Below are 41809 nucleotides of genomic sequence, written 5' to 3' on the forward strand. Positions count from 1 at the left end.
ATAAGGAACTGCTCTGGCGACGTAGTTTCCGCACTGGTTGCCTGCGGCGCAGTAACCAGCAATAACGGGAGCAGGCGCAGCCAGTTCAGCGCCAGATTGTTGGCTTTCAATGCGTTGTCACCTTTCGCGATCGTGGTCCAATCTTGCGTATTTTGGATGAGTCCTTCCCATCTACCGCTGTGAAGACGGCTCATATCGACCTGTAATGCCTTCTGGAACTGTGCCAGCGCTTTTTTCCGATCGCCTTCGCGCAGGTAAACCAGAGCTATCGCGCCTATAAGTTCAGGGGTATTTGGCGTGGCAGCCAGCGCTTTATTCAGTTCATTGAGCGTGGCGCTATTGCCACCGCTGCTTTCACCCTGTGTCAGACTACGGAGGCGTGCCTGATAGGTTGGATCGGCTAACATTTTCTGCTGGCGATTGAGCTCTTTGCGCGCGGTTTCTGCCTGTTTTCCTTCATTAAACAGGGTCAGAAAGCGATTTAACTCGGCCACGCTCTGCGGCGTGACGGGCAGCCGCCGAATGATTGCCAGCCATAGCGACCCCGCCTGACTGCGTCCGACGGGAGCGTTAGCCAACTGTTTCAGCAGAGGATAGGTCTGTTCATTACTATCCTGACTGAAGAGTAAGTATGATAACGCCATGCGCAGCGGAACATTGTCAGGGTAAACCTGATCCAGTGCGCTCAGTTGCTTAATCGCGTTCGATGCCTGATTCGGTAAGTGAGAAACCACACGCCAATATTCCACGGCAAGATCGAGCGTGGGGGGCTCGCCGTGAAAGAGCGTGTCGTACTGCGCTTTGGCTTCTTCGTAGTGTCCGGCGGTAGATAGCGAACGAGCCTTCTGTAACTGTTGGCGCATATCTTCCTGCGTCAGTGCCAGTATCATGTTTGCATGACGATAGACGGTGGAATCGGGTGCCAACGTTTTCAGTTTCTCTAGCAACTGACGAGCCTGTGTTTGATCGCCTTGACGCATCGCCAGCCGTAATTTAGCGGCGATCACCTCGGGGTTATTGGGTGCGATAAGGTCCAATCGATAGAGCGACTGACGCACGAGTTCGTCTTTGTTGCTGGCTTCTCCCAGACGTACCTGTTGCATCAAAAATTGCTCGGGCGGCGCGGTTTCTGCGCTGTATGCCTGCGGTGCCGCAATCAGCAATAACGGGAGGATGCGCAGCCAGTTTACGGTGTGGTTGTGCATTGGCTGCTCCGAGACGGTAAAAGTTGGCCTTGCGAAGTGAAGCGATAGCGCTTCTGATCCCATCCCTGACCAAAGAGCGTCAGAGAGGCGGAGAAATACGCATCGTCACCCGGTGGATTGCCGGCGATCCGCTGTCGCTGGGCAGCCAGGGCGTCCGGTTGACGAGAGAGCATCGGCAGCAGTGAGGCGGAAAAGCCTACCGATCCCTGTCCGGTGACGGTGCCTGTCGCGGTGTCCGCTTTTTCGGGCGGTAGCCCTTGCTGGATGGTCTGCTGCATCATCGGCTGAAACTGTTTGAGTAAGTCGGTTTTCCCTCTGCTGCTGTCGGCCATCATCCCCGCCCACAGATAGACGCGGATAGCGTCATAGCTGCCGACATTGGGTTTGGTGGTATCGGGCTGCCAGCCTTTGTCTTTTTGCCAGATGACCCAGTCAGGCGAAAACCCTTTTGGCGCGGTTTCTAGCAGGAGGCGCTGCGTGGTGCGCTGCATCGCTTTCCACTTCTCATCCAGCGCAGCAAATCGGGCCAGCAGCTGCGGCGGGAGGTAGCTAGGGTTCAAGCGCCAGCTCTCTTTCTCGGCGAAACCCACTTTTCCGGGTAATAGCATCACGCCCAGCCCCGGAATCGTCACCACCTCTTCTTTGGCGATACGCGCGAGCAGCGCGGTGCCCAGCGCCTGATAGCGCGCTTCTTCCCACAGTCGACCAGCTTCAAGCAGGCTATAGGCAATCCACAGGTCGGCATCGGAAGCCGAGTTCGGATCCAACACCGTCCACTGCTTATCCTTGCTCTCTCCCCACAGCCAGGCTGGTAGGTTCGCGCGCAAATCACCCGCGGACAGGTTGTTTTCTGTCCATGTCAGCAGCCGATCAAACATCTCGCGATCGTTGGCAGCCAGCGCAAAGAACATGGCGTAACTTTGCCCTTCGGACGTGGTGATTTTATTGGGGGTGGAGGTATCAATCACCCGTCCTTCCGCGCTGATGTAATACTGCTTGTACTGCTCCCAGGCAGGCCAGTCACAGACGGCGGCGGTGGCCAGAGAAGCCCATAGCCACAGCAGCATGGGAGTCAGGTAACGCAGCACGCGTGGCATGGTGCGTTAGTCCCTTTCATCCGGCGACAGGCGACGGCGACTGAAGAGTTTCAGGCCACGCCACATCAGCCAGGCAACAATAACGACGGTAAGGGTCAATATGATCGCCAGCCAGACGGGATGCTGCGCCATGACGTGCCAGACACGTTCCCACCACGGCAGGTGGCCGACATAGTAAACATCGCCGACGCGCAGATTATTGATGCCCGACTCGCGGATGACGGAAACGGAACCGAACAGCGAGGCTCTTTTTTCGCTGTCGATCAGCGTGTTGTTGAGTAGCGTATATCCCTGCGGGCTATCGGCCAGCAGGGCAACAACGCTGCGCTGATCGTGGTACGGAGACTGGAAGCCGATAATTGCCGACATCGCGCCGTCACTACTGACGGTAGTTTTGCTGTCTGGTTTCGCGTCAGATTCAGGTGAGCCCATGTCTGGGATAGCGGCCTGACGTGTCGGTTGCTTGATCCAGCTTTGCGTTTGCTCGACCAGCAGGTTGATTTTGCTGTTGTCGTGTAGGTCCGGCGGGATAGCGCCGATCATCAAAATATCGAGGTCCTGTTTGTCTACCTGCGTCCAGTCATCGCTGAGCTGTACTGCTAACGCCGGGTAACCGGTTTGTGCACCAATATTACCGATGGCGTTCAGCATGGCGCTGACCTGAGCCGGCTGTGGCTGCTTGTTCACCAGCACCAGCGTTTGTGACAGGTCAGCCAGTCGGCTGAACGGGTAGCCTGCATTGGCAAAGGCACGCAGATCCGGCATCGCCATAAAGTGGCGATAGCCAGAGAAGTTAACCGTCGAAGAGCTATCGATAACGGCGTGATTGACGACCGGCGTATAGGTTTCGCAGCGGTCGGCGGTGCCGCTGGAAAGCAGCGTGGTGTAGTTGAAATCAAAACGCAGCTGGTTGGTGGTGCCCAGTTTCAACGCCGGAATGGACAGGCTCTTGTCAGAATCCCATAGCCCCTGCGTGAGCGGCAGGCGCATCAACAGGGAATTCTGGTCTTGCTCCGGTGCTAATGAGAAGGCCTGCACAAACTGGTTGTTCAGATTGATGGTCAGGCGCGAGCCATCCAGAATCTGCGGTGCGGTGTAACGGTATTTCAGGCGTATATCGATACCCTGACTGCGGATCAGGAACAGGTCAGGCGGCAGGTTCATGGTCAGAGAAATCGGCCGGGGTACGATACCGTCGGTTTGCAACTGTTCGTTATATTGCTGCAGTTCGGCGAAGGTCATCGGGCGGTCGGTGCGAACCCAGTTCGGCGCATCGTACGGCTGACGCGGGGCGAGCTGTTCGACCTTATCGATGGTGACGCTTTGCCCACGGAATAACGCGTTCCCCTGCGCAATGCCCTGCACGGCGGTAAGCAGTTCATTGTCATCACGTCCCTGAACCAGCAGCAGCTTCACGTGAGGATCGTTAGGATGGCTGATGATAGACACCGTTGGTCCGTTCACGGCGGGAGTATCGCGCAGGAAATCCGGCCGCTTATCGTTCGTGGCGAATACAACACCGTGACTATTCGGCAACTGGTTGAAGAGGGCAGGGAAAGACTGCCCGCGCCATTGTGCTTTGCTACCAAACCACGAGGCGAGTACCGCGGCGGCACGCTGTTGCACCAGATCCGGCTGGTCGGCAAAGACGATGGGCAGCGTCAGCGGGCGGGTATCGCGGCTGTCAAAAAACGGTGCAGGGAACGGCGACAGATCGTCCTTTAGCGTCAGCTTCTGGAATTGCAGGTTGAGCGCGCTGGCTTTGCTGACATCCAGCCACAGACTGGTGCTGGCTGGGTTTTCACAAATGTTCTGATAATGGCCGACGAACACCAACTGCATGCGGTTAAAATCCGTGATGTAGCGCGGATCGATAGGAATGCGAACGCGGTTGGATTTCCCCATCTGTTCTTTGCTAATCGTGGTGACACCCATTAGCTCATTGTTCAGGTAAACCTTGATATGCGACTCGGTGGGGATCAGCGCTGGTGACGGGGTAAACTCAAGATCGAGCGAAGCCTGTGTCACCACTTCGTCGCTGCGAACGCCAAACTCAATCTGCCCGTCGGGATTGATACCGCGTAGCGCAAAGGTGCCCGGCGCAGGCGCGATTTGCGCAAACGGCATCACCACGTTGCGCACGGCGGCGTTGGTCGCCAGTTGCGCCGGAGGAATCGCTGGCATTGTCATTGCTGGCGTTGCGGTGGCAGGCGGCTGGGTTGCATCCCCCGTTGCCGGCGTTGGTGCGTGCGGCGCGGTGACAGCCTGAGATAATGAGCTGACGCCTAAAGCCAATGCGGTGAACCAGATTATTTTTTTCGTCATCGTGTCATCATCAATGTTAAGGGCCTTTCTCGTTGTCAGGAGAAAGGCCGTTGATCACGGCCTGTGAATGGCAATCAAGCCACTGTCTTTTCTGTAAACAGGTTCTCTTGTGCAAATCGCGTTTCATGGGCAGACGGCGTCTTGCCCTGATGTACGGTTTTTTCCGGCAGCGCAGCGCCCGTCTGGTCTGTTACGCTGCGTTTTCCTACATAGCGCGGGATGAATGACACCACCCACACCACGATATTGAGGAAGGCCAGGATAATGTTGCGTATGACGGGCGGCGCGTAATCGGCCAGACGCAGATAGCCTCGAAAGCCGAGTGCCAGTACATCAACCAGACTTTCGACCGGTTTATCCTGCGGGAAACTGTCTTGCCAGAGCGCCCAGGTGTCGGCGCGGGCAAACGTACATTGAATGAAATCAATATGCTGGCGGATGGTCAGGTTGGCCATGCGCAGGCCAATCTTATTATCGAACGCGCGGGTGACGCTGAACGGGAAGGCGTACTCCTGCTGACCGCGTTTTAGCAACAGCGAGGCGTTGTCCCCGACCTGAAGAATGCCCGATTCACGCGCTTCAATGCCCACGCCGCCATCGGAATAGTCGCGCAGGACGCAGGGGAAAAGATGCCCATCGGCACGGAGGATCGCGGCGGACATCGACATTTCCACCCGGTGGGCCTGACGCACCTGTTTGGCTTCTACGGCAACCGCGACGGCTCCGCCTAAAATGGTCATGTTGTACACAACCCAGAGCAGGCTGATGAGTACCGTCGTGATCTCTTCCGGCGGCCCGTAAACCAGACGCCAGATGCCATACACCACCCCGGCGATGTTCAGCAGCACCAGCACCAGATAAGGCCGCGTAATCACCCAGTCGACATGCTGTTCTTCAACCAGCCCACCTTTGGCCGTCACGTTGAATTTCCCTTTGTGCGGGTTAAACAGCGCGACGGTAGTCGGGCGAGCGATGTACCACGCCAGCACGGTTTCATAGATCTCGCTCCAGAACGAGTGACGATAGCGGCCCTGAATGCGTGAGTTGGTCAGGCTGGCGTGCACCATGTGCGGCAGCACGTAGAGCGCGATGGCCAGCGCCGGAGCGAAAATGATATAGGCATGCAGTAGGAGGAACGCCAGCGGCGCAGTCAGGAAGATCAGCCGCGGAATGCCGGACAGAAAGTGCATCATGGCGTTGGCATAACACAGCCGTTGCCCCAGTTTCAGTCCCTTGCCGAACAGCGGGTTATCCAGCCGGAAGATTTGCACCATGCCGCGCGCCCAGCGAATACGCTGCCCGATGTGCGCCGAGAGGCTCTCTGTCGCCAGTCCGGCGGCCTGTGGAATACGGATATACGCCGAGCTGTAGCCAAGGCGATGCAGGCGCAGTGAGGTGTGGGCATCTTCCGTTACCGTTTCGACCGCAATTCCGCCAATTTCATCCAGCGGTTTGCGCCGCAGAATGGCGCAGGAGCCGCAGAAGAACGTGGCATCCCACATGTCGTTACCGTCCTGAACCAGACCGTAGAACAGCGTGCCTTCATTGGGCGTGCGGCGGAAGCGGCCCAGATTGCGTTCGAACGGATCGGGCGAGAAGAAATGGTGCGGCGTTTGCAGCATCGCCAGCTTTTTGTCTTTGAAGAACCAGCCCATGGTTAATTGCAGGAAGGAGCGGGTAGGGACGTGGTCGCAGTCGAAAATGGCGACGAACTCGCCTTCCGCCTGTTTTAGGGCGTTGTTGATGTTCCCGGCTTTGGCGTGTTCGTGCGTGACGCGGGCGATGTAATGGACGCCGACTTCTTCTGCGAAGGCTTTAAATTCGGCGCGCCCGCCGTCATCCAGAATATAAATATTCAGCTTATCTTTAGGCCAGTCGATACCTAGCGCGGCATACACCGTCGGTTTCACGACACTCAGCGGTTCATTGTAGGTTGGGATCATGAGATCGACGGTCGGCCACGTTTTGCTGTCTTCCGGCAGCGAAACCGGATAGCGGTTCAGTGGCCAGATCGTCTGGAAATAGCCCAGAACCAACACCACCCAGGCATAGGTTTCCGCTGCCAGCAGCAGCAGGCCGCAGATCAGACTCAGCGGATCGTCCCAATTTAGCGTTTCGGTGTAGCGCCACCACAGGTAACGGCAGGAAACCGTGAAAGAAAGGGCGATCATCATGAGCGTCGGCATGCGTCCCGGCATGTTGCGAACGAGCATGGCGATGCACCACAGCAGCGTCATGAAAATAAACTGCGACAGCAAATCAAACGGCTGCGTGATGCACAGCAGCGCCAGCGCCGCACACAGCAGGCTCAGCGCGACTGTCACCAGCCTCTGGAGGCGGCTCGTCTTGGCGGAGCCTGACTCATGCTCTTCGCGATCGTCAGCATTCTCGTGGCTAAAGCGGGCGAACAGCGCTTGCTGCGCGTTCATGTAGCGTTGCCGCCAGCGTGGTAACGCGGAGAAGTAATTGCGTCGCGATGTCGGCAACTGGCCGTTTTTGATGGTCAGCAGCCAAATACCCTGCGTCAGATAGCGAAGAATATCGGCCGGACGCGGGCGTTGAGGCGAAATGTGTGGGAACCAGTAGGTTCGCTGCGCGCGAATCTGTTGCCAGCCCTCAGACTCCAGCCGCAGGAAGATCCAGCCGAGTATCGCAAACAGCGTGGCGAAAAAGGCGGCAAAGGCGGAGGCACCTTGCAGACGATAGCCGCGGTAGCGTTGCTGTATCGCCTGTCTGGCGGGCGGGACGAGAAAGAGGCGCAGGATCCCGCTCATACGCCGTTTTCCTTAACGTGAATCAGGCACCAGTTTGCCAGCGTCATGATCTCTTCCGCTGCCACGCTGTCCGGGCGACATTCGCCCAGAGGCTGCTTCAGCATCAGCGATTCTGCCAGGGCTTCGTCGCGGTGTATCACCAGCGGCAGCAGGTGTGACAGCGTGTGCAGCCAGAGTTGGTGCAAATCCTGCTGGAGCGTACTGAGAGTAGAAAATTGATTCACCAGAAAATGGCACTGACGCGGCAACGCCTGCTGATGTAGGCGCGAATGGCAGTTGGCATCGGCCACCATCACCTGAAAAACGGTATTCGCGGTGGCTAACGCCTGCCGCGTGAGTGGGCTATTGTCCGCTGGTACATCAATCAGTATCCAGCGATGGCGACCCGCCGTGCTGAGCTGTGCCAGATTGTTTTGCCAGCGTGCGGGGTGCTGGTGGTAATGTTGTTGGAGCGTCGCGATCTCCTGTGTATTCAGGCGACCAAACGGCAGAAAATCCAGACCGGGGAGATACTGCATGGCACCGGTTTGCCACGGTGCGCCATCGGCTTCTGCCCGTGCCCAGCCGCGGCTTTGCTCAAACGGCATATTAAAATTAATGCGCAGCAAGTTGTCCGGCGAAAAATCAATCACCAGTGCGGATTCGCCCAGCCGTTGGAAGGCCCAGCCCAGCGCGGCGGCGATTGAGGTGGTGCCTACACCTCCACGGATTCCCTGCAAAGCAATCACGGGCATCGTCAGTCGCTCCCGGCCGGTTCTTTTAATTCATCCAGCAGCGGCCAGCGAGCCATCATTTGGCTGAGACGCGCCTGACGGGCGATATCGATATAGTTTATTTCAGGTAAAGAAAAAGCCTGACTGAGAACCCGGAGATCGTCGTCGGTTCTTGCATTTTCGGTTAAATCGGCGCGTGCGCTGGTATCTATACGAGTCGGTTCGTTATTCATCCCATGCCTCTGAAATAGGCTATCCATTATCATTGAGATCGATAAAGGGAAAACATCCAAATAACAGATATGGTGCGTCTTTTACTGCACCCATAACAGACAGTCTGGCAGATGAAGAGTTACGCCTCTGCTGTCTTTATAAGGAGTCAGGTGTGCCCGTTAACTATAGCAATGAATTCATGGTTGCAATGTGAATAGGGAAAAATAGTAATGGGTGATTTATCAAGGGATAGGAATAATTCATAGCGTACGGTTGTGATCCCACAGGGGGCTGCTAGAGTTTATTTTGACTGTATATTTAAGGTGGAATACTGCCATTAACGGAAAAGAAATCAGTCTATGAAGCAGAACTTTTCATTAGGTATTCGTGACCTTTGGGATGAGCTGGCGACGCTCCAGCAGGCGGGCTTTTATTGGGTGAATATTGACCGTCAGGTTGACGCCGCATTATTTTGCCAGCAAATCATACACGGCCAAAATAACGACGCGAGAGTGGCGTTAGTAGGCTGTGGGGAACGATCTGATTCTCTTTTGACGTCATTGTTTACGACAGAAAATAATAACACCGGAAAGAAACAATTACCCTGCTATGCACTGCCGGAAAATAAAGCTGCGTTGCTGAACTTAACCGATGATTTAATGCGCGCATTGCGCCCCAAAAATCGTCTGTTGGTGCTTTATGCCCCAGCTAGCTTGTGGCGGGACATCTCGCCAGAAAGGCTCCAGCGCTGGGTGGATGACACCGCGGCATGGCTGCATCAACGCCAGTGTACGCTGGTGGTTATCGGCCACAGCAGCGGTGTAACCCGTTTGAGGAATATGCTGATTTCCCAACATCGCGGGCTCTATGGCTTAGCCAGCCTGCAATGGCAACAGGATCGCGCCCAGTATCTGGTGTCATGGTGGGCGACGGAAAGAGGCGTGCGGGCGAATAAGGTGCAGATGCTGCAATCCGACAGCGGCGGGTGGCACATGCTGAAGGAAGAGGAACCTATCCTCACGCCGTCTCTGGATGATGACGGGCTCTTTCTGATGGAAAAGAGCGTGATGGAAGGCGCGCCCGCGCTGTCGGAACATTGGCAACTGCTGGACGACAACGCCATCTTGGTACAAACCGGCATGCTGACCAATGCGGCGACCCTCGTTTTTGCGCTTAATCAAACCAGTCAGGTGGATACGCTCGTCAAACAGGTTCATAGCCTGCGGCGGCAGCGTGGTGAATTGCTGAAGATTGTGGTGCGGGAAATGAAGCCTTGTCTGCGCGCCAGCGACGAGCGTCTGCTATTGGCATGTGGCGCGAATATTATTGTCTCTCATTCCGAACCGCTATCTCGTTTTCTGGCGCGGATTGAAAGCGTGCAGGGACAGCGTTTTACCAAACACGTTCCTGTTGATGTTGAAGTCTTGCTGACCACCATGCGGCCGCTGCAGATTAAGGGCTATCAGCCTCCTGAGGCCTTTCGGCAGTCTGTGCAGATGTTGATTGATAGCACACTCATGCCAGAAGGCAGCAAAGGCGTGCTGGTCGCATTGCGCCCTGTGCCAGGTGTACGGGCTGCGCAGGCGTTGACGCTGTGCACGCTGCGACGCTTTGGTGATGTCGTTACGATCGCACAGGGTCGCCTGTTTTTGTTCCTGTCCAATTGCCGTCTGAATGAGCTGGATATCGCGCTGAAATCCATTTTCCGCCTGCCCGTGGATGAAGCGTTCAGCAATCGGATTGTCTGGTCACAAGACTTACAGATTCTGGCAGAAGTTAAATCGCTGGTGCAGGGCGATACGCTGGAGCAAGAGCGGCAGATTAACGATTATGTCCAATTGCAGCAGACCGAATCTGCACCGAGTCGCCAGGTGACGCGGCGTGAACCTATTGCTATCGATCTATTGGCACCCGATCTATTGGGTTCCAATTTACGGGCCCGCGCACCGGGAGAGCCGTCATGAACCTGATTGATATCGTTCAACTGGTGTTATTGAGCGCGGTCGTTTTCTTTACGCTTGGCTATCTGGCACGTCGCGTGATCCCCCACTGGCTTCAGTATTGGAAAAACAGGCTGTTGTCACCGCGCTACCTGAAGCCTGCGAGTGTCTGGATGCGTAGCGCTTCTTCAACAAAGACGGTCTCAACCAAGCCGACTTCAGCAGAGACTAAAAAATAAAATGGACGAAAAAAAACCTACGCAGAAACAGGATACGCAAAAACAGCAAAATATATGGCGCTACTGGCGTGGGCTCGGTGCCTGGAATTTGTATTTTTTGCTGAAATTTGCCCTGTTATGGTTTGGCTACCTGAATTTTCATCCGCTGCTTAATCTGGTCTTTCTGGCATTTCTGCTGTTCCCAATCCCCAACGTCACGCTGCACCGTTGGCGGCATATTATTGCCATCCCGCTCGGTATCGGGCTGTTTTACCATGATACCTGGCTGCCGGGTATTAACAGTATTATCAGTCAGGGGACGCAGGTTGCGGGCTTTAGCTCAGCCTATTTATTGGAGCTGTTAAACCGCTTCATTAACTGGCAAATGGTTGGTGCAGCGGCGGTGATTACCGTCGCCTACCTGTTCTTCGCGCAGTGGATTCGTATTACGGTGTTTACCGTGGCGGCGCTGACGTGGTTAAACATCGTCAATCTGGCAGGCCCGGCTGTGTCGTTGATGCCAGCGGTATCGACGGCGTCTGCTCCTTCGGCGGCGTCCCCATCTGGTGGAGACGCTGCGCTGCCTGAGGCCACATTACCGCCAACAAACGCCAATCTAACGGCTTATCTGAACCAGTTTTACACACGAGAAAAAGCGCGAGCCACGGCGTTCCCCGCTGCGCTGCCGCAGGATGCGCAGCCTTTTGATCTCCTGATTATCAATATCTGTTCGCTGTCGTGGTCGGATCTGGAAGTGGCGCAGCTAGAGAATCATCCGCTGTGGAAGAAGTTCGATATCCTGTTCAGCCAGTTTAACTCTGCCGCCGCTTACAGTGGGCCTGCGTCAATTCGCCTGCTACGGGCAAGCTGTGGTCAACAGTCTCATATTGATTTGTATCAGCCGGTGAACCAGCAGTGTTACTTGTTCAGTAATTTGGTGAAGCTGGGTTTTGAAGAGCAACTGATGCTCGATCATTCCGGCGTCTTTGGTAATTACCTGCGTGAGGTGCGTGAAGAGGGCGATATTCAGATCCCAATGCTGTCGCAGGAGGGCATTAGTCACCAGATTACCTCGTTCGACGGCGAGCCGATTTATAACGATCTGGAATTGTTGAATCGCTGGTTGGGTGAGCGGGAAAAAGCGACGACAGCCCGTAACGCGACCTTCTTTAACCTGCTTCCGCTGCACGATGGTAATCGCTTTGTGGGAAGCAAGCAGTCGGCGGACTATGCGCCACGTGCGAAGATTCTGTTTGACCAACTGGATGCGTTTTTTGACGTGTTGCAAAAATCCGGTCGCAAAGTGATGGTGATTGTGGTGCCGGAGCACGGCGCGGCGCTGGCTGGGGATAAGATGCAAATGTCCGGGCTGCGCGATATTCCCAGCCCGAGCATCACGCATATTCCTGTCGGCGTGAAACTGTTTGGTTTACAGGCTCCGCATCAGGGTAACGCGCTGGAGATTACGTCGCCGAGTAGCTATCTGGCAATTTCTGAGCTGGTGGCGCGAATGGTCGACGGCAAAGTGTTCACCGCGCCTTCTGTTGACTGGCAAACGCTGACGAGTGCACTGCCGCAAACGGAAGCGATCTCGGAAAATGAGAACGCTATCGTGATGCAATATCAGGGAAAACCTTACATTCGTCTGAACGGCGGAGACTGGGTGCCTTACCCGCAATAATCTCACTCCAATCACTTTATCGGGCAGGCGAGCATCCTGCCCGATCCTTCAGTCTGCTCCCCGAATAGCGACACTGGCTTATGCAGGGGATATCCCCTATTCTGAGGCCGCGTTACCGCTGTTGCCAAAGGTAGCCTAGGATTAAGATGAAATCCCCCGAACATCAGCAGAAAACAGCGTTAAGGCGGCGATAAGCTGCCTTATACTATTTGCCGCGTGTAAATCGTGTTGCTGTGTGTAACGCGTGCGCATTTTTCGCGTTGTATATTGCTCACCTGTTTGTTGTTTGGTGAGCCAGGTATTCAGGTCTGCATAAAAGGTTGACGGAGAAAGCGCTTGCGGCTCAGACGTTCATTAACGATTAAACAGATGACAGCCGTGTCTGCCGTGGCACTGGTGACGATCAGCTTGTTTATCGTCATACAGCTCTTTCACTTCGTTCATCAGCGCCGTGAAGATTATGCCAAGCAGCTGGAGAGCATCGCGTATTCCGTGCGTCAACCGCTGACGGATGCGGTGTTACAAGGGGAAGTGCAGCGGGCGGGCAATATTCTGGACAGCCTATTACCCGTTGCCTTTCTTAGCCGGGCAGATGTGCTGCTGCCGGATGATTTCCAGACGCTGCACGCGAATTTCCCGAAAGAGCGTCCGGTACCAGACTGGATCGCACGGGTCTTTAAGCTGCCTATCCGCATCTCTATTCCGCTCTATTCGCCGCCACAGACGCAGTATTCGGCTCCGCTGGCGCATCTGGTGTTGCAGGCGGATTCCTACCGGATGTATCAATTTATCGTCAGCACCTTTTCCACCATGCTGGCGACGTATCTGCTGTTGGCGCTGATTATGTCGATCGCCATTACCTGGTGCATTAACCGCCTGCTGATACACCCGCTGCGGGGGATTATTGTCGAGTTACAGAATCTACCGCCGGATGACATGCTCCACCGTCAACTTACGCTACCGCCTTGGCATCAGGACGATGAGCTGGGCGCGCTGGTGCGCAGCTATAACCGCAATCAACAGCTGCTGGCGCAGTCGCTTTCTGCCGGAACGGAAGGCGCGGGGCTGCCGGACAACGCGCACTTTATGCGACGCTTTGAACAGCGCCTGGCCGATGCGACACCGTTCAGTCTGCTGGTTTTTGGGCTTGATGCGTCCGCCAGCAAGCAGGGCAAGGTAGACACGCTGGCGAAGCAGCTCAGCGCGGCGATTGAAGAACAGAACGAGGCTGGGCTCATCTATCTGGCGCATCTCGACCGTGATGAGTTCGCTATCATCGGGAAGCAGCTGCAATCCGCCGGACAGGCGCAAGATTGGGCGCAGAATGTGATGCTAGCGATTAATTCACCCTTTTTACCTGCGGGTTCCCAGCCTGCGCGGGCTGTCAGCGTCGGCATCCTCACTATTACCGATCCTCGACCCGAGGACGCAGCACTGCTTTTATCACAGGCGCGTTTTGCTATGCAGCTGGCGCGGCGTGATAAAAAATCCGGAATTCATCCTCTCACGGTGCCTTCCTGAGTATTTACAGGTAACGCAAATGTTACTTTTTATCGCGAGGTTTCTCGAACGGCACATTCCCCGTATGGCGGGGGTTTGAGAGCTTTTCAAAGCAACATTCCTGCCGAAAAAATGTGCATCTGTTACAAGTAAATTGCACTGATGTTTCTTTATAATTCCTGCTGACGTGATTCAGCTCTTGTTTTTAACCTGCCGTTCACAAACTAAACTTATAAAACATTCTCAGCTTGTTATTGCAATGTTACTTTCCGGCGCAATCACAGGCGGCATTTTCGTACCCTATTCCCCTCCTGTGTTTTCCCCACCATAGGACGTATGTATGAAAACATCAATTTTTAAAAGTCTTTATTTTCAAGTTCTTGCCGCCATTACAATAGGGATACTGTTGGGGCATTTCTACCCCCAGCTTGGCGAGCAAATGAAGCCGCTGGGCGATGGGTTTGTTAAATTAATTAAAATGATTATTGCGCCGGTTATCTTCTGTACGGTAGTCACCGGTATCGCAGGCATGGAAAGTATGAAGTCGGTCGGTCGTACTGGTGCGGTCGCTCTGCTGTATTTTGAAATCGTGAGTACGATTGCGCTGATTATCGGCCTGGTCGTGGTCAACGTGGTGCAACCTGGCGTGGGTATGAACATCGACCCAAGTACGCTGGATGCGTCTGCGGTGGCGGTTTATACCCAACAGGCTTCGCAACAGGGTCTGATTCCGTTCCTGATGGACGTGATTCCGGCGAGTGTGGTCGGTGCGTTTGCCAGCGGTAATATCTTGCAGGTTCTGCTGTTTGCTGTGATGTTTGGCTTTGCGCTGCATCGCTTAGGGCCAAAAGGCAAAGTGATTTTTGACGTGATTGACAGCTTCTCCAAGGTCATTTTCGGCGTCATTAACATGATCATGAAACTGGCTCCGCTGGGTGCGTTCGGTGCAATGGCCTTCACCATCGGTAAATATGGTGTCGGTACGCTGATACAGTTGGGACAGCTGATCGCGTGCTTCTACATCACCTGTGTTCTGTTCGTTTTCCTGGTGTTGGGCAGTATTGCCAGAGCGACGGGCTTCAGTATCTTCAAATTCATTCGCTACATTCGTGAAGAACTGCTGATCGTACTGGGCACATCCTCTTCTGAATCCGTGCTGCCACGTATGCTGGAGAAGATGGAGAAGGTCGGTTGTAAGAAATCGGTTGTTGGTCTGGTGATTCCTACCGGCTACTCGTTCAACTTGGATGGCACCTCCATCTATCTGACAATGGCTGCGGTATTTATCGCTCAGGCGACCAATAGCCACATGGATATCTGGCATCAGATTACCCTGCTGGTGGTGCTGCTGCTGTCTTCTAAAGGTGCAGCGGGCGTGACGGGAAGTGGATTCATCGTGCTGGCGGCAACGCTGTCTGCCGTGGGCCACCTGCCAGTTGCCGGTCTGGCGTTGATTCTGGGTATTGACCGCTTTATGTCAGAAGCCCGTGCGCTGACCAACCTGATTGGTAACGGTGTGGCGACCATCGTGGTAGCAAAATACTGCCGCGAGCTGGACGAGAAGAAACTGGATGCTGAGCTGTCTGGCACTAATAAAAATGACAACGCGGCCACGCCGACTGCGCAGTCGTAATTCCAACATGCAGCTATAGTTTCGGTTGCAGTTATCATGCCGGTATAGTTTTCTAAATCAGTTCCCCACGGCGCTAACGCCCCGTGGGGAATTTTTTTGTCTGCCAACACGTCGAACCAATCCGTTTCTCCCTCCTTCCTTGCCCGCCATGAAACGTAAAAATATTGTTAAATATGACTATTTTTACCTTTTTTGCAGATTATTTCGTCTTCTGGAGTGACATAGACAAAAGCGCGCGGTCAAAGGGAATGGTACACTTCGCGTCTTTAATTTTTTCCGTGATATATCCACGAGAGTGTGCGGTGGCAGACGCAAGGCCACCATAATGATCAACAATAACCACATTATTATGTTGGATAGCTATTAGTAGGGGTTCACATGCAGGGCACCAAAAAGGCGCTTTTCGTTGGTGGTTTGTTGCTGGCCGTGGTCAGCAGCGGCGTGCAGGCTGAAGCACTACAGCCCGATCCTGCCTGGCAGCAGGGTAAGCTTGATAATGGTTTTACCTGGCAGTTATTAACTACGCCACAGCGCCCCGGCGATCGGGTTGAGCTGCGTCTGGTTGTTAATGCCGGGTCGCTGCTGGAAAACGCCCAGCAGGTAGGTTTTGCCCATTTTCTTCCCCGTCTGGCCTTAGCGCCCGGCGATAAGCTGTCTGCCGCCCAGCGGCCTTCTATGTGGATGCGGGATGCTAACAGCTCACGCGTCCTGCCTCCGGTCATTGTCTCGTATGACTTCACGTCATATAACCTGAGTTTGCCGAATAATCGCCCCGAACTGCTGAAAGAAGCGCTGACGTGGCTTTCGGAAAGCGCAGGGCAGATGACGTTCGACGAAAAAAGCTTACAGGCCGCGCTGAAGGTGCCCGATCAGGTGGCAACCTTTCCGATTAATCCACAGGATCCGAGCTGGCGCTACCGTCTGAAAGGCTCGCCCCTGCTGGCACACGATCCGGCTCAGGACGTCAAACCGCCGTTGAATGGCGAACAGCTCCAGCAGTTTTATAAAACCTGGTACACGCCAGATGCGATGACGCTCTACATCGTCGGTCATGTGGATAATCGCAGCGTGATCGAGCAGATCGGGAAAGTCTTCTCCCCGCTGGAAGGGAAACGTGAAGCACCAGCGCCATTGCCGACATTGAGCCCGCTACCGCCGCAGGCGATCAGCCTGATGAATAACAACGTCCAGCAGGATACGCTGTCGCTGATGTGGGATGCCCCGTGGCACCCGATTCGTGAATCGCAGGCGCTGGTTCGCTACTGGCTGGGCGATATGACGCGGGAAGCGATGTTCTGGCACCTACAGCAGGCGCTGGAGAAGAGCCCACTGAAGAGCAACAATCTCCGCTTCGACTGCAATGTGTTTTATACCCGTTCTCAGTGCGCGATTCATATGGATGTACCGAATAGTGAGGGCGTTGAGCCGGGCGTGACGTTTATGGCGCGTGAGCTGGCGACGCTGCGTGAAAAAGGGCTGACACAGCAAGAGTTTGATGCGCTGATTGCGCGCAAGACGGACGAGCTGAGTAAGCTGTTTGCGACCTATGCGCGGACCAGCACGGACATCCTGATGGATCAGCGCTTGCGCTCCCAGCAGAATGGCGTCGTAGATATTTCTCCCGAGCAGTATCAGAAACTGCGCCAGACCTATCTGTCCGCGTTGACGCTCGATATGCTGAACCAGGAACTGCACCAGCAGCTGGTACAGGATACGACGCTGATGCTGATCCAACAGCCCGGTGAACCGGAAGCGAATATGAAAGCGTTGCAGGAAGCCTACGACCGGATTATGACGCCAGTGGCCGAGCCGGTTGCCAGCACTGCGGCGGCTGTGCCTGAAGGCGCCGTTCCTGAAGGAACGAAGCCGCAGGAAACGGCGCCCGCTGCACAGTAATTTATTAATCAGTAAGTCATTAAGTAGTAAATAGAAAAGGCCGCGATTGCGGCCTTTAACTTATTATCACGCGACATCCTGTTTACGCAGGCATGGCCTCAAGCGGGATAATCGCCCCACGGTATTGAATGACCGTGCTGGCCGTCAGGTGACCGCGCTGTGCGGCTTCCTGCGTGCTGCCGCCGTTCAGACGTACTGCCAGATAACCTGCGCTGAAAGAGTCGCCCGCGGCGGTGGTATCGACCACGCTCTCTTTTGGCAATTTGATAGCCGGGACATCAACCAGCTCTTGTCCGCGTTCAGACACGATGCAGGAATCGGCACCGCGTTTGATGACCACTTCGTTAACGCCCAAACCGTGCGTCCGATCCAGCACGGCTTCCAGCGGCTTCGTGCCCCACAGCATGTCTTCGTCATCCAGTGTCAGGAAAGCGATATCGGTACAGGACAGAATGTTGGTGTAGGCCTGCTGCGTTTCTTCTTTGCTTTGCCACAGACGTGGACGGTAGTTGTTATCAAAAATCACTTTACCGCCGTTGGCGCGGCACGCGCGCAGCAGGGCGAGAAGACGCTGACGGCTTTCGGCGTTCAGGATCGCCAGACTAATGCCGCTCAGGTAGAGGTAATCAAATTGTGCCAGCGATTGACCGATTTTTTCTGCTTCCGGGCTGTCCAGCCAGTAGCGGGCCGCGGCATCATTACGCCAATAGTAGAACGTACGCTCGCCGCTATCGTCGGTTTCAATGAAGTATAAACCGGGCAGCTTGTTGTCCAGTCGCTGAATCAGGTCGGTTTTCACCCCTTCTTTCTGCCAGGCAGACACCATCTCGGTACTGAAGCTATCGGTGCCGAGCGCGGTCACGTAATGCACGCCCAGCTTATCGGCGTTTACCTGACGGGCAATGTAAACGGCAGTGTTCAGCGTATCGCCGCCAAATCCACGGTTAAGATCCGTGCCCTTCTGCGACAGTTCGATCATGCATTCGCCGATTACGGCAATGTTAGTAGTTGTCATCACTTTTGGCCTGTTTGAAAAGGTACCCTGCACCTGATGTTATTGGGTATAAAAAATGCGGAAATTAACATCAGTCTCAACATTACGCGAGACTGAGTCAATAGCCTTGAAACGATGTTTTATTTTTTCATGACGCAGATCGGAAAACCAGTGCTTTCACGCTGCTTTTAGCGATCGGAGGGGGGGGCTTTCTCCTGCTCATTCTTATCCGTCGAGGTGTCGCCTTTGTAGTTCGCCGTTGCGATCCAGGCGGCGCAGAAGAGCGTCAGACGAGCGAAGAAATAGAAGAACGCCATCAGGCCAATGACCGAACCGAACGCAGCACCGGAAGGTGAGCTGGCCAGTTTAGGCAGCGCGACGGTCATCGCGAACTTGATCACTTCAAAGCCCACGGCGGCGATCAGCGTGCCGCGAAAGAGCGCTTTGCGTTTGGGTTTATGGCGCGGTAAAACGAAGAATATCCACAGGAATAACAGATAGTTGGCGAAGATGGAGATTGACAGGGCAATCAGCGTCAACGCGGGGCGCAGCCACTCGATGCCATCCAGCCCCAACGCGGTCACAATCATGTTCTGCGCGGTGCCAGCAACGGAGGTCAGGAAAAGCGTAATAATGAGCGCAATGACCAGGCCAGTCAGCGACAGGAAATCCCGCGTGTACTGAAAGTAAATCTTCTCCTCATCTTTCGGGTTCCGTTCCCACACGTCGCGCGACTGAGCGCGAATCGCCTCACGCAGGTTTCCCATCCAGCTGATGCCAGAATAGAGTGCGATCAGCAAACCGGTAATCCCCACGGTAGTACGCTGCTGCACGGCGGTGTTAACGGTACTTTTCAGCGTATTGGCCAGATTAGGATCGCTGATACTGTTGACGATACGGTTAATCAGCCCCGTCAGCAGATCGGGGTTAGAAGCCAGCACAAAACCCACTGCGGCAAAAGACACCATGAGAATCGGGATCAGCGACAGAAAGGAAAAATAGGTAATGGCCGCGCCAAACTGGTTGCCCATCCGATCGTTGAAGCGTTCGCCCGCGCGAATCAGGTGCGCCACGCTGGGGATCGCCTGAATACGTGCGGCCAGACGCTTGCTCTTGCCCAGAAACGAGAGAGGTTTCTGTGGTGATTTATCCCCTTCTGGGGTTGACGATGTTGACTGGCGATCCGGGTCTGCCGGTACAGGCATTGCGTTTCTCCTGTGTTCGGGATTAGTTTAGTAGCATAAGGTTGATTATAACCAACAATATACTCGTCATCCTTCAAGTTGCATGTGCGTTGGCTGCGTTCAGTCACCCGAATCACTTACTTGAGTAAGCTCATCGGGACTCCTTCTCTTGCCGCCTGCCTGAAACTCGAATTATTTAGAGTATATACAATATGATTTTTCGATGTTTTTCTGAACGTACGTCATACACGGACGTTAAGCGAGTGAATTTTCCATGCCAACACCTTCCCCATCCGAACCGTCGCTGAGCGGTCTGCGCCTTAATCTGCGCATCGTTTCGATTGTGGCGTTCAACTTCGCCAGCTATCTGAATATCGGCCTGCCGTTGGCGGTGCTGCCGGGGTACGTGCACGATCACCTTGGCTACAGTGCATTCTGGGCCGGACTGGTGATCAGCCTGCAATACTTCTCCACGCTAGTGAGCCGCCCGCATGCGGGTCGCAGCGCCGACGAAAAAGGACCGAAAAAAATCGTCGTCTGGGGGCTGGCTGGCGTCATGCTCAGTGGGGTGTTTTACCTGATGGCTGCCTTTAGCGACGCCTCGCCTGCCATCACGCTGCTGTTGTTGTGCCTCGGGCGTATCGTGCTGGGAGCCGGACAGAGCTTTGCCGGTACCGGTGCAACGCTCTGGGGCGTCGGCGTGGTCGGTTCCCGACACATTGGACGTGTGATTTCATGGAATGGCATTGCGACCTACGGCGCGATGGCGATTGGCGCACCGCTCGGCGTCTGGCTTAATCATATCGGTGGGCTAAAACTGCTCTCCGTGTGCATTATCCTGATTGCGGCGGTGGCGATTGTCCTCGCGCTGCCGCGCCCCGCGGTGCAGGTTGCGCCGGGGAAAAAGATTCCCTTCCGCGAAGTGCTGGGGAAAGTCTGGGTTTACGGCATTATTCTGGCGATCGCCTCTGCGGGTTTTGGTGTGATCGCGACCTTCATCACGCTGTTTTATGCCGACCGGAACTGGGAAGGCGCGGCGCTGACGCTAACCATTTTCAGTTGTGCCTTTGTCGGCGCACGATTGGTGTTTCCTAACAGTATTCAGCGGTTTGGCGGGCTGCGCGTGGCGATGGCATGCTTCGTGGTTGAAATCGTCGGGTTGCTGTTGGTCTGGGGGGCGACGCAGCCGCTGATGGCGGAAATCGGTGCGTTCCTCGCGGGGGCGGGTTTCTCTCTGGTGTTCCCGGCATTAGGTGTTGTCGCCGTTAAGGCGGTATCGCCGCAGAATCAGGGCAGTGCGCTGGCAACCTATACGATATTTCTCGATTTATCGCTGGGCATCGTCGGACCGGTGGCGGGCGTGCTGATGGCTTATACCGGCATCGCCTCTATTTATCTGGCGGCGGCGTTGCTGGGACTGTGCGGTCTGGCACTGACATGGCGACTGACCCAGCGGGTCGCTAGCGTAGAATGACAGTAACCACCTCGGTGGCTACTGTCCGACGATAACACCGATTATTTCAGCTTCAGGGTGTGGATGATGCCTTCTGCTTCGCTCTGTGCCTGTTGCTGATTGCTGGCTGGCAGCGTGATCTGCAAGGTCAGCAGTTGGTTTTCCACTTTGCCCAGCACGACAGAGGAATAAGCCTGCTGTCCGCTGCTGGTGATAATGCTGTCGAGCTGTTGCAGCTTCTTTCCGTCAACGTCGATGGTCTTGTTGGTGACGACCTGGAGGTTGGCGTCACGCGTGCGCTGTTGATCTTCCAGACGCTGTGCCAGCACGGTCAACTCTTCTGTGGTGTTGTCGCCCAGAATCACGATGACCGCTTTCTGTCCATTGTCATTGGCGTAAACGTGCATGTTGTTCGCCTGCGTTCCCACTTTGCCGCTTTGATCACGCATATCGGCTGGCAGGGTAAACGCCACCTTGCCATCCATTAATTCAATATTCTGACCTGCGCTGGCTTCTGCGGCAGGTTTATCTTGCGCGCCCGCTTTTGCAGCGTCATCCGTTTTGCCATCACAGGCAGCAAGCAGGCCGACAAGCAAGCCGACACCGAGGTATTTGATTACATTCGACATGGGATCCCTTTCTCTCGTTTTTGAAACAGATAATCGTTTTAAACAGGTAATAACAGTATGGCACCCTATTCAGATAGCAAAAACAAGCATTTTGTTGTTGCAAACCGTTGTTAGTCCCTGCGTTATTTTTACAAAACGATGAATGACTGGATGAGAAAAGGCGGCGCAAATGGCCGCCTGATTGGCATTAATGGTGGCTGCTGACGGAGTGATAGTCGGGGGTGCCTTTCTGTTCGCTCAGACGTTTGAGTACCATGTTCAGCATGACGCCGTACATCGGCAGGAAGAACGCCAGGCTGATCAGTAATTTGAAGGCATAATCCACCATCGCGATTTCAACCCAGTTTGCCGCCATGAAGGCATCGGTGCTGCGGTAAAACGCGATGAAGAAAAAGGCCAGCGTATCGCTGAAATTACCAAACACGGTCGACACGGCCGGAGCGACCCACCACGCGCGTTTCTGGCGCAGGCGGTTGAAGACGTGAACATCCAGAATCTGGCCGAGAACATAAGCCATGAAGCTGGCGCAGGCGATACGCGCCACGACGATATTCACCTGACTTAATGCCTCGAACGACTGCCACGATCCCTGATAGAACAGGCTCGACACCAGATAGGAAATTACCAGCGCAGGCACCATCACGGTCAGAATGATACGGCGTGCCAGCGGCGCACCGAAAACCCGTACCGTCAGGTCAGTTGCCAGAAAAATAAACGGGAAGGTAAACGCGCCCCAGGTGGTATGAAAACCGAAAATCAATACCGGGAGCTGGACCAGATAATTACTCGACGTAATGATCAGGACATGGAACAACGATAGCCAGATCAGCGCCGTAAGCCGCTGCTGGGGAGTAAAATGATACATAATGTGACCTTTTTGGTTATTGGGGTTAGGGAACCCAAGGGATAACGTGCAGATTTATGCTGCAACGCGGCGGCATAATACGCAATTGCTTCACTAATGCAATGTGTTTTGCCAGGAAAAGATGGTTGTTTTCTGCGCAAACGTTGTCGTCGCTTGCGTCGGGAAATCCTCAGCGTAAACTAAGGCGGTTTTTTGATTCCTGTACTGAGAACGTTGATGACCGATCCCTTTACCAACCCGGACAAAACCCTTGATGCACAGGGGCTGCGCTGCCCTGAGCCTGTAATGATGGTGCGTAAGACGGTACGCCAGATGGAAACCGGGCAAACGCTGCTGATTATTGCCGACGATCCGGCTACCACCCGCGATATTCCCGGTTTTTGCGTGTTCATGGAGCATGAGCTTCTGGCGCAGGAGACCGAACAGCTTCCCTATCGGTATCTGCTGCGCAAAGGTTAATACTCGTCATACTAAGCCATAGGTGCGCGGCGTTGCACCGCGCACCGTAGACCGCGATTAGTCCTGTTTTCTCAATAGCCGCAGCGCGTTGGCGGTGACCAGCGCGGTGGCGCCGGAATCCGCCAGCACGGCCAGCCACAGTCCGGTAATGCCCAGAATGCTGGTGACCAGAAAGACGGCTTTCAGCCCCAGCGCGATGGCAATGTTCTGACGAATATTATGCTGCGTCGCCCGCGACAGGCTGATCATAGCGGCCAGCCCAGTCAGGCGGCTGTGCGTTAAGGCTGCATCAGCCGTCTCCAGCGCCACATCCGTACCGCTTCCCATTGCAATTCCGATGGTTGCAACCTTCATCGCCGGGGCGTCGTTGATGCCGTCGCCGACCATCGCCACGGGATGCTGCTGACTCAATTCGCTGACCGCCGTGACTTTATCGGCGGGGAGCAGGCTGGCGCGGTAATCAATCCCTAATGTCGCCGCAATCGCCGCCGCCGCGCGGGGATTATCGCCCGTGAGCATGACGCCACGAATCCCCAACTGCTGCAAAGCATCCAGCGCTTCACGCGCATCGTGGCGTAGCGTGTCGCTCAATGCCAGCACGCCGAGCAACTTATCGTCCTCTTGCACCACCACGACGGTTTTCCCTTCGTTTTCCAGCGCATCAATCCGCTGCAACCAGTCGGCATCAAGCAGGTCGGGCGCGACGCGAGTCGGCGCACTGACCTGAATCCGCTTGCCGCCTATCGTGCCTTCCACGCCGACACCCGCCAGCGCTTTGCGATTTTCCGCCATTGGCAGGAACGTGCTGCTGGAGCGCGCATGTTGGACGATCGCTTTGGCAAGCGGATGGTGCGAACCGGACTCCACCGCGGCGGTGCGGGTTAACAGCGCTGTTGCGCTAACGCCTGCGGCGGGCAATACGTCTGTCACCTGCGGTTTGCCTTCCGTCAGCGTACCCGTTTTATCAAACGCGATAGTTTTGATGTTTCCCAACGATTCCAGCGCCGCGCCGCCTTTAATCAGCGCCCCACGGCGCGTTGCGGCGGCTAGCCCGGACGTAATCGCCGCAGGCGTTGAGATCACCAGCGCACACGGACAGCCGATTAACAGTAGCGTCAGGCCGCGATAAATCCACTCTTGCCACGGCTGCGCCAGCAGCAACGGCGGTACCAGAATCACCAGCAGCGACAGCAGCATGATGGCTGGCGTGTAGTAACGGCTGAACTTATCGAGGAAGCGTTCTATCGGCGCACGGCGCTCTTCCGCTTCTTCTATCAGTTGCAGAATGCGGTCGATAGCGCTGTTGCCCGGCTGTGACACCACGCGCAGCTGCACAACCCGATCGACGCACAGGCTGCCTGCGGCAATTTTTTCACCCGGCGTACGTTCAACGGGAACCGATTCACCGGTCAGCGCGCTTTCATCAAAGCTGGCGTCGCTGTTCAAGAGCTCCGCATCGGCAGGGAGACGCCCACCGGGGGCGACTTCAATCACGTCACCGGGAACCAAACTGGCGACGGGAACGAGGCGTCGCTGCCCGTTGCCGACGACCGTGGCATCTTCGGGAAGCAGCGCCATCAGCGCCGTTACGCCCCGTCGTGCGCGGTTTGCCGCGTAAGATTCCAGATGCTCGCCCAGCATAAACAGTAGCAGGATGACGGTGGCTTCGGTGGTGGCGCCAATCAAGAGCGCCCCGATGGAAGCCACGCTCATCAACGTTTCAATCGCGAAGGGCGTGCCCGTGCGAATGAGCTGCACCGTTTTTTTCAGTATCGGAATCAGCCCGACAATTGTGGTCGCGATAAACGCGATCTGCCCGCCACGCTCGCTTAGCAGGGAAAGTCCCCAGCTTGCAGCAGCCAGCAGAGTGAAAAGTATTAAGAAACCATATTCATGTACGAAACGACGTACGGTCGACGTGTCGGGTGGAGCGAGGGGGAGTGCGGTGTCCTGCAAGGTGAAACCCGCTTGCTGAACGGCATATTGAACCTGAGGACGAATATCGGTGTTGGCATCAACAACCAATTTTTCGGTGGCGAACAGCACTTTGGCTTGTTCAATTCCGGTGAGATTTTTTACTGCATTTTCGATTTTACGTGCGCAGCTGGGACAATCCATCCCGCTGATTTTCCAGCTGAAACGCTGGTGGGATCGGGGCCTGTCGCTGTCTCCGCCGTCGGGGTCGTCTGAATCCGCGCTACCGCCGCTGTCTGACGACGACTGATCTGTGCCACACGTGCTTTGCACTACAGCGTCAGACGTGTGTTTGGTTGAACAGCAGCTGTGGTCGGCGTGGTTTGAATGCTGCGTGTGCTCGTTGCAGCAGCTTTTGGCGCTGCGCGGCGCGTGGTGAACGCTGTTATTGCAGCAGGCTGATTTCTCAGTGCTGTGGTGGTGTTGATGAGAGTGCATATCTTCCTCCGTTGTTAGTGACTTACATTCTCATCAGGAACTTTACACCGCCGCTCAATGCTTAGCCAGATTTTCGTGAGCGGCGTCAACGTCAGAAATAGAGGGAGCGAACGATCAGGAAATGGCCGCCAAAATAGCCCGCGGCCACAATAGCCTGATGGGCGCGGAACGGAAAACGGTAATGGTGAATCAGCCAGGCTGCATGGGCGATAAACAGCAGCACTGTGCCCGTCAGCAGGGAGAAATTCGCGTTTGTCCCCAGCGCAAAATACCGCTCGCCGGCAATCCAGACCATCAATGTGGTCATGATGATGAATGCGCAGGCGGGCCAACGCTGCTCTTTCAGTCGTCCCCAGATAATCGCGATCAGGATCGCGGCCAGAATGACGAGCGTTAATGCCAGCGGCCAAAAGAACGTGAGTGAAATCTGCCCGGTAAAAAAGCTAATGGTGTACAGCAGATGGGAGAGGAAATAAGCGCCAAACGCGTAAAGCAGGCGCTGAGTCGGCAGCAACAGCAGGGTGTCTGCGACCAGCGTTGCCAACAACCCCAGTACAATCAGATAGCCCGGCACACCAAGCAGCGGCGTCTGCCAGGCCAGAGCCAGCAGCAGTAGCATCGTGACCGGTTTGAATAACCAACGTTGCCACGTTGGACCACGGTAGCTGGCGTCCACATACAACCAACCAGAAAAAAGCACAGCAATAAATGACCAAAGCATAGCGTGTCCTTTTTGTGTTTTTGTTTGTGTCAGGATAAAAATAAATCGTTCTTTATTGAGTGTAGGGGATTGTGGGGAAGTTAAACAACACGTCGTGAAACGGATGCGACTTCTGTGAGCTTCATGTTATGTTATCGCCTGTTTTTATTGTAGATGGGCGCCGTGAAGTCTCGAAGGGAGCATTGTGTTGAATGAGTAATGAATCCGCGCTTTATCGTATTCAATTTATAAATAACGGTAAGAATTACCAGCTTTACGTGCGTGAGTTGGTGCAGAGTAGCCTGTTCGGTTTTATTGAAATTGCCGACTTCGTGTTTGATAGCCAGTCTACGGTGTTGGTTGACCCGTCAACCGAGAAACTGAAAACGGAATTCTCCGGCGTTAGCCGCAGTTTCATTCCTCTACAGGCGATCATTCGCATTGATGCCGTGACGGAAAAAGGCAGTGCCCGCATTTCTGATTTAGGCGACAACGTTACCGCGTTCCCTTATCTTCCCGGCAAGAAACCCTGATGGATGACTTTCCCTGGCTGTTGGCCTTGGCCGTCGGTGCGATTTTGGTGCTGGCGGCGCGGCAATATCGACGCCAACGCCAGCGGGAAGCGCAGAATGACGCGGCTCCGCTGCGGATCGTGGCCGCTGAGGTGAAACACAAACGCGAATTTCCCCGTAGCCGTCGACGAGCGCGCGAACATCAGGTGATGGTTGTAGAGGATATGCTTTATGAGGTCACGTTCAGGCCGATTACCGGCGGCGCGACTATCACGCTGCGCCTTGAGAACGCGGATTATCACCAGCTTGATACTGGCATGCAGGGGTCGTTGCAGCTAAAGGGCACACGCTTTATCCGCTTTGTGCCCCAGCAGAAGTAGCGATTACGACTTTGGTGGCTTAGGCTGCTTTTTCTGCCACGCCAACAGCTCAAACACGCCAAAAAGGAAAATGCGTGCCTGAAGCGCGCGGCTCAGCGCGGGGCTGTCTTTCGGCTGGCTGGATTTTAACAGCAGCAGTTGAAAACCATGCATCAGGATCATAAACACCATCGCCACGGTCATGAAGATATTCAACGGCTTGGGGAACGGTTGAATCAGGTTAAGCAACAAAAATCCCCACACGCCCAGCATCAATAGCCTGCCAAGGTTAATCAAAATCATCTCTTACCCTTACGTTGCTGCGAAGATCATTGACGAATGTATAAACGGTAGGCGACCTGACCCGCAATTTTCTCACGGTGCAGTTGCCAATTTTCCGGAATAGTCAGCTGCGCATTTTCCGCCTCGGTTTCTACGTAAATCCACGCGTCGGGTGCCAGCCAACCCTGTTGTTCCAGTAGGGCAAGCGTGTTGTTCAGCAGTTCTTTGCGAAACGGTGGATCGAGAAACACGACGTCAAACGGCGTGCCCGGCTTCGCCAGCCAGCTCAGGGCATCAGTATTGACCACCTCGGCGTTTTCCGCCCGAAGCAGTGCCAGATTTTGCGTTAGCTGCTGCGCGACTGCACGCTCCATCTCCAATAATGTGGCGTGTGCGGCATAACGGGATAAGGCTTCCAGCCCGAGCGCGCCGCTGCCGGCAAAGCAGTCCAGACAGCGTGCCTGTTGAATGACGGGAGCCAGCCAGTTAAACAGCGTTTCCCGCACGCGATCGGTGGTGGGACGTAAACCGGGGCTATCAGGAACCGGAAGTTTTCTGCCGCGCCATTGACCACCGATGATTCGGATTTGTCCGGCGGCTGACGATGCGTTTTTTTTAGCCATAGCTCACAGGGTTATTGTTGTGCCGCATCATCGTGGTGTGGATACGGGCAGGAAATTTCTGGCGCTATTCTAGCGGCGGTTACGTGTAGAGGGAATGTTAAGATGGGGGTTAAAGCGCTTAACCCAAAATTTTGTGCTATCTACAGGCTTTCGATAACGCGCAGCGTTTGACACACTTCGTTACGGACATTGCCTTTCGTTACGAAGATTGTCGGCAGCGCCGAGAATTGTCCGTCATTGCCCCCGTTGGCTGCGTGTTGCTGTCGGCAGGAAAGTGTTAAACTTATTGTTTAAATATGATTTTCATTGATTGATTCGCTGCGGTGAGCAGCGTGGAGCGCGATCGCACATGTCAAAAGAAAAGAAGCGCGGTTTTTTTTCCTGGCTGGGATTAGGGAAACAGGAAGAGAAACAACAGGAACAGCCGCAAGAGCAGCCTGTTTTTCAAGAGAAGCCGTCAGCGGCGGAGTCGGATGCTGCTGCATCGGCTCACCAGACCGTTGAGCACGCCCCGGATCAGGTAGAGAAAGCGCTGCCGGAAGCGCCTGTCGTTGAAGAAGAGACCAAGGTTGAAGCGGAAGCGCTGATCCAACCTGCCGCCGAGCGTGACGTTACCGCAGCGGCTGACGAACCGACCGTCGCTGTGCCTGAACCAGCCGTATCAGCCCCTATTATTTCTGAAGCAGACGATCGTGACGCGATCGATCATGACGTTCTCGATCAGGATGTCGTCGATCCGATCGTACAGACTGAGATCGCTGAAAGCGAGACAGTGGCTAATGCTGAGCCGGATGTTGCGCAGCAGGAAGAGCAAGAATACGAAGAATCAGAACCCGCGCAGCCAGATGATGTGCCTGTCGTGGCGCAAGAGCAGGAACGTCCGACGAAAGAAGGTTTCTTCGCTCGCTTGAAACGCAGTCTGGTAAAAACGCGCCAGAATCTCGGTTCAGGATTTATCGGATTGTTTCGCGGTAAGAAAATCGACGACGATCTGTTTGATGAACTGGAAGAACAACTGCTGGTGGCGGATGTTGGGGTCGAGACGACCCGTAAAATCATCACCAGCCTGACAGAGCACGCCAGCCGCCGCCAACTGAAAGATGCTGATACGCTTTTTGTGAAGCTGAAAGAAGAAATGGCGGAGATTCTTGCTAAGGTGGACGCCCCGCTGAATATCGAAGGCAAAACGCCGTATGTCATTCTGATGGTTGGCGTTAATGGCGTGGGTAAAACCACCACCATCGGGAAAATGGCACGTCAGTTCCAGGCGCAGGGCAAATCCGTGATGCTGGCGGCGGGGGATACCTTCCGTGCGGCGGCGGTCGAGCAGCTTCAGGTCTGGGGACAGCGCAATAATGTGGCAGTGGTGGCGCAACATACGGGTGCGGATTCGGCATCGGTGATTTTCGATGCGATTCAGGCAGCGAAAGCGCGCGGCGTTGATGTCCTGATTGCGGATACCGCCGGTCGCTTGCAGAACAAAGCGCACCTGATGGAAGAGCTGAAAAAGATTGTGCGCGTGATGAAGAAGCTGGACGAAGACGCGCCGCATGAAGTGATGCTGACGCTGGATGCGAGCACCGGGCAGAACGCGGTGAGTCAGGCCAAACTGTTTAATGAAGCGGTTGGGCTGACGGGTATTACCTTAACTAAGCTTGATGGTACCGCGAAAGGCGGGGTGATTTTCGCCATTGCCGACCAGTTCGCTATTCCTATCCGCTATATTGGGGTAGGTGAAGGTATTGAAGATTTACGGCCATTCAAGGCCGACGATTTTATTGAGGCACTTTTTGCCCGAGAGGATTAAAACGGATGATTCGTTTTGAACAGGTCAGTAAAGCTTACCTCGGTGGGCGTCAGGCATTACAAGGGGTGGATTTCCATCTGCGCCCCGCGGAAATGGCGTTCCTGACCGGCCATTCCGGCGCAGGGAAAAGTACCCTGCTGAAACTGATTTGTGGCATTGAACGTCCCAGCGCGGGTCAGATTTTCTTCGGCGGCCACAATATCAGCCGTCTGAAAAAACGCGAAGTTCCGTTCCTGCGCCGCCAGATCGGCATGATCTTTCAGGATCACCATCTGCTGATGGAACGCACGGTCTACGACAACGTTGCGATGCCGCTCATCATCGCGGGTGCCAGCAGTGAGGATATCCGCCGCCGGGTATCCGCCGCGCTGGACAAGGTTGGCCTGCTGGATAAAGCGAAAAATTACCCTATCCAGCTGTCCGGCGGTGAGCAGCAGCGCGTTGGTATTGCGCGCGCGGTGGTGAACAAACCCGCCGTATTGCTGGCGGATGAGCCGACTGGTAACCTCGACGAAGCGCTGTCAGAAGGCATTTTGCGCCTGTTTGAAGAATTCAATCGCGTTGGCGTTACCGTCCTGATGGCGACGCATGACACTGGGCTAATCGCCCGCCGTAATTACCGTGTGCTGACGCTGTCGGATGGCCGCATGGTGGGGGGAAACCACAATGGCGAATAACGTCCGTAACGCGAAAAAGCCTGTCGCAAAAGCCAAAGCGCTGCGCGGCGGCTGGCAGGAACAGTGGCGCTATGCCTGGATGAATACGCTGGCTGATATGCTGCGCCAGCCGCTGGCTACCTTTCTGACCATCATGGTCATTGCTATTTCGTTGGCGTTGCCCAGCATCTGCTATCTGGTATGGAAAAACGTCAGTCAGGCAGCGACACAGTGGTATCCCTCGCCGCAGCTGACGGTGTATCTGGATAAATCGTTGGATGACAACGCGGCGCAGGCGGTTATCACGCAGCTTCAATCGGAAGAGGGCGTCGATAAAGTCAATTATTTGTCGCGCAATGAAGCGATGGGCGAATTCCGCAACTGGTCCGGTTTTGGCGGCGCGCTCGATATGCTGGAAGAGAACCCGCTGCCAGCCGTAGCGATTATCACGCCGAAAATGAGTTTTCAGGATTCCACCACGCTGACGACGCTGCGCGACCGAGTGGCGGCGACGCAGGGCGTGGATGAAGTACGGATGGATGACAGCTGGTTTGCGCGGCTGGTGGCATTGACCAATCTGGTTGGGCAAATTTCCGTGACGATCGGCGTCCTGATGGTAGTTGCTGTCTTTTTGGTGATCGGCAACAGCGTGCGCCTGAGTATTTTCAGCCGCCGCGAAACCATCAACGTGATGAAGCTGATTGGGGCGACAGACGGCTTTATTCTGCGTCCGTTCCTGAATGGCGGGGCGGCAATGGGCGTAGGCGGCGCGGTGCTGTCGCTGATTTTATCGCAGGCGCTGGTCTGGAAGCTGGGTGCCGTGGTGGCGCAGGTGGCTTCTGTCTTCGGTACGACCTTTGCCGTTAAAGGATTGAGCTGGGATGAATCCCTGCTGCTGCTGTTAATCGCCGGTATGATTGGCTGGTTGGCCGCCTGGCTGGCAACCGTGCAACATTTACGCCGTTTTACACCACAGTAAGCATTTTCTGGTATAATTATCCCCTGTAATTCAGACCGTATTGCAGGGGAAATCTCCTCAGCGACATCTCTTCTTTGCGCTTCCCGCTGTGTTTTCCCCTTGGTTTCTCGTGTGCTAGTAACGCGCTTTTCGCCTGCTTGATCTCTGGCATGAGGTGAATAAAATGAGAGGAACTTGCGAGCGGAATCACAGTCTGAATAGACAGATTTTAGGATTTGATTAATCTGGTTTTAAGGTTTTTCTTAAAATAAGCTTTAAGGTGCCGTGTTTTGCCATCTTCGCGCAAAACGATGCGGTGAAGCAGTGCTAAGATAACCAACTGCAATATGACGAATAGAGCAACTGAGAGGGTTGAATGACCAAAGATATGCAAACTTTCACCTTAGTTCCCCAGGGCAGTCTGGAAGGGTATATTCGTGCCGCCAATGCCTATCCGATGCTGACGGCGGAGGAAGAGCGGGCGCTGGCTGAACGGCTGCATTATCAGGGCGATCTGGATGCGGCTAAGCACCTGATTCTGTCACACCTGCGTTTTGTTATTCATGTTGCCCGTAACTATTCCGGCTATGGCCTGCCGCAGGCGGATCTGATTCAGGAAGGGAACATCGGCCTGATGAAAGCGGTACGTCGCTTTAACCCTGAAGTTGGCGTGCGTCTGGTTTCTTTCGCCGTGCATTGGATCAAAGCCGAAATTCATGAATACGTGCTGCGTAACTGGCGTATTGTGAAAGTCGCGACCACTAAAGCACAGCGTAAGCTGTTCTTTAACCTGCGTAAGTCGAAAACGCGCCTCGGCTGGTTTAATCAGGATGAAGTCGAACTGGTTGCGCGTGAGCTTGGCGTGACGAGCAAAGACGTGCGTGAGATGGAATCCCGCATGGCGGCGCAGGACATGACGTTCGATCCGACGCCGGAAGAAGATTCGCACGACGGCAAGGCGATGTCGCCGATGCTTTACCTACAGGATAAATCGTCTGACTTTGCCGATGGCATTGAAGAAGATAACTGGGAAACGCATGCGGCCGATAAGCTCACCTACGCGCTGGAAGGGCTGGACGAACGCAGCCAGCACATTATTCGCGCCCGCTGGTTGGATGATGACAACAAATCCACCTTGCAGGAGCTAGCCGATCAATACGGCGTTTCCGCTGAGCGTGTACGTCAGTTAGAAAAGAATGCGATGAAAAAACTGCGAGCGGCGATAGAAGCCTAATCGCTCTCATCGTCTCTTTCTGTAGCGACCGGGTAATGCCCGGTCGTTTTGTTTTTGTCTGATGTCAGGCCGCAGAGCGTGAGCTATGGCTTCTCTGGGTTGAGTTGGTCAAGAATCAACGGCGTTTCTTTTCTACGAATATAGCGCCAGCCGCCGGACACGGGTGAGAAGCCGCAGGACACCATAAACCGCGCCAGCACTTCCTCTTTAATCGCAGCATGATCGGCTGTGGCCAGCCACCACTCTTTCACCTCAGGAAGCTGACGACGCGCTTCATCAATCAAGAGTTTCCCTACGCCCCGCCGCCGCGTGACTTCCCGCACCATCAGATCGCTCAGTTCCGCATATTCTCCTTCAAGCTCGACCAGCATGCCGCCTAATAACCGATCGTTAAAACGGGCGGCAAATAATCGCCGATCGGGGGTGAGTTCTTCTTCGAGTAAATCAATGTTCTGATGTGGCCAGATTTTTGCCAGATCAATTTTATCCTGAGGGCTGAATTGGGTGAGGCATTCAACGGCTAGTTTCATTTTTATCGGCACTCCATCATATGAGTGAAGAATAATGTAGTTGTTTTGTAGTGGATCAGTTGTGTAATTTGAGCGTTATGGTTAATAGGGCAAATGTTTTTCTCATTCTTTGTTTTTCGAGTAATCCATCAACAATTAATGCACAAAGTAGAATATCTGACTATATATAAATTGAATGCTGGTTTTTGCATCTGGTGTTTTGTGCTGTTTGCCCCGCTTGTTTCTGACAGTGTGAGTTGATTTGCAGCATAAAATTCCTGTTTAATAATATGAAAAATAAAGCCTTATTAGAAAATATTACTAATAATAACCTAAGCCTTTCTTACTTATAAGAAAATAGTAGGTTATGGCAGAAGGCGGTCAGGTTTTCGGCAATATCCATAATGACAGATGGGGTAAAAAGAATGAAATTCAGTAAAGGTAAAGTATTGCTGATGGGTTGTATGGCTGCGGTGTTGAGTCACGCAGTCAGCGCTGCCGATATTAAGGTTGCGGTTGTAGGTGCAATGTCTGGCCCAGTTGCACAGTATGGCGATATGGAGTTCATTGGCGCGCGTCAGGCTATTGAAGACATTAACGCAAAAGGCGGCGTAAACGGTAACAAACTGGTTGGCGTTGAATATGATGACGCGTGCGACCCTAAGCAGGCGGTTGCCGTCGCGAACAAAGTCATCAATGACGGTATCCGTTATGTGATTGGCCATCTGTGTTCCTCCTCAACGCAGCCTGCGTCTGATATCTATGAAGAAGAAGGCGTGATCATGATTACGCCTGCGGCAACCAACGCCGACTTGACCACGCGCGGCTACAAAATGGTGCTGCGCACGACGGGGCTGGATTCCGATCAGGGACCAACCTCAGCAAAATACATTGTCGAAACCATCAAACCGCAGCGTATCGCCGTGGTTCATGACAAACAGCAATATGGTGAAGGCCTGGCCCGCTCTGTTCAGGATAGCCTGAAAAAAGCCGGTGCGAATGTTGTGCTGTTTGAAGGTGTGACGGCGGGTGATAAAGATTTCTCCACGCTGGTTGCGCGTCTGAAGAAAGAGAACGTCGATTTCGTCTATTTCGGCGGCTACTACCCAGAAATGGGACAGATTCTGCGTCAGGCGCGTCAGGCTGGCATGACCACCAAATTCATGGGTCCAGAAGGCGTGGGTAACTCGTCGCTGTCCAACATCGCAGGCGATGCGTCTGAAGGCATGCTGGTGACGCTGCCGAAGCGCTACGATCAGGTTCCTGCTAACCAACCGATAGTTGATGCGCTGAAAGCCAAGAAACTGGATCCAACCGGTCCGTTCGTCTGGACGACCTACGCCGCTCTGCAATCTCTGACCACCGCGATGGCACGTACCGGTAGCGATGAACCAGAAAAACTGGTCGCGGATCTGAAAGCGAACTCCGTGGATACCGTAATGGGACCATTAAGCTGGGATGCAAAAGGCGACCTGAAAGGGTTTGAATTTGGCGTATTTGAGTGGCACAAAGACGGTACTTCCAGCGCAGTGAAATAATCATCTGCCTCTTCGGCGTGGAGAGCATTCTCCGCCCGCTGAGTGTGTACCAATAATAATCCCTCAATACCGAAGCCCCCGTTGCCGCAAGGCGCGGGGGCAGCATTTAAGGTTTAAGGTATGTCCGAGCAGTTCCTTTACTTTTTTCAGCAGATGTTCAACGGCCTGACGTTGGGCAGCACCTATGCGCTGATCGCCATTGGCTACACCATGGTTTACGGCATTATCGGCATGATTAACTTCGCACACGGCGAAGTATATATGATCGGTAGCTACGTCTCCTTTATTGTGATTGCGGCCCTGATGATGATGGGCATCGATGCTGGCTGGCTCCTGATTGGTGTCGCCTTCATTGCCGCCGTGGTCATTTCCAGCGCCTACGGCTGGAGTATCGAACGGGTGGCCTACCGACCGGTTCGAACGTCAAAGCGCCTGATTGCGCTGATTTCTGCCATCGGGATGTCAATTTTCCTGCAAAACTACGTCAGCCTGAATCAGGGCTCGCGTGATGTTGCACTGCCGAGTCTGGTGACCGGCCAGTGGGTGCTGGGCGAAAGCAATGGCTTTGCCGCGACGATTAGCACCATGCAGCTGACCATCTGGATCGTAACGTTCCTCGCCATGCTGGCGCTGACGCTATTTATTCGCTACTCCCGTATGGGGCGCGCCTGTCGTGCCTGTGCGGAAGACCTGAAAATGGCTAGCCTGCTGGGTATCAGCACCGATCGCGTGATCTCCCTGACCTTCGTCATTGGTGCGCTCATGGCCGCCGTTGCTGGCGTGCTGTTGGGGCAATTCTACGGCGTTATCAACCCCTATATCGGCTTTATGGCCGGGATGAAAGCCTTTACCGCGGCGGTACTGGGCGGCATCGGCAGTATTCCTGGCGCCATGATCGGTGGGCTGATTTTGGGCGTAGCCGAAGCGCTGACGTCCGCTTACCTGAGCACGGAATACAAAGATGCGGTGTCGTTTGCGCTGCTGATTGTGGTGCTGTTGGTGATGCCAACCGGTATTCTGGGTCGCCCGGAGGTTGAGAAAGTATGAAGCAGCTCAACCTGTTTAATGCGCTGGTTTCCGCGTTCATGCTGCTGGTGCTGGCCTCGTTCTTAATGGGCCTGCAGCTGGCGCTGGATGGCACCAAGTTGGTGGTGCGCGGCGCCGATGAAGTCCGTTGGTATTGGATTGGCGCGGGCTGCATCGTGGTGTTCTTCTTCCAATTGATTCGCCCGTTCTTCCAACAAAGCATCAAGAAATTCTCTGCACCGTCGCTGGTGCTCCCGAGTTTTGATGGCAGTACGCCACGACAGAAGATATTAGCAGCGGCATTGATTATCGCCGCTATCGCCTGGCCGTTTCTGGTGTCGCGCGGTACGGTGGATATCGCCACGCTCACGCTGATTTACGTGATGCTGGGTCTGGGCTTGAACGTTGTGGTTGGTCTGTCTGGCCTGCTGGTATTGGGCTACGGCGGGTTTTACGCCATTGGCGCGTATACCTATGCGCTGCTGAACCACTATTACGGATTAGGCTTCTGGGAAAGTCTGCCGCTGGCAGGCATGGTGGCGGCGCTGTCCGGCTTCCTGCTGGGGTTCCCGGTGCTGCGTTTGCGCGGCGACTATCTGGCGATTGTGACGCTCGGGTTCGGTGAAATAGTCCGTATCCTGCTGCTGAACAACACTGAAATTACCGGTGGCCCGAACGGCATCAGTCAGATCCCTAAACCGACCTTCTTTGGTCTGGAATTTGGCCGCAGCGCGCGCGATGGCGGTTGGGATACGTTCCACAACTTCTTCGGTCTGCAATATGACCCGAGCGACCGTATTATCTTCCTGTATCTGGTCGCGCTGCTGCTGGTCGTGTTAACCCTGTTTGTGATTAACCGCCTGCTGCGGATGCCGCTGGGACGTGCCTGGGAAGCGCTGCGCGATGATGAAATCGCCTGCCGTTCTCTGGGGCTGAGCCCAACGCGAATCAAGCTGACCGCGTTTACCATCAGCGCCGCGTTCGCGGGTTTTGCCGGTACGCTGTTTGCCGCGCGTCAGGGCTTCGTTAGCCCAGAATCGTTCACGTTCGCTGAATCTGCCTTTGTGCTGGCCATCGTCGTGCTGGGCGGAATGGGCTCGCAGTTTGCGGTCATTCTTGCGGCAATCTTGCTGGTGGTGTCCCGCGAGCTGATGCGCGATCTGAATGAATACAGCATGCTGCTGCTGGGTGCGTTGATGGTTCTGATGATGATTTGGCGTCCGCAAGGCCTGCTGCCGATGAAGCGTCCTGAGATGAAGTTGAAAGTCGCGAAGAAGGAAGGGCAAGCATGAGCACGCAGCCACTATTATCAGTCAGAGGTCTGATGATGCGTTTTGGCGGCCTGCTGGCGGTCAACAACGTTGAAATGGATATTCATGCGGGCGAAATCGTCTCGCTGATCGGCCCGAACGGGGCGGGGAAAACCACGGTCTTTAACTGCCTGACCGGTTTTTATCGCCCAAGCGGCGGCACTATCATGCTGCGCGATCGTCATTTAGAAGGGTTGCCTGGTCAAGCCATTGCCCGCATGGGTGTGGTGCGCACGTTCCAGCACGTTCGTCTGTTCCGTGAAATGACGGTGGTGGAGAACCTGTTGGTGGCACAGCATCAGCACCTGAAAAGCGGCGTGTTTGCCGGGCTGTTGAAAACGCCGGGCTTTCGTCGTGCGGAAGCCGATGCGCAGGAGCGCGCTGCGGTGTGGCTGGAGCGTATCGGTCTGTTAGATTTAGCGAACCGTCAGGCGGGGAATCTGGCTTACGGCCAGCAGCGCCGTCTGGAAATCGCCCGCTGTATGGTGACGCGCCCTGAGCTGCTGATGCTGGATGAGCCTGCGGCTGGTCTGAACCCGAAAGAAACTGACGAGTTAAATCAGCTGATTGCGGAACTGCGCGATAGCCATCAGGTGTCCGTTTTGTTGATTGAACATGATATGAAGCTGGTCATGGGCATTTCTGACCGGATTTATGTCGTCAATCAGGGAACGCCGCTGGCACAAGGCACACCAGCTGAAATTCGTAACAACCCGGATGTCATCCGTGCATATCTGGGTGAAGGATAACGTTTATGCTGTCATTACATCAGGTTTCGGCCCACTACGGAAAAATTCAGGCGCTGCATCAGGTAAGCCTGCATATTAATCAGGGCGAGATTGTTACGCTGATCGGCGCGAACGGTGCCGGTAAAACTACGCTGTTGGGTACGCTGTGCGGTGACCCGCGCGCGACGGAAGGCACCATCACGTTTGATGGCAAAGACATCACAAACTGGCAGACCGCGCAGATTATGCGTGAAGCTATCGCGATTGTGCCGGAAGGGCGTCGCGTCTTTTCCCGCATGACGGTAGAAGAAAATCTGGCGATGGGTGGGTTCTTTGCCGAGCGCGAGCAGTATCAGGAGCGCATTGCGCGCGTCTACGATCTGTTCCCGCGCTTGTACGAGCGACGCGCCCAGCGTTCCGGCACGATGTCCGGCGGTGAGCAGCAGATGCTGGCGATTGGTCGTGCGCTGATGAGCCAGCCGCGTTTACTGCTGCTGGACGAGCCGTCGCTGGGTCTGGCACCGATCATCATCCTGCAAATTTTCGACACGATCCAGCAACTGCGTGAAGAGGGCATGACCATCTTCCTGGTGGAGCAAAACGCCAATCAGGCGCTGAAACTGGCTGATCGGGGTTATGTACTTGAAAACGGCCATGTCGTGTTGGAAGATACCGGAGCGGCATTGTTAGCTAATGAAGCGGTACGTTCGGCCTATCTGGGCGGATAATTTTAGAGCAGATCTACCCTAAATCATTCGAGCGGCGGAACGCCAACGCGCATGCCGCTTGAAGGGTGACAGGGGGAATCGTTATCGGGCCGGTTTACCGGCCTGTTTCGTAGAAGGGTTAAGAAGAGATGGCCATTGAAGGGTTGTTAGCGCACCGCATCGCTCAGTTAAAAAGTTCCGCCATCCGTGAACTGCTGAAACACAGCAAGATGGAAAATATTATCTCGCTGGCTGGCGGGATTCCGTCAGATGCATTATTTGATTTCGAAGGTTTAAGTCAGGCCACGCAGTTAGCAATTACCGAACAGCCGAAAACGGCCTTCCAGTATGGCTTAACTGAAGGTAGCGGCGTGCTGCGCGATCGTATTGCCGAGCTGTGCGCGGTACGCGGCGTAAAAACGCGCGGTGACGATATTGTCGTGACGGCTGGTTCGCAGCAGGCGCTGGATCTGATCATGCGCTCAATGGTCGATCCGGGCGACGTGTTCGTCGTTGAACGCCCGACCTATCTGGCAGCGCTGCAAACGCTGGAACTGGCGCAGGCGCAGGTGATGTCTGTGTCGTCCGACGCTGACGGCATGGTCGTCGACGAGCTGGAAGAGCTGCTGAAGAAACAGCGCATCAAAGGCGTTTATATCGTTCCGAACTTCGGTAACCCGAGCGGCGTGACGCTGAGCTATGAACGTCGTCTGAAATTGATTCAGCTGGCAGAGCGCTACGGTTTTGTCATTATCGAAGACGATCCCTATGGCGAACTGCGCTTCACCGAAGAGCGCAATCCGACGCTGTTCCAACTGGCGCAGGAGCAACTGGGTAGCACGGAATACGTGCTGTATACCTCTACGTTCTCGAAGGTGCTGGCACCGGGATTACGTCTCGGCTGGGCGATTCTACCGGATTGGCTGTTGCACAAAGTCGCGATTATCAAACAGGCTGCTGACCTGCATGCCAGCGCGCTGTCGCAGACCGTCGCGGAATGCTATCTGGGGCTGGGACGTCTGGATACGCAAATCGAGAAAATTCGCCACGCGTATAAGCACAAAGGCGAACTGCTGGCACAGTTGGTCGAGAAGGAACTGGGTGATGTGATCACCTTCAACCAGCCGAAGGGTGGGATGTTCCTGTGGGCGAAGTTCCGTCAGGACGATTTCAACACGACGGAATGGCTGAAGAAGACGCTGGAGCAAGGCGTGGTCTTCGTGCCGGGCGAGTTCTTCTTCCCAGACAATATCGATTACTCAACGCTGCGTCTGTCCTTTGCGACGGCAACGGATGAGCAAATGCATGAAGCGGTGGCTCGCCTGCGTCGGGCGCTGTAACCGCCGATAACGGATTGCCCGTTAATGTAAAAAAACCGCTGATATCTCAGCGGTTTTTCTTTTTTAACGTCGCGTTAATCGGTTGTGTGTTTAAAAGGTTTCCCAGTTCGTGTGACTCGAACTACCGGCCAGCGCCAGTTTGGGTCTGTACAGCTTCGCCACCGGGGGGGCGGCACGCTGTGGCTGGATGCCGTCGATTTTGAACACGCTCATCAACTCAACCAGATGTTTGGCCTGTTGACTCAGGCTGTCCGCGGCGGAAGCGGATTCTTCAACCAGCGCGGCGTTCTGTTGGGTGACCTGATCGAGCTGATTGACTGCATCGTTGACCTGAGAAACGCCCTGTTCCTGCTCGTGGGTGGTCAGTCCGATTTCGTTGATAAGGTTGGCGACACGTTGTGACTGCTCGACGACTTCTTCAATGGTTACGCCGGCTTCATTAACTAACCGTTCGCCCGCTTCCACTTTTCCTACGCTAATGCCAATCAGATCCTTAATTTCACGTGCTGCGGAGGCGGAACGCTGCGCCAGTGAGCGAACCTCCCCGGCCACTACCGCGAACCCGCGTCCCTGTTCTCCAGCGCGGGCGGCTTCGACAGCGGCGTTGAGTGCCAGAATGTTGGTCTGGAAAGCAATACCGTCGATCACGCCGATAATATCGCCGATTTTACGCGAACTGGCGGTGATTTCTTCCATTGTCCGCACGACGTTATTAACGACATCTCCGCCTTTGCGGGCCGCCGCGCTGGCCGAGTTGGCAAGCTGAGCCGCGCTACGCACGGTGTCGGCGTTCTGTTTCACCGTGGTATTCATCTCTTCCATTGAGGCGGCGGTTTCCTGAAGATTCGCGGCCTGTTCTTCCGTGCGTTGGCTCAGATCGGTATTGCCGATGGCAATCTGGCTGGCACCCGTGGCGATAGACTCGCTGCTTTGATGAACTTGCCCGACGATATTGCTCAGGCTTTGGCGCATCTCTTCCATCGCGGCCAGAATGCTGGTGGTGTCTCCGGCACGCCGTTCAATGGCGATGGCAAGATTCCCTTGGGCGACCTGACGCGTGATTTCCAGCGTATAGGCTGGTTCTCCGCCAAGCTGACGCTTAATTTTCCGGGTGATCCACCAGGCAACAACCGCTCCCAGTAGCGAGGCGCACAGCGTGAGAATCAGCATTAAGGTACCGGCATTGAACGCGCTTTTCTCGGACTGGTTGGCGATATCTATCGTGAGGGATTTCTGCCTCTCAGCCATTTTATCCAGTGCGGTGAAGACGTTTGCCTGTGTAGCACGTACCTCCGTCAGCAGAAAGTTGCGAAACGCGTCGTGCTGGTTGGCCATCGCCAGTTCAATGGCTTTTCTCATGTTGCTGACATAGGCGGGGAGGGCCTGTTCCAGTGCGGCAACCAGCGCTTTAGTCTCGTTGCTCACCGCGTTGTTACGTATTTGCGCTAGCAACTCGTTATTACGTGCGATGGATTTCTCAATGCGCTCCTTTTCCGTCTTCATCTGCTGTTGATCGTTTAGGAGTGCAATATTTCTGATGGCGCGTGCGGTGTCGTTAATGTTGTCCTTAAATTCCTGCATTAGCAGAAGATTGGTAATACGCACTTGTGACAGGATCTGAATGTTTCCCCCGAGTTTTTCTAACTGAGTGCGGCCCAGTATGGCGACTAAAAACCCAATGACGATAATTAGCGTAAAACCCGTTCCTAACATTTTTCCCAAGCTTATATTCTTCATGATGTGCCTTTTTTAATTATTGAAACTTGACACTGCAGGTGTCGTTATTTTTAGGGGTGATGGTACAGATGCGATTCACCCCGCGAGTTTATGGCTTTCATCATTCCATTTATCCCATAGTGCACTTTCTCATGCGGGTGTGTTGGCGACGCTGATACTCCGGCCGCTGCGTTGGCGGAGGAATAAGATCGTCACTTTCATGCACGTAAGGAATGCCTGTTGGGAATATTTACAGGCCAAAAGAATGACAAATAAAGTGTAGACAAGAATGTGACAGATTGATGGCAGAATAAACGTAACAAAAACCCCTGATTTATTAGTTAGTCAGGAAATTAATATTATTTTTGTATCGCGGTCAGAATAGATAATAAATATTAATGAATGGTGCTCTAACTAATAAGGATAAGATCTTTTTCTTATCGCCTATTAATTTGTAACTTTATATTTAAAATTGTGATATTTATTCATTGATGCGGTTTTTTTAACCTTATTATTTACTCTTATTCTCTGGATGCAGTAAAAATCCACCTCTTGAAGAGGTGGCTTTAAAGTGGGGCTCCCTAGAAGGGAGCCTTGTTCGTTTTAATCCTGT

Annotated in this window: 36 protein-coding genes (1 of these 36 only partly in view); 20 read left to right on the forward strand and 16 right to left on the reverse strand. The window is 54.4% G+C overall.

Annotated features, from left to right (window positions below; all coding sequences use genetic code 11):
• The 6 genes from bcsC to bcsR form a co-directional block, all read right to left on the reverse strand.
• Positions 1–1205, reverse strand: the start of a protein-coding gene (bcsC, locus tag NXT09_RS18180; RefSeq protein WP_441844966.1) for a cellulose synthase complex outer membrane protein BcsC. It extends 3376 nt beyond the left edge of the window; only the first 1205 of its 4581 coding nucleotides appear in the window; it begins with the start codon at positions 1203–1205; the stop codon falls past the left edge of the window.
• Complete coding sequence (gene bcsZ, locus NXT09_RS18185) at positions 1187–2302, reverse strand: cellulose synthase complex periplasmic endoglucanase BcsZ (RefSeq protein ID WP_240584212.1); 1116 nt, start codon at positions 2300–2302, stop codon at positions 1187–1189. Before bcsZ ends, bcsC begins: the two co-directional genes overlap by 19 nt.
• 6 nt (positions 2303–2308) lie before the next feature.
• Entirely contained in the window at positions 2309–4627 is a 2319-nt protein-coding gene (bcsB, locus tag NXT09_RS18190) for a cellulose biosynthesis cyclic di-GMP-binding regulatory protein BcsB (protein ID WP_268580779.1), read from the reverse strand.
• Positions 4628–4701: 74 nt separating this feature from the next.
• Positions 4702–7401, reverse strand: coding sequence for a UDP-forming cellulose synthase catalytic subunit (bcsA, locus tag NXT09_RS18195; protein WP_268580780.1), 2700 nt, complete (start codon positions 7399–7401; stop codon positions 4702–4704).
• Complete coding sequence (bcsQ, locus tag NXT09_RS18200) at positions 7398–8135, reverse strand: cellulose biosynthesis protein BcsQ (protein WP_268580781.1); 738 nt, start codon at positions 8133–8135, stop codon at positions 7398–7400. The genes bcsA and bcsQ overlap by 4 nt, the downstream gene beginning before the upstream one ends.
• A gap of 2 nt (positions 8136–8137) precedes the next feature.
• A complete protein-coding gene (gene bcsR, locus NXT09_RS18205) occupies positions 8138–8347 on the reverse strand; it encodes a cellulose biosynthesis protein BcsR (protein ID WP_014917065.1) in 210 nt (69 codons plus the stop codon).
• Between the two features lie 339 nt (positions 8348–8686).
• On the opposite strand from bcsR, the gene bcsE reads away from it, so the two are divergent.
• The 6 genes from bcsE (at position 8687) to NXT09_RS18235 (ending at position 17195) form a co-directional block, all read left to right on the forward strand.
• The gene (bcsE, locus tag NXT09_RS18210) at positions 8687–10291 is read left to right on the forward strand and encodes a cellulose biosynthesis protein BcsE (protein ID WP_268580782.1); all 1605 of its coding nucleotides are present in this window, start codon (positions 8687–8689) and stop codon (positions 10289–10291) included.
• Positions 10288–10506 carry a cellulose biosynthesis protein BcsF gene (gene bcsF, locus NXT09_RS18215; RefSeq protein WP_240584217.1) on the forward strand — a complete coding sequence of 73 codons (219 nt, stop codon included), beginning with the start codon at positions 10288–10290 and terminating at the stop codon, positions 10504–10506. The genes bcsE and bcsF overlap by 4 nt, the downstream gene beginning before the upstream one ends.
• Position 10507: 1 nt before the next feature.
• A complete protein-coding gene (bcsG, locus tag NXT09_RS18220) occupies positions 10508–12166 on the forward strand; it encodes a cellulose biosynthesis protein BcsG (protein WP_205549594.1) in 1659 nt (552 codons plus the stop codon).
• Positions 12167–12535: 369 nt separating this feature from the next.
• A complete protein-coding gene (locus NXT09_RS18225) occupies positions 12536–13687 on the forward strand; it encodes a diguanylate cyclase domain-containing protein (RefSeq protein WP_268580783.1) in 1152 nt (383 codons plus the stop codon).
• Positions 13688–14006: 319 nt separating this feature from the next.
• Positions 14007–15299 carry a dicarboxylate/amino acid:cation symporter gene (locus NXT09_RS18230; RefSeq protein ID WP_010301199.1) on the forward strand — a complete coding sequence of 431 codons (1293 nt, stop codon included), beginning with the start codon at positions 14007–14009 and terminating at the stop codon, positions 15297–15299.
• Positions 15300–15677: 378 nt separating this feature from the next.
• Entirely contained in the window at positions 15678–17195 is a 1518-nt protein-coding gene (locus NXT09_RS18235) for a M16 family metallopeptidase (RefSeq protein WP_268580784.1), read from the forward strand.
• An 82-nt stretch (positions 17196–17277) separates the two neighbouring features.
• Here NXT09_RS18235 and kdgK read toward each other — a convergent pair whose 3' ends face one another.
• Both kdgK and yhjD read right to left on the reverse strand, forming a co-directional pair.
• A complete protein-coding gene (gene kdgK / locus NXT09_RS18240; protein WP_268580785.1) occupies positions 17278–18210 on the reverse strand; it encodes a 2-dehydro-3-deoxygluconokinase in 933 nt (310 codons plus the stop codon).
• 167 nt (positions 18211–18377) lie between these two features.
• A complete protein-coding gene (yhjD, locus tag NXT09_RS18245) occupies positions 18378–19394 on the reverse strand; it encodes an inner membrane protein YhjD (RefSeq protein WP_268580786.1) in 1017 nt (338 codons plus the stop codon).
• A gap of 253 nt (positions 19395–19647) precedes the next feature.
• Between yhjD and NXT09_RS18250 the strand changes: the two genes are divergently transcribed.
• Positions 19648–20847 (forward strand): MFS transporter, encoded by a 1200-nt coding sequence (locus NXT09_RS18250; protein WP_268580787.1) that lies wholly within the window; start codon positions 19648–19650, stop codon positions 20845–20847.
• Between the two features lie 41 nt (positions 20848–20888).
• On the opposite strand, the gene NXT09_RS18255 is transcribed toward NXT09_RS18250, so the two are convergent.
• Both NXT09_RS18255 and NXT09_RS18260 read right to left on the reverse strand, forming a co-directional pair.
• The gene (locus NXT09_RS18255; protein WP_233958499.1) at positions 20889–21455 is read right to left on the reverse strand and encodes a DcrB family lipoprotein; all 567 of its coding nucleotides are present in this window, start codon (positions 21453–21455) and stop codon (positions 20889–20891) included.
• Positions 21456–21642: 187 nt separating this feature from the next.
• Positions 21643–22320, reverse strand: a complete 678-nt coding sequence (locus NXT09_RS18260; RefSeq protein WP_268580788.1) for a 7-cyano-7-deazaguanine/7-aminomethyl-7-deazaguanine transporter — start codon at positions 22318–22320, stop codon at positions 21643–21645.
• 216 nt (positions 22321–22536) lie between these two features.
• Between NXT09_RS18260 and tusA the strand changes: the two genes are divergently transcribed.
• On the forward strand, positions 22537–22779 hold the full coding sequence (tusA, locus tag NXT09_RS18265) for a sulfurtransferase TusA (protein WP_012772835.1): 243 nt from the start codon (positions 22537–22539) through the stop codon (positions 22777–22779).
• 57 nt (positions 22780–22836) lie between these two features.
• Here the strand turns inward: tusA and NXT09_RS18270 are convergent, their stop codons facing one another.
• Both NXT09_RS18270 and NXT09_RS18275 read right to left on the reverse strand, forming a co-directional pair.
• Positions 22837–25191, reverse strand: a complete 2355-nt coding sequence (locus tag NXT09_RS18270; RefSeq protein WP_268580789.1) for a zinc/cadmium/mercury/lead-transporting ATPase — start codon at positions 25189–25191, stop codon at positions 22837–22839.
• Positions 25192–25282: 91 nt separating this feature from the next.
• Positions 25283–25912 carry a lysoplasmalogenase gene (locus NXT09_RS18275; RefSeq protein ID WP_268580790.1) on the reverse strand — a complete coding sequence of 210 codons (630 nt, stop codon included), beginning with the start codon at positions 25910–25912 and terminating at the stop codon, positions 25283–25285.
• Positions 25913–26103: 191 nt separating this feature from the next.
• Here NXT09_RS18275 and NXT09_RS18280 point away from each other — a divergent pair, with 191 nt between their 5' ends.
• Both NXT09_RS18280 and NXT09_RS18285 read left to right on the forward strand, forming a co-directional pair.
• A complete protein-coding gene (locus tag NXT09_RS18280) occupies positions 26104–26424 on the forward strand; it encodes a DUF1820 family protein (RefSeq protein ID WP_010681394.1) in 321 nt (106 codons plus the stop codon).
• Entirely contained in the window at positions 26424–26783 is a 360-nt protein-coding gene (locus tag NXT09_RS18285) for a DUF2500 domain-containing protein (protein ID WP_268580791.1), read from the forward strand. Before NXT09_RS18280 ends, NXT09_RS18285 begins: the two co-directional genes overlap by 1 nt.
• Before the next feature lie 3 nt (positions 26784–26786).
• Here the strand turns inward: NXT09_RS18285 and NXT09_RS18290 are convergent, their stop codons facing one another.
• Positions 26787–27062, reverse strand: a complete 276-nt coding sequence (locus NXT09_RS18290; RefSeq protein ID WP_162274786.1) for a DUF1145 family protein — start codon at positions 27060–27062, stop codon at positions 26787–26789.
• A 29-nt stretch (positions 27063–27091) separates the two neighbouring features.
• A complete protein-coding gene (gene rsmD / locus NXT09_RS18295) occupies positions 27092–27667 on the reverse strand; it encodes a 16S rRNA (guanine(966)-N(2))-methyltransferase (protein ID WP_010306568.1) in 576 nt (191 codons plus the stop codon).
• 349 nt (positions 27668–28016) lie between these two features.
• Between rsmD and ftsY the strand changes: the two genes are divergently transcribed.
• The 4 genes from ftsY (at position 28017) to rpoH (ending at position 32322) form a co-directional block, all read left to right on the forward strand.
• Positions 28017–29474, forward strand: coding sequence for a signal recognition particle-docking protein FtsY (ftsY, locus tag NXT09_RS18300; protein WP_268580792.1), 1458 nt, complete (start codon positions 28017–28019; stop codon positions 29472–29474).
• A gap of 5 nt (positions 29475–29479) precedes the next feature.
• Complete coding sequence (ftsE, locus tag NXT09_RS18305) at positions 29480–30151, forward strand: cell division ATP-binding protein FtsE (protein ID WP_039281573.1); 672 nt, start codon at positions 29480–29482, stop codon at positions 30149–30151.
• Positions 30141–31109: a permease-like cell division protein FtsX gene (gene ftsX, locus NXT09_RS18310; protein ID WP_039281575.1), complete on the forward strand. Its 969-nt coding sequence runs from the start codon at positions 30141–30143 to the stop codon at positions 31107–31109. Before ftsE ends, ftsX begins: the two co-directional genes overlap by 11 nt.
• Positions 31110–31464: 355 nt before the next feature.
• Positions 31465–32322: an RNA polymerase sigma factor RpoH gene (gene rpoH / locus NXT09_RS18315; protein WP_039275909.1), complete on the forward strand. Its 858-nt coding sequence runs from the start codon at positions 31465–31467 to the stop codon at positions 32320–32322.
• An 83-nt stretch (positions 32323–32405) separates the two neighbouring features.
• On the opposite strand, the gene panM is transcribed toward rpoH, so the two are convergent.
• Complete coding sequence (gene panM, locus NXT09_RS18320; protein WP_039498235.1) at positions 32406–32852, reverse strand: aspartate 1-decarboxylase autocleavage activator PanM; 447 nt, start codon at positions 32850–32852, stop codon at positions 32406–32408.
• A gap of 404 nt (positions 32853–33256) precedes the next feature.
• On the opposite strand from panM, the gene NXT09_RS18325 reads away from it, so the two are divergent.
• The 6 genes from NXT09_RS18325 (at position 33257) to NXT09_RS18350 (ending at position 39480) form a co-directional block, all read left to right on the forward strand.
• Complete coding sequence (locus NXT09_RS18325) at positions 33257–34369, forward strand: branched-chain amino acid ABC transporter substrate-binding protein (protein WP_268580793.1); 1113 nt, start codon at positions 33257–33259, stop codon at positions 34367–34369.
• Positions 34370–34489: 120 nt separating this feature from the next.
• Complete coding sequence (gene livH / locus NXT09_RS18330; RefSeq protein WP_010306541.1) at positions 34490–35416, forward strand: high-affinity branched-chain amino acid ABC transporter permease LivH; 927 nt, start codon at positions 34490–34492, stop codon at positions 35414–35416.
• On the forward strand, positions 35413–36687 hold the full coding sequence (locus NXT09_RS18335; protein WP_268580794.1) for a high-affinity branched-chain amino acid ABC transporter permease LivM: 1275 nt from the start codon (positions 35413–35415) through the stop codon (positions 36685–36687). Before livH ends, NXT09_RS18335 begins: the two co-directional genes overlap by 4 nt.
• On the forward strand, positions 36684–37454 hold the full coding sequence (gene livG / locus NXT09_RS18340) for a high-affinity branched-chain amino acid ABC transporter ATP-binding protein LivG (protein WP_010306533.1): 771 nt from the start codon (positions 36684–36686) through the stop codon (positions 37452–37454). The genes NXT09_RS18335 and livG overlap by 4 nt, the downstream gene beginning before the upstream one ends.
• Before the next feature lie 5 nt (positions 37455–37459).
• Positions 37460–38161: a high-affinity branched-chain amino acid ABC transporter ATP-binding protein LivF gene (gene livF, locus NXT09_RS18345; protein ID WP_240584232.1), complete on the forward strand. Its 702-nt coding sequence runs from the start codon at positions 37460–37462 to the stop codon at positions 38159–38161.
• 128 nt (positions 38162–38289) lie between these two features.
• Positions 38290–39480 (forward strand): aminotransferase-like domain-containing protein, encoded by a 1191-nt coding sequence (locus NXT09_RS18350; protein WP_039474800.1) that lies wholly within the window; start codon positions 38290–38292, stop codon positions 39478–39480.
• 90 nt (positions 39481–39570) lie between these two features.
• On the opposite strand, the gene NXT09_RS18355 is transcribed toward NXT09_RS18350, so the two are convergent.
• On the reverse strand, positions 39571–41217 hold the full coding sequence (locus NXT09_RS18355; RefSeq protein ID WP_268580795.1) for a methyl-accepting chemotaxis protein: 1647 nt from the start codon (positions 41215–41217) through the stop codon (positions 39571–39573).
• Between the last annotated feature and the right edge of the window lie 592 nt (positions 41218–41809).

This window comes from Pectobacterium jejuense (assembly GCF_026800125.1).
Taxonomy (GTDB): Bacteria; Pseudomonadota; Gammaproteobacteria; order Enterobacterales; family Enterobacteriaceae; genus Pectobacterium; species Pectobacterium jejuense.

Coding starts and splice junctions, on each gene's coding strand:
- NXT09_RS18275 (WP_268580790.1), bottom strand. CDS start 25,912: ATGCTTTGGTCATTTATTGCTGTGCTTTTTTCTGGTTGGTTGTATGTG.
- rpoH (WP_039275909.1), top strand. CDS start 31,465: ATGACCAAAGATATGCAAACTTTCACCTTAGTTCCCCAGGGCAGTCTG.
- tusA (WP_012772835.1), top strand. CDS start 22,537: ATGACCGATCCCTTTACCAACCCGGACAAAACCCTTGATGCACAGGGG.
- bcsZ (WP_240584212.1), bottom strand. CDS start 2,302: ATGCCACGCGTGCTGCGTTACCTGACTCCCATGCTGCTGTGGCTATGG.
- rsmD (WP_010306568.1), bottom strand. CDS start 27,667: ATGGCTAAAAAAAACGCATCGTCAGCCGCCGGACAAATCCGAATCATC.
- livF (WP_240584232.1), top strand. CDS start 37,460: ATGCTGTCATTACATCAGGTTTCGGCCCACTACGGAAAAATTCAGGCG.
- NXT09_RS18355 (WP_268580795.1), bottom strand. CDS start 41,217: ATGAAGAATATAAGCTTGGGAAAAATGTTAGGAACGGGTTTTACGCTA.
- bcsE (WP_268580782.1), top strand. CDS start 8,687: ATGAAGCAGAACTTTTCATTAGGTATTCGTGACCTTTGGGATGAGCTG.
- bcsR (WP_014917065.1), bottom strand. CDS start 8,347: ATGAATAACGAACCGACTCGTATAGATACCAGCGCACGCGCCGATTTA.
- kdgK (WP_268580785.1), bottom strand. CDS start 18,210: ATGACAACTACTAACATTGCCGTAATCGGCGAATGCATGATCGAACTG.
- bcsQ (WP_268580781.1), bottom strand. CDS start 8,135: ATGCCCGTGATTGCTTTGCAGGGAATCCGTGGAGGTGTAGGCACCACC.
- NXT09_RS18250 (WP_268580787.1), top strand. CDS start 19,648: ATGCCAACACCTTCCCCATCCGAACCGTCGCTGAGCGGTCTGCGCCTT.
- bcsA (WP_268580780.1), bottom strand. CDS start 7,401: ATGAGCGGGATCCTGCGCCTCTTTCTCGTCCCGCCCGCCAGACAGGCG.
- NXT09_RS18255 (WP_233958499.1), bottom strand. CDS start 21,455: ATGTCGAATGTAATCAAATACCTCGGTGTCGGCTTGCTTGTCGGCCTG.
- bcsB (WP_268580779.1), bottom strand. CDS start 4,627: ATGACGAAAAAAATAATCTGGTTCACCGCATTGGCTTTAGGCGTCAGC.
- NXT09_RS18280 (WP_010681394.1), top strand. CDS start 26,104: ATGAGTAATGAATCCGCGCTTTATCGTATTCAATTTATAAATAACGGT.
- NXT09_RS18325 (WP_268580793.1), top strand. CDS start 33,257: ATGAAATTCAGTAAAGGTAAAGTATTGCTGATGGGTTGTATGGCTGCG.
- NXT09_RS18230 (WP_010301199.1), top strand. CDS start 14,007: ATGAAAACATCAATTTTTAAAAGTCTTTATTTTCAAGTTCTTGCCGCC.
- ftsE (WP_039281573.1), top strand. CDS start 29,480: ATGATTCGTTTTGAACAGGTCAGTAAAGCTTACCTCGGTGGGCGTCAG.
- yhjD (WP_268580786.1), bottom strand. CDS start 19,394: ATGCCTGTACCGGCAGACCCGGATCGCCAGTCAACATCGTCAACCCCA.
- livG (WP_010306533.1), top strand. CDS start 36,684: ATGAGCACGCAGCCACTATTATCAGTCAGAGGTCTGATGATGCGTTTT.
- NXT09_RS18270 (WP_268580789.1), bottom strand. CDS start 25,191: ATGCACTCTCATCAACACCACCACAGCACTGAGAAATCAGCCTGCTGC.
- NXT09_RS18285 (WP_268580791.1), top strand. CDS start 26,424: ATGGATGACTTTCCCTGGCTGTTGGCCTTGGCCGTCGGTGCGATTTTG.
- bcsF (WP_240584217.1), top strand. CDS start 10,288: ATGAACCTGATTGATATCGTTCAACTGGTGTTATTGAGCGCGGTCGTT.
- panM (WP_039498235.1), bottom strand. CDS start 32,852: ATGAAACTAGCCGTTGAATGCCTCACCCAATTCAGCCCTCAGGATAAA.
- NXT09_RS18350 (WP_039474800.1), top strand. CDS start 38,290: ATGGCCATTGAAGGGTTGTTAGCGCACCGCATCGCTCAGTTAAAAAGT.
- ftsX (WP_039281575.1), top strand. CDS start 30,141: ATGGCGAATAACGTCCGTAACGCGAAAAAGCCTGTCGCAAAAGCCAAA.
- NXT09_RS18335 (WP_268580794.1), top strand. CDS start 35,413: ATGAAGCAGCTCAACCTGTTTAATGCGCTGGTTTCCGCGTTCATGCTG.
- bcsG (WP_205549594.1), top strand. CDS start 10,508: ATGGACGAAAAAAAACCTACGCAGAAACAGGATACGCAAAAACAGCAA.
- NXT09_RS18235 (WP_268580784.1), top strand. CDS start 15,678: ATGCAGGGCACCAAAAAGGCGCTTTTCGTTGGTGGTTTGTTGCTGGCC.
- NXT09_RS18225 (WP_268580783.1), top strand. CDS start 12,536: ATGACAGCCGTGTCTGCCGTGGCACTGGTGACGATCAGCTTGTTTATC.
- livH (WP_010306541.1), top strand. CDS start 34,490: ATGTCCGAGCAGTTCCTTTACTTTTTTCAGCAGATGTTCAACGGCCTG.
- ftsY (WP_268580792.1), top strand. CDS start 28,017: ATGTCAAAAGAAAAGAAGCGCGGTTTTTTTTCCTGGCTGGGATTAGGG.
- NXT09_RS18260 (WP_268580788.1), bottom strand. CDS start 22,320: ATGTATCATTTTACTCCCCAGCAGCGGCTTACGGCGCTGATCTGGCTA.